The 57,671-nt window shown below is 69.8% G+C and carries 45 protein-coding genes (2 of these 45 cut by a window edge); 19 read left to right on the top strand and 26 right to left on the bottom strand.

The genetic code is table 11. The annotated features are described in order from the left end of the window. The 3 genes from Microterr_RS03650 to Microterr_RS03640 all read left to right on the top strand — a co-directional run. Positions 1-1,334 carry the 3' end of an FtsX-like permease family protein gene (locus Microterr_RS03650; RefSeq protein WP_263796082.1) on the top strand. It extends 1,510 nt beyond the left edge of the window, so the window shows 1,334 of its 2,844 coding nt (coding positions 1,511-2,844); its start codon lies beyond the left edge, outside the window; it ends in the stop codon at positions 1,332-1,334. Positions 1,335-1,557: 223 nt separating this feature from the next. Continuing rightward, entirely contained in the window at positions 1,558-3,333 is a 1,776-nt protein-coding gene (locus Microterr_RS03645) for a DEAD/DEAH box helicase (RefSeq protein WP_263796083.1), read from the top strand. Positions 3,334-3,390: 57 nt separating this feature from the next. Beyond that, positions 3,391-4,707 carry a coiled-coil domain-containing protein gene (locus Microterr_RS03640; RefSeq protein ID WP_263796084.1) on the top strand — a complete coding sequence of 439 codons (1,317 nt, stop codon included), beginning with the start codon at positions 3,391-3,393 and terminating at the stop codon, positions 4,705-4,707. A gap of 61 nt (positions 4,708-4,768) precedes the next feature. On the opposite strand, the gene hpf is transcribed toward Microterr_RS03640, so the two are convergent. The 5 genes from hpf to mtrA all read right to left on the bottom strand — a co-directional run bounded on the left by hpf (position 4,769) and on the right by mtrA (position 10,406). Next, positions 4,769-5,428, bottom strand: coding sequence for a ribosome hibernation-promoting factor, HPF/YfiA family (hpf, locus tag Microterr_RS03635; RefSeq protein WP_263796085.1), 660 nt, complete (start codon positions 5,426-5,428; stop codon positions 4,769-4,771). A gap of 67 nt (positions 5,429-5,495) precedes the next feature. Further along, positions 5,496-6,224 carry a ComF family protein gene (locus Microterr_RS03630; RefSeq protein ID WP_263796086.1) on the bottom strand — a complete coding sequence of 243 codons (729 nt, stop codon included), beginning with the start codon at positions 6,222-6,224 and terminating at the stop codon, positions 5,496-5,498. Positions 6,225-6,311: 87 nt separating this feature from the next. Next, on the bottom strand, positions 6,312-8,012 hold the full coding sequence (locus tag Microterr_RS03625; RefSeq protein ID WP_263796087.1) for an LpqB family beta-propeller domain-containing protein: 1,701 nt from the start codon (positions 8,010-8,012) through the stop codon (positions 6,312-6,314). Then, positions 8,009-9,718, bottom strand: coding sequence for an MtrAB system histidine kinase MtrB (gene mtrB / locus Microterr_RS03620; RefSeq protein ID WP_263796088.1), 1,710 nt, complete (start codon positions 9,716-9,718; stop codon positions 8,009-8,011). Before mtrB ends, Microterr_RS03625 begins: the two co-directional genes overlap by 4 nt. A gap of 7 nt (positions 9,719-9,725) precedes the next feature. Next, entirely contained in the window at positions 9,726-10,406 is a 681-nt protein-coding gene (mtrA, locus tag Microterr_RS03615) for an MtrAB system response regulator MtrA (protein WP_263796090.1), read from the bottom strand. A gap of 176 nt (positions 10,407-10,582) precedes the next feature. Here mtrA and aqpZ point away from each other — a divergent pair, with 176 nt between their 5' ends. Then, positions 10,583-11,365 carry an aquaporin Z gene (gene aqpZ / locus Microterr_RS03610; RefSeq protein WP_263796091.1) on the top strand — a complete coding sequence of 261 codons (783 nt, stop codon included), beginning with the start codon at positions 10,583-10,585 and terminating at the stop codon, positions 11,363-11,365. Between the two features lie 67 nt (positions 11,366-11,432). On the opposite strand, the gene katG is transcribed toward aqpZ, so the two are convergent. The 4 genes from katG to Microterr_RS03590 form a co-directional block, all read right to left on the bottom strand. Beyond that, entirely contained in the window at positions 11,433-13,742 is a 2,310-nt protein-coding gene (katG, locus tag Microterr_RS03605) for a catalase/peroxidase HPI (RefSeq protein ID WP_263796092.1), read from the bottom strand. Next, positions 13,739-14,212: a Fur family transcriptional regulator gene (locus tag Microterr_RS03600; protein ID WP_263796093.1), complete on the bottom strand. Its 474-nt coding sequence runs from the start codon at positions 14,210-14,212 to the stop codon at positions 13,739-13,741. The genes katG and Microterr_RS03600 overlap by 4 nt, the downstream gene beginning before the upstream one ends. Before the next feature lie 82 nt (positions 14,213-14,294). Next, a complete protein-coding gene (gene ahcY, locus Microterr_RS03595) occupies positions 14,295-15,779 on the bottom strand; it encodes an adenosylhomocysteinase (protein ID WP_263796094.1) in 1,485 nt (494 codons plus the stop codon). Positions 15,780-15,805: 26 nt separating this feature from the next. Beyond that, a complete protein-coding gene (locus Microterr_RS03590; RefSeq protein WP_263796095.1) occupies positions 15,806-16,012 on the bottom strand; it encodes a DUF3499 domain-containing protein in 207 nt (68 codons plus the stop codon). 163 nt (positions 16,013-16,175) lie between these two features. On the opposite strand from Microterr_RS03590, the gene Microterr_RS03585 reads away from it, so the two are divergent. Beyond that, on the top strand, positions 16,176-16,529 hold the full coding sequence (locus Microterr_RS03585) for a metallopeptidase family protein (protein ID WP_318528829.1): 354 nt from the start codon (positions 16,176-16,178) through the stop codon (positions 16,527-16,529). 1 nt (position 16,530) lies between these two features. Here the strand turns inward: Microterr_RS03585 and Microterr_RS03580 are convergent, their stop codons facing one another. The 4 genes from Microterr_RS03580 to manA form a co-directional block, all read right to left on the bottom strand. Next, positions 16,531-17,922 carry a DUF5719 family protein gene (locus tag Microterr_RS03580; protein ID WP_263796097.1) on the bottom strand — a complete coding sequence of 464 codons (1,392 nt, stop codon included), beginning with the start codon at positions 17,920-17,922 and terminating at the stop codon, positions 16,531-16,533. After that, a complete protein-coding gene (locus Microterr_RS03575; protein WP_263796098.1) occupies positions 17,919-20,777 on the bottom strand; it encodes a glycosyltransferase in 2,859 nt (952 codons plus the stop codon). The genes Microterr_RS03580 and Microterr_RS03575 overlap by 4 nt, the downstream gene beginning before the upstream one ends. Positions 20,778-20,943: 166 nt before the next feature. Further along, a complete protein-coding gene (locus tag Microterr_RS03570) occupies positions 20,944-21,267 on the bottom strand; it encodes a WhiB family transcriptional regulator (RefSeq protein WP_263796099.1) in 324 nt (107 codons plus the stop codon). Positions 21,268-21,419: 152 nt separating this feature from the next. After that, positions 21,420-22,592 (bottom strand): mannose-6-phosphate isomerase, class I, encoded by a 1,173-nt coding sequence (gene manA / locus Microterr_RS03565; RefSeq protein WP_263796100.1) that lies wholly within the window; start codon positions 22,590-22,592, stop codon positions 21,420-21,422. Between the two features lie 41 nt (positions 22,593-22,633). Between manA and Microterr_RS03560 the strand changes: the two genes are divergently transcribed. Together Microterr_RS03560 and Microterr_RS03555 are read left to right on the top strand one after the other, a co-directional pair. Beyond that, positions 22,634-24,034 carry an O-antigen ligase family protein gene (locus Microterr_RS03560; RefSeq protein WP_263796101.1) on the top strand — a complete coding sequence of 467 codons (1,401 nt, stop codon included), beginning with the start codon at positions 22,634-22,636 and terminating at the stop codon, positions 24,032-24,034. After that, positions 24,031-25,359, top strand: coding sequence for an O-antigen ligase family protein (locus Microterr_RS03555; RefSeq protein ID WP_263796102.1), 1,329 nt, complete (start codon positions 24,031-24,033; stop codon positions 25,357-25,359). The genes Microterr_RS03560 and Microterr_RS03555 overlap by 4 nt, the downstream gene beginning before the upstream one ends. On the opposite strand, the gene Microterr_RS03550 is transcribed toward Microterr_RS03555, so the two are convergent. From Microterr_RS03550 to Microterr_RS03540, 3 genes are all read right to left on the bottom strand, one after another. Beyond that, entirely contained in the window at positions 25,350-26,666 is a 1,317-nt protein-coding gene (locus tag Microterr_RS03550) for a DUF6716 putative glycosyltransferase (RefSeq protein ID WP_263796103.1), read from the bottom strand. The two genes, Microterr_RS03555 and Microterr_RS03550, sit on opposite strands and share 10 nt — an antisense overlap. Then, positions 26,663-27,535 carry an N-acetylneuraminate synthase family protein gene (locus Microterr_RS03545; RefSeq protein WP_263796104.1) on the bottom strand — a complete coding sequence of 291 codons (873 nt, stop codon included), beginning with the start codon at positions 27,533-27,535 and terminating at the stop codon, positions 26,663-26,665. The genes Microterr_RS03550 and Microterr_RS03545 overlap by 4 nt, the downstream gene beginning before the upstream one ends. Positions 27,536-27,648: 113 nt before the next feature. Continuing rightward, on the bottom strand, positions 27,649-28,812 hold the full coding sequence (locus Microterr_RS03540; RefSeq protein WP_263796105.1) for an acylneuraminate cytidylyltransferase: 1,164 nt from the start codon (positions 28,810-28,812) through the stop codon (positions 27,649-27,651). Positions 28,813-28,993: 181 nt separating this feature from the next. On the opposite strand from Microterr_RS03540, the gene Microterr_RS03535 reads away from it, so the two are divergent. Both Microterr_RS03535 and Microterr_RS03530 read left to right on the top strand, forming a co-directional pair. Next, entirely contained in the window at positions 28,994-31,426 is a 2,433-nt protein-coding gene (locus tag Microterr_RS03535) for a glycosyltransferase family 29 protein (RefSeq protein WP_263796106.1), read from the top strand. Then, positions 31,423-32,508 (top strand): polysaccharide pyruvyl transferase family protein, encoded by a 1,086-nt coding sequence (locus Microterr_RS03530; protein ID WP_263796107.1) that lies wholly within the window; start codon positions 31,423-31,425, stop codon positions 32,506-32,508. Before Microterr_RS03535 ends, Microterr_RS03530 begins: the two co-directional genes overlap by 4 nt. Before the next feature lie 70 nt (positions 32,509-32,578). Here the strand turns inward: Microterr_RS03530 and glf are convergent, their stop codons facing one another. After that, positions 32,579-33,733 (bottom strand): UDP-galactopyranose mutase, encoded by a 1,155-nt coding sequence (gene glf, locus Microterr_RS03525; RefSeq protein ID WP_263796108.1) that lies wholly within the window; start codon positions 33,731-33,733, stop codon positions 32,579-32,581. A 101-nt stretch (positions 33,734-33,834) separates the two neighbouring features. Here glf and Microterr_RS03520 point away from each other — a divergent pair, with 101 nt between their 5' ends. Genes Microterr_RS03520 through Microterr_RS03500 form a run of 5 tightly spaced genes read left to right on the top strand, consistent with a single transcriptional unit; the run spans position 33,835 to position 40,938 of the window. Further along, positions 33,835-36,225, top strand: coding sequence for a CDP-glycerol glycerophosphotransferase family protein (locus tag Microterr_RS03520; protein ID WP_263796109.1), 2,391 nt, complete (start codon positions 33,835-33,837; stop codon positions 36,223-36,225). A 9-nt stretch (positions 36,226-36,234) separates the two neighbouring features. Further along, entirely contained in the window at positions 36,235-37,449 is a 1,215-nt protein-coding gene (locus Microterr_RS03515; RefSeq protein WP_263796110.1) for a polysaccharide pyruvyl transferase family protein, read from the top strand. Beyond that, positions 37,446-38,564, top strand: coding sequence for a CDP-glycerol glycerophosphotransferase family protein (locus tag Microterr_RS03510; RefSeq protein WP_263796111.1), 1,119 nt, complete (start codon positions 37,446-37,448; stop codon positions 38,562-38,564). The genes Microterr_RS03515 and Microterr_RS03510 overlap by 4 nt, the downstream gene beginning before the upstream one ends. Continuing rightward, entirely contained in the window at positions 38,561-40,228 is a 1,668-nt protein-coding gene (locus tag Microterr_RS03505; RefSeq protein ID WP_263796112.1) for a CDP-glycerol glycerophosphotransferase family protein, read from the top strand. Before Microterr_RS03510 ends, Microterr_RS03505 begins: the two co-directional genes overlap by 4 nt. Beyond that, positions 40,225-40,938: an IspD/TarI family cytidylyltransferase gene (locus tag Microterr_RS03500; protein WP_263796113.1), complete on the top strand. Its 714-nt coding sequence runs from the start codon at positions 40,225-40,227 to the stop codon at positions 40,936-40,938. Before Microterr_RS03505 ends, Microterr_RS03500 begins: the two co-directional genes overlap by 4 nt. Here Microterr_RS03500 and Microterr_RS03495 read toward each other — a convergent pair whose 3' ends face one another. The 5 genes from Microterr_RS03495 to Microterr_RS03475 form a co-directional block, all read right to left on the bottom strand. Continuing rightward, positions 40,939-42,027, bottom strand: a complete 1,089-nt coding sequence (locus Microterr_RS03495; RefSeq protein ID WP_263796114.1) for an NAD-dependent epimerase/dehydratase family protein — start codon at positions 42,025-42,027, stop codon at positions 40,939-40,941. Further along, the gene (locus tag Microterr_RS03490) at positions 42,014-42,724 is read right to left on the bottom strand and encodes an IspD/TarI family cytidylyltransferase (protein ID WP_263796115.1); all 711 of its coding nucleotides are present in this window, start codon (positions 42,722-42,724) and stop codon (positions 42,014-42,016) included. The genes Microterr_RS03495 and Microterr_RS03490 overlap by 14 nt, the downstream gene beginning before the upstream one ends. A gap of 31 nt (positions 42,725-42,755) precedes the next feature. After that, entirely contained in the window at positions 42,756-44,051 is a 1,296-nt protein-coding gene (locus Microterr_RS03485; protein ID WP_263796116.1) for a polysaccharide pyruvyl transferase family protein, read from the bottom strand. Between the two features lie 3 nt (positions 44,052-44,054). Beyond that, a complete protein-coding gene (locus tag Microterr_RS03480) occupies positions 44,055-45,020 on the bottom strand; it encodes a LicD family protein (RefSeq protein WP_263796117.1) in 966 nt (321 codons plus the stop codon). 114 nt (positions 45,021-45,134) lie between these two features. After that, positions 45,135-47,348, bottom strand: a complete 2,214-nt coding sequence (locus Microterr_RS03475; protein ID WP_263796118.1) for an acyltransferase family protein — start codon at positions 47,346-47,348, stop codon at positions 45,135-45,137. 115 nt (positions 47,349-47,463) lie between these two features. Between Microterr_RS03475 and Microterr_RS03470 the strand changes: the two genes are divergently transcribed. The 5 genes from Microterr_RS03470 to Microterr_RS03450 all read left to right on the top strand — a co-directional run bounded on the left by Microterr_RS03470 (position 47,464) and on the right by Microterr_RS03450 (position 53,618). Then, complete coding sequence (locus Microterr_RS03470) at positions 47,464-48,849, top strand: bifunctional cytidylyltransferase/SDR family oxidoreductase (RefSeq protein WP_263796119.1); 1,386 nt, start codon at positions 47,464-47,466, stop codon at positions 48,847-48,849. A 67-nt stretch (positions 48,850-48,916) separates the two neighbouring features. Then, a complete protein-coding gene (rfbA, locus tag Microterr_RS03465) occupies positions 48,917-49,786 on the top strand; it encodes a glucose-1-phosphate thymidylyltransferase RfbA (protein WP_263796120.1) in 870 nt (289 codons plus the stop codon). Then, a complete protein-coding gene (rfbB, locus tag Microterr_RS03460; RefSeq protein ID WP_263796121.1) occupies positions 49,786-50,784 on the top strand; it encodes a dTDP-glucose 4,6-dehydratase in 999 nt (332 codons plus the stop codon). The genes rfbA and rfbB overlap by 1 nt, the downstream gene beginning before the upstream one ends. Next, entirely contained in the window at positions 50,785-52,200 is a 1,416-nt protein-coding gene (gene rfbD, locus Microterr_RS03455) for a dTDP-4-dehydrorhamnose reductase (RefSeq protein ID WP_263796122.1), read from the top strand. 2 nt (positions 52,201-52,202) lie between these two features. Further along, the gene (locus Microterr_RS03450; RefSeq protein ID WP_263796123.1) at positions 52,203-53,618 is read left to right on the top strand and encodes a glycosyltransferase family 2 protein; all 1,416 of its coding nucleotides are present in this window, start codon (positions 52,203-52,205) and stop codon (positions 53,616-53,618) included. A 1-nt stretch (position 53,619) separates the two neighbouring features. On the opposite strand, the gene Microterr_RS03445 is transcribed toward Microterr_RS03450, so the two are convergent. From Microterr_RS03445 to Microterr_RS03430, 4 genes are all read right to left on the bottom strand, one after another. After that, the gene (locus Microterr_RS03445; RefSeq protein ID WP_263796124.1) at positions 53,620-54,366 is read right to left on the bottom strand and encodes an ABC transporter ATP-binding protein; all 747 of its coding nucleotides are present in this window, start codon (positions 54,364-54,366) and stop codon (positions 53,620-53,622) included. Then, entirely contained in the window at positions 54,366-55,241 is an 876-nt protein-coding gene (locus tag Microterr_RS03440; RefSeq protein ID WP_263796125.1) for an ABC transporter permease, read from the bottom strand. The genes Microterr_RS03445 and Microterr_RS03440 overlap by 1 nt, the downstream gene beginning before the upstream one ends. Before the next feature lie 103 nt (positions 55,242-55,344). Beyond that, positions 55,345-57,477 (bottom strand): SH3 domain-containing protein, encoded by a 2,133-nt coding sequence (locus Microterr_RS03435; RefSeq protein ID WP_263796126.1) that lies wholly within the window; start codon positions 57,475-57,477, stop codon positions 55,345-55,347. 99 nt (positions 57,478-57,576) lie between these two features. After that, positions 57,577-57,671, bottom strand: partial view of a glycosyltransferase gene (locus Microterr_RS03430; protein ID WP_263796127.1) — the end only. It continues 1,042 nt past the right edge of the window; only the last 95 of its 1,137 coding nucleotides appear in the window; its start codon lies beyond the right edge, outside the window; the stop codon is at positions 57,577-57,579.

Below are 57,671 nucleotides of genomic sequence, written 5' to 3'. Positions count from 1 at the left end.
TGTTCCAGATCGGCATGCTCATCCCGTCGCACTGGATCCTGGTGCAGATCTCGCGGGTGCTGACCCCGCTCGGGCTCGCCCCGCGCATCGCCGGACGGGATGCTGCGGCGACGCCGTCGCGCGTCGTCCCCGCGTTCGCCGTGATCGGAGCCTGCGTGTTCGCCGCATCCTTCGCCGTATCGACCACCGCCCTCACCGCCGCGCAGAATGCCCGCCATCACTGGTACCAGGCTCCGGAGGACGCCCTCGTCGTCCAGATGTGGCAGAACGGGACGGACGATTCGGCCCGGCTGATCGCCGCGGCCGACGGCGTCGTCGCGCCGACCGCACCGCAGGCGACCGCGCTCGTGTCGTCGCCGGCATGGCCCGAGACGGATACGGCCGGACAAGCCGTCGCCGACAGTCCGCCGTACTTCGCCGTGGCCCATCAGCGCTATGACGACTGCGCGGACTGCGAGCTGCAGGCATGGGACCTCGCGGCGGGCGCCCTGTCGATCGTCGACGCCGACGATGTGGGCACCGTCCTCGGCGCCGACGTGAGCGCCGCAGCGATCCGCACCCTCCGTGCCGGCGGCGCGATCGTCACCGATGAGGAGTACCTCGCCGACGACGGCAGCATCATGGTCACCGAGTGGACGGCGGAGAACTACGAGACGCTCATGGCGACGAACGGGGGCGGAGGCGAGGCGGTGTCGATCACCGCGGACGTCGACCATCCCCTCGACGCCGCCGTCGTCGACGTCGGTCACCAGCAGCCGTTCATCATCATCGTCACGCCGGAGACCGCCGCATCGCTCGGCGTCGTCGCGGTGCCGTCTCAGCTGATCGCCGTATACGCGCAGCCGCTCGATCAGGGGACGATCGACGAGCTGGCGGCCAGCACGCAGGACATGCGGGTCGGCGCCAACGCCGGGCTGTTCGCCCAGGTCGAGTCGGGTCCGCAGCCGATCGATCCCTGGCTGTGGCTGATCGTCGGCGTCACGGTGGTGCTCGTGTTCGGTGCGAGCGCCGTGACCCTCGGGCTCGCGCGGTTCGAGCGGCGACCCGACGACGCCACTCTGACCGCGATCGGCGGCGGCAGCGTCCTGCGTCGGAACGTGAACGCGTGGCAGGCGGCCGTCATCGTGGGCATCGGCACCGTGATCGGGACCGTCGCGGGGACGCTGTCGACCTGGGGCCTGGCGACCGCCAACCCTGACTCGTTCGCGTTCGCGGATCTGCCCTGGCTCTGGCTCGCCGTGCTCGGAATCGGCCTGCCCGTCGTCGTCACGGCTGCCGCCTGGCTGGCACCGCCGCGGCAGCCTGACCTGACGCGTCGCACGGCGATCACCTGAGACGTTCCGCCCCCGTCCGACACATACACAGTGAGCCATCAGAGAGGACGAGCCATGACCCCGAACGCACCCGCGATCGATCCGGCCGCGATCAGCCTGCCGCCGACCGAGCCCATCGACATCACCGAGCTCGCGCTGCAGAGCACGCGCCCCCGCTGACGACGGCCTGGCGCCGTCTGGCGGCGTCCTGTCGTCTCACAGGCGCGACGCACTACCCTGAATTGTGACCGAAACCGACGCGCCCACCGAGGCAGAGGCTCCGAGCGAGCCCGCCGCCCTCACATTCTCCGACCTCGGATTGGGCGACGCGGTGCTGAAGGCGCTCCGCGACGTCGGGTACGAGACGCCGTCGGCCATCCAGGCCGCGACGATCCCCACCCTCCTCGCCGGCCGCGACGTCGTGGGCCTCGCGCAGACGGGCACGGGCAAGACCGCCGCGTTCGCACTGCCCGTCCTCGACCGGCTCGACCTGTCGCAGAAGACCCCGCAGGCGCTGGTGCTGGCGCCGACGCGCGAGCTGGCGCTCCAGGTCTGCGAGGCCTTCGAGAAGTACGCCGCCCACCTGCGCGGCGTGCACATCCTCCCCGTCTACGGCGGGCAGGGCTACGGCGTGCAGCTGTCGGCTCTCCGTCGCGGCGTGCACATCATCGTGGGCACGCCCGGCCGCATCATGGACCACCTCGACAAGGGCACGCTCGACCTGTCGGAGCTGAAGTACCTCGTGCTCGACGAGGCCGACGAGATGCTCAAGATGGGCTTCGCGGAAGACGTCGAGACGATCCTCGCCGACACCCCCGACACCAAGCAGGTCGCCCTCTTCTCGGCGACCATGCCCGCGACGATCCGCCGCATGTCGAAGCAGTACCTGAACGACCCGGAAGAGATCACGGTCAAGACCAAGACCACGACCTCCGCGTCGATCTCGCAGCGTTACCTCGTCGTGCAGTGGCAGCAGAAGATCGACGCGCTCACCCGCATCCTCGAGGTGGAGAACTTCGAGGGCATGATCGTGTTCGCCCGCACGAAGAGCGCCACCGAGGAAGTGGCCGAGAAGCTCCGCGCTCGCGGCTACTCGGCCGCCGCCATCAACGGCGACATCGCCCAGGTGCAGCGCGAGCGCACGGTCAACCAGCTCAAGTCGGGCAAGCTCGACATCCTGGTCGCGACCGACGTCGCCGCCCGCGGTCTCGACGTCGAGCGCATCTCGCACGTGGTCAACTTCGACATCCCGACCGACACCGAGTCGTATGTGCACCGTATCGGCCGCACCGGCCGGGCCGGCCGCACCGGCGACGCGATCAGCTTCGTGACCCCACGCGAGCGCAACCTCGTCTCGTCGATCGAGCGGGCGACCCGCCAGCCCCTCACCCAGATGCAGCTCCCGAGCGTCGACGAGGTCAACGTCACCCGTCTGGCCCGCTTCGACGACCGGATCACCGCGGCGCTCGGCGAATCCGCGCGCATCGACCGGTTCCGCGACATCGTCGCGCACTACGTCCGCAACCACGACGTGCCGGAGGTCGATGTGGCCGCAGCGCTCGCCGTGGTCGCCCAGGGCGAGTCGCCGCTGCTGCTCGACGCCGAGCCCGACCGTCCGAAGCGCGAGTTCGCCGACCGGCCCGACCGGGGCGACCGCCCCGGCCGCTTCGACCGTGACGACCGCGACGGGCAGCGCGAGCGACGCCAGCGCCCCAGCAACCCGAACATGGCGACGTACCGCATCGCCGTCGGCAAGCGCCACCGCGTCGAGCCGCGCCAGATCGTCGGCGCACTCGCGAACGAGGGTGGACTCAGCCGCGGCGACTTCGGCGCGATCCAGATCCGACCGGACTTCTCGCTCGTCGAGCTGCCGTCGAACCTGTCGAGCGACACCCTCGCCCGGCTGTCCGACACCCGCATCTCCGGTCAGCTCATCGAGATCCGACTGGACACCGGCGGCCCGTCCCGCCGCCCGCGCGACGACGACCGCCCGCCCCGCAAGCCCCGCCACCGCGACTGACGAGGTCGCCGGGGCAGCGCACAGCTCGCTCCGGTGAGGCCCACGTAGGATCGGACCATGGCGGGATTCTGGGGTAAGCGCAAGCGCGACGAGGAACAGCTGCAGGCGCAGGACGAGGACCTCGCGCGCCGCGCGAAGACCTCGCTCGTCGCGGCGGACGAGCGCATCCGCGTGACGACCGACGAGCTGGCCTTCGCGGATGCGGAGCTCGGCACCGGCGCGACGAAAGAGCTGCGCGTCGCGCTCACCGCCGTGCGCCATCACCTCGGCGAGGCCTTCCAGCTGCACCAGCTGAACCACGACGAGATCCCCGACACCCCGGAAGAGCTGCGCACCCGCAACGCCCGCATCGTGCAGCTCTGCGAGTGGGCGGAGAGCCTGCTCGACGACCGCACGGAGGCGCTCGCCGCGGACATCGCACGGGTGCGGCGCGCCCCTGAGGTGCTGGCGCAGGTGCGCGCGGACGCCGTCCGGCTGCGCGCGCGGATCCCCGAGGCCCGAGAGGCGGTGGCGCGCATCGCGTCGCGCTACGCCGAGTCGGCCGTGCAGAAGGTCTCCGCGGGCGCCGACGAGGTCGAGCAGCTGCTCGGCTTCGCGGAGCACTCCGCGGACGTCTCCGAGCGCCGCAGGGCCGGAGAGCGGCCCGAGGAGGCGAATCTCGCGCTCGAGACCGCCACCGAGGCGGTGCGGCGCGCCGAGACCGTGCTCGACGGCATCGAGGACTTCGAGATCGAGGCTCTGCGCGCCGAGTCCACGCTCGCCGCCGTGGTCGACGACTCCCGCGGCGACCTCGTCGCCGCGAAGGACGCACCGGCGTCCGAGGCGGTGGCCACGGCCATCGGAGCTCTCTCCGCCGCGCTGGCCGCACTGCCGGCCGCGGGTGCGCGGATCGACCCGTTCGCGGAGCTCTCGCGCCTGCGCGAGGCGAACTCGGGCCTGGACGCGGCGATCGCCAAGGCGCGCGACCGCGCCGCACGACCGCTGCCGACCGCCGAGCAGATCCGCCACGCGATCGACGACGCCGACCGCCAGATCGCCCTGGCCCGCAACGTCATCAACGGCCACCGCGGCTGGATCGGCGCCGACGCGCGCACCCGCCTGGCGGAGGCCGAGCGCACCCGCGCCGAGGTCGACCGCCTCCCCCGCGACGAGGACGCACTCGAGCCCGCCTTCCACGGCGCCCGACGTGCCGCGGAGCTGGCCAGCGAGGCGCTCCAGCTGGCTCAGCGCGACATCGACTCCTCGCGTCCGCAGGGGCCGGGCTGGGGCGGACAGGGCGGCGGCTGGGGCGGCGGCCGCGGTGGCGGCGACGCGCTCACCGGCATCCTCGGCGGCGTCGTGCTGGGCGGTCTGCTCGGCGACATGTTCGACTGACGCCGGCCAGGACAGACGAAGGGACGGATGCCGCAGCATCCGTCCCTCCGAAACGCATCGTCTACGAGGCCAGCTCCTCCGGCGGCGTCTGGGTCGTGAGCGAGATGACGCCGTAGTCCCAGCCCTTGCGCCGGTAGACGACGCTGGGGTGGTCGGTGCTCGCGTCGACGAAGAGGAAGAAGTCGTGGCCGACCAGCTCCATGCGGTCGACGGCCTCTTCGACCGTCATCCATTCGGCGTCGAACCGCTTCGTGCGGATGACGACCGGCGTGTAGTCGGCCTCCTCCTCGTTGCCTGTGACGATCGGGATCTCGCCGGTCGCGACGGCGCGGAGCACCTCGACGGACGCGGGCTGCAGATCGATCCCCTGGATCGCTCCGCTGCCCTTCTCGAACTTGGCCCCCCTCGGGTGGTTGCGGGCGTCGACGCGCTTGTCCTTCGCGCGCCGCAGCTGCTCGGCCATCTTGTCGAGAGCGAGGTCGAGTGCCGCGAACTTGTCGCCGTCCACCGCCTCGGCCCTGACCACAGGGCCCTTCCCCATGAGCGTGAGCTCGACCGTGTCGTCCTCCATGCGACCGTTGTGATACGCGCGGTGCGTCACCTTGACCTCGAGGGTCTGGGCGCGCGGTGCGAGGTGCTCGATGCGGGGACTCTTCTCATCCACCACAGAGCGGAAGCGATCCGTGATGCTCACTCCCACGCCGACGATGCTGGTATCCATCCCTGACCTCCTTGTTCCGGTCCACCCGGCCAAGGGCGGACCATCAGTCGCCTTGTGACCCCCCACGCTACCCCGGCAGGTTCGCCCCGTCACCCCTGAGTTCCAGATGTTTCGCCGCGGTCTCCCTGTGGCGTCGACGCAGCGGCGTCGCAGCCACGACAGCGGCCCCGCGCACCTCCGCGCCGGCGGCGCGCAGGGCGCGCACCGCCTCCAGGAGGGTGGCGCCGGTCGTGATGACGTCGTCGACGATGACGACCGTCGCGCCGGCCGCACCGCGGGCGCTCAGAGTGCCTGCGACGTTGCGGCGCCGCTGTTCGCGGCCGAGACCGCGCTGGTCCGCCGACGCGCGACCGACCCGCAGCACGCGGGAGACGGGCAGGCCCGCGCGACGGGCGATGAGGTCGACGACCCGGTATCCGCGCCGACGGTACGCGGCCCGCGACGTGGGCACGGGCACGATCAGCACGCCCGGCTCCCAGCCCGCCGCGAGCGCGGCGGACCGCAGCGCCGGCGCGACCTCGACCGCCACACCGGTGCGCCCGTCCGCCTTCAGCGCCCTGATCGCCCTGGCCGCGACCCCCTCGAACCGCAGGCCGCTGCTGACCCGCAGGCCGCCTGCGATCGTGCGGGTGTCGACCGCGGGGGCGAGCAGCGCACGACAGGGTTCGCACAGCGCGATGTCTGGTTCGTCGCAGCCGGCGCAGGAGATCGGCAGCAGCAGGGCCAGGGTCTCGGTCGCGATCGCGCGCAGCTGCCGGGCGAGCTCGACCCGGGCAGGGTGGCGGGCGACTTCCATCGCCCCACCCTGTCGTCCGCAGTGCCGGTGAGGGCAGCCCTGCGATGACCGGTGGACAGCCGACCCCGGACGGTCCGCGGTGGAGGACTACTCGGGCGAACCCTGCTGCGTGGCGAGCACCTCGACCTCGTCGACTGGTTCCTGCCAGGTCGCGCCCCGTTTGACCGACACGACGCCGTCCGCGCCGAGCAGGCGCAGGGTCGCCGCAGAGGTCGATCCGGAGATCGACACCGCCCCCGCGGGTGCCGCCGTGGTGGCCTGCGCCCCTCCGACGGTCTGCTCCACGACCTCACGGTCGTCGCCGGATGCGGTGAGCACCCCGACCGTCACGTCATCGAGCCAGGCGACGCCGCGGCCGACGCCGGCGAGCGTGCCGAGTGCGAGCGGCTCCCCCACCCGGACCGGTGCGCCTGAGTCGTCGCGGATGATGCCGGCGATCGAGAGCAGCTCGCGATCGCCCGACCTCGTCACCGCGACCAGGCGCGTGCCGTCGCGCGAGACAGCCATGGCGGTGATGTCGGTGGCCCCGGGCCAGGCGTCGGACACGGCGACCGCGACACTCCCCGGCGAGGAGGCCGTGAGCCCGGTCGGGTCGCGCTCCGGCACGCTCCAGATGTAGCCGAACGGGTCGATGCTCGGGTCGACGAGACCTGCGCGCTCGTCGAGGAGCGCGATCGTGCCGTCCGCCCCCACGCGGGCCACCGTGCCGTCGGCGAGCCGCGCCGCGGCCGCGTCGCGCTCCGCGGAGACCTGGATCGACACGGCCGCGGGGTTCAGCTGCGCCACGGCGTCGGTGAGGCCGGGGATCGGGGTCAGCTGCTCGCCGGTCGCGAAGCCCAGCTCGCCGTCGACGACGACGAGCGGCGGGCCGGTGATGCGGGTGGAGCGCGTCTCCACGACCGACGCCTCGAGCGGGGCCGTCCCGACCGTCATCTCCACGCTCTGGGCGCTCGCGGCCTCGAGGCTCGCCGACAGCTGGGTCTGCATGCGGTCGAGGGTGGTCTGCTCGAGTCCGATCGCGCCCGGGCCGAGATTCACCTGCGCCACACCGCCCGACACCGGAACCGTCGGGCTGCGCAGGCTGACCGCATCCGGGAAGGAGTTCTCCACCGACTCGGCGAGCCAGGGGCTCGGCTCGCCGTCGATGAGGGCGAGCGAGATGCGGGCGGCGGCGTTCGTGGTGGGGAACCAGCGCACGTCCGGCACCAGGTACTGCCACGTGGGGTCGAAGAACATCAACGGGTAGCGGTGGAAGACGGTCGGGAACAGGCTGCGGTCGAGCACGATGCCGTCGGCGGCATCCGAGATCCGCCACTCGCCGTCCTCCTGCTCGAGCGCGAACGACAGCGTCGTCGAGTCCGTGGCGAGCGGCTCGTAGGCGCCGCTCTCGTCGACGGTCGCCTCGCCGAGGATCGTGACCGACACGGCATCGTCGGCGCCGGACTGGAACACCCGGCTGCCCGGCGCATCGATCGTGACACCCGCCTCGGGGTCCCATTCGTCGCGGAACGCCGTGGTGAGGAAGAGCTTGGCCGTCTCCCAGCCGTCGAACGTGCCCGAGCCGGCGCGCAGGAATCCATCCACGATCTGCTCAGGGGTCGCGCCCGGCTGCGGGCGGTCGGGCAGGAACGCGAAGTCGGGATCGCCGGTCTCCTCGCCGACCTCGAGGCCCGGGTAGACCGGCCCGGCGGTCGGCAGGCCGGCGCACGCCGACATCAGCACGACGGCGACGCCGGAGACGAGGGCGGCGAGGATGCTGCGGCCCCGCCGCGTCCGCCGCGCGCTCACGAGGTCCCCCCGCGCGGGGCAGGTGCGCGATCGTGGTCGGGCAGCACGATCGGCTGGGTGAGTCCGAGCGCCTCGCTCCCCGACGCGCCGTCGTCGCCCGGATCGACCGGGATCGGCGACGGACCCGACAGCCGTCCGTCATGACGCGGCAGGGTGAGGACGAAGTTGGAGCCGCCGCCGAGCTGCGACCAGACGGCCAGCTCGCCGCCGTGCAGCCGCGCGTCGCCGAGCGCGATGGAGAGTCCGAGGCCGGTGCCGCCCAGGGTGCGCTTGCGGGAGGGGTCCGCGCGCCAGAACCGGTCGAACACCCGCTCGGCGTCGACGGGGTCCATGCCGAGGCCGTAGTCGCGCACGGCGAGTGCGACGGCGTGCTGGTTGCTGTCGACGGTGACCACGATGGGCCGCCCCTCGCCGTGCTCGATGGCGTTGCCGAGCAGGTTGCGCACGATCCGGCGGATGCGGCGCGGGTCCATCTCGACCGGCGAGTAGCCACCCGGCGCCACCAGCCGGACGTCGGTGTCGTGCTGCTCGGCCACCTGCTGCATCGAGCCGATGACGTCCTCCGCCAGGTGGGCGAGGCTGGTGGCCTCCAGCTCGAGCTGCACGGACCCCGCGTCGTAGCGGCTGATCTCGAGGAGGTCGGTCAGCAGGGTCTCGAAGCGCTGCACCTGGGCGTTCAGCAGCTCTGCGGCCCGGGCGGTGGAGGGATCGAAGTCGTCGCGCTGGTCGTTGATCATGTCGGCCGCGAGCCGGATCGTCGTGAGCGGCGTGCGCAGCTCGTGCGAGACGTCGGAGACGAAGCGCTGCTGCACGAGCGAGAGATCGGCGAGCTCCTTGATCTGCGACTCCAGGCTGTCGGCCATGGCGTTGAACGAGCGGCCCAGCGTCGCCAGCTCGTCCTCGCCGTGCACATCGAGGCGCACCCCGAGCTCACCGGACGCGAGCATCGCGCTGGTCTCCGCCGCCTCGCCGATCGGTGTGGTCACCGAGCGGAGGACGAACCAGGAGATCGCGCCGATGAGCAGCACGAGCGCGATCCCGACGACCCACAGGGTCCCCTGGATGAACCCGAGCGTCTGCGACGCGCTGCTCAGGTCGTAGGCGAAGTAGAGCTCGTACGCGCCGACGTCGGGCACGAGGATCTGCTGCCCGACGATGATGCCCGGCACCTCTCCCCCGCCGGTGGGAGCGGGCACGACGACCGACTGCCACCACTGCTTGCCCGCGTCGGACTGCACCATCTCGCGCAGGCCGTCAGACACGGTGTCCTCGGTCAGGCCGCCCGACGTGAAGTTCTGGGGTGCGATCGCCGAGGCGGCCGTGTCGATGCGGAACGCCGCGATCATGTCGCTGGTCGACTGCTGCGCGAGCTGGTCGGTGACGCTGCGCATGAGGTTCTGCAGCTGCACGGTGTCACCCTGCGGCTCGCTGGCGTCCAGCGTGGTCTGCGCGGCCAGGGTCGCCCGCTGCGCGTCCGAGAGCACCTGGGTCAGACGGGAGCGGAACAGGTCGTCCTGGATGGCCAGCGCCATCCACACGCACGCGATCATGATCGTCAGCGCCGTCAGCGCCAGCGTGATCATGACGGTGCGGAACCGCAGCGAGCGCCGCCACAGCCGGATCAGGTTGTCCGGCCACGCGCGCCAGTCCCGCCAGCCGCGCAGGGGCGGGCGGGCTGCCGTGACCGTCGCCGTGGTCCCGGTCACCGGCGCCTCACACCACGGCGCCGGCGCGGTAGCCGACGCCGCGCACCGTCGTGACGATCTTGGGGTTGTCCGGGTCGAGCTCGACCTTCGCGCGCAGGCGCTGCACGTGCACGTTCACGAGTCGGGTGTCGGCCTTGTAGTGGTAGCCCCACACCTGCTCGAGCAGCATCTCGCGGGAGAAGACCTGCTGCGGCTTGGATGCCAGCGCGACCAGCAGCTCGAACTCGAGCGGAGTCAGTGCGATCACCTCGTCCGCACGCCGCACCTCGTGCGCCGCGACGTCGACCGTGAGGTCGCCGATCCGGAGCGTCTCCTTCTCCGCCTGCGGTGCCGGGCGCAGACGCGTGCGGATGCGGGCGACGAGCTCCTTGGGATTGAACGGCTTGACGATGTAGTCGTCCGCGCCGGACTCGAGCCCCTTGACCAGGTCGGCGGTGTCGGTGCGGGCCGTGAGCATGATGATCGGGATGCCGGACTCGGCCCGGATGCGGGTGCAGATCTCGATGCCGTCCATGCCGGGCAGCATCAGGTCGAGCAGCACGAGATCGGGCCGCTCCGCGCGCCAGATGTCGACCGCCTTGGCTCCATCGGCGCAGAAGACGGTGTCGAACCCTTCCGTACGCAGCACGATGCCGATCATCTCGGCAAGGGCAGTGTCATCGTCGACAACCAGGATGCGTGATGTCATCTCGCGCGTTCGTCCTTCTCTCCGGCACGGCGCAGCCGCGGGCGGCGTCCCCATGCGCTTCCCACAGAGTAGTCGACAGCGGCGAAGATGACGGTTTGCGGCACCGCCGAGGGGCATTGCCTGGGAATCCGCTGAGCCGGGTCTAGGCTCCAGGCACCGGGTGAAAGGAGTCCGCCATGTCGGATAAGGCCATCGATCCGTCCAACGCCACCAAGCTCATCGCCGAGGCGCTCGGCACCTTCCTGCTCCTGTTCGGCGCCGTCGGCACCGCGCTGTTCGCGGCCGACTTCGGGACGGGAGCCAACGGCACATCTCTCGGCGTCGGCTTCGTCGGCGTCGCCCTCGCGTTCGGTCTCACGATCGTCGCGGGCGCCTACACGTGGGGGCCGATCTCTGGTGGCCACTTCAACCCCGCCGTCACCCTCGGCCTCGCCGCGGCCGGCCGCTTCGAGTGGAAGCACGTGCCCGGCTACATCATCGCCCAGATCGTCGGCGGTGCGATCGGCACCACCCTGCTCTTCCTCATCGGCGTCTTCGGCCCTGAGGGCTGGCTCGGCGACGCGCAGGCCGGCGGCTTCGCGAGCAACGGCTACGGCGAGCTCTCGCCGGGCGGCTTCGGCCTCGGCGCGGCGATCGTCGCCGAGATCCTCTTCACCGCGATCTTCGTCCTGGTGATCCTCGGCGTGACCCACGCGCGGCTCGGCACCGGCTTCGCGGGGCTGGTCATCGGCCTCACCCTGACCCTGATCCACCTGGCGTCGATCCCGATCGACAACACCTCCGTGAACCCGGCGCGCTCGATCGCGACGGCGATCTACGGCGGCGGGGGCTACCTCGGACAGGTGTGGGTGTTCATCGTGTTCCCGATCGTCGGCGCGCTGATCGCCGGCTTCGCCTACCGGGCCCTGTTCGAGCAGACGCCCGCCCAGCCCATCCAGGCCGAGGCGCGCACGGAGTAGCCGCACACGCAGCACGGAAGGGCAGGTCCTCGCTCGCGCGAGCACCTGCCCTTCCGTCGTTCCGGGCTCAGACCAGGTCGAACCGGTCGAGCTCGGTGACCTTGCCCCAGGCCGCGGCGAAGTCGCGCACGAACTTCTCGTTCGCGTCATCGCTCGCGTACACCTCGGCCAGGGCGCGCAGCTCGGAGTTCGAGCCGAACAGCAGGTCGACGCGGGTGCCGCGGCCGACGCGGTCGCCCGAGCCGTCCTTGGCGCCCTCGAACGCCTGCGAACCGGGGTCGAGCGGCGTCCACGTGGTGCCCAGGTCGAGCAGGTTCACGAAGAAGTCGTTCGTGAGCACACCGGGGCGCTCGGTGAGCACGCCGTACTCCGAGCCGTCCCAGTTCGCGCCGAGCGCGCGCAGGCCGCCGACGAGCACGGTCGTCTCCGGCGCGCTGAGCGTGAGCAGGTTCGCCTTGTCGATGAGGTGGTGCTCCTGCGGCAGGAACGCGCGCGGACCGTAGTAGTTGCGGAACCCATCGGCGGCCGGCTCCAGGAACCCGAACGACTCGACGTCGGTCTGCTCCTGCGTGGCGTCCGTGCGACCGGGGTGGAAGGCGATCTCCACCTCGACGCCCGCGTCCTTCGCCGCCTTCTCCACCGCCGCGTTGCCGGCGAGCACGAGCAGATCGGCCAACGACACCTTGCGTCCGTCCGCACGGCCGTCGTTGAACTCCGCCTGGATGCCCTCCAGCGCCGACAGCACCACGGCGAGCTCGGCCGGACGGTTCACCTGCCAGTCCTTCTGCGGGGCGAGGCGGATGCGTGCGCCGTTGACGCCGCCGCGCTTGTCGCTGCCGCGGAAGGTGGATGCGGCCGCCCACGTCGTGGACACCAGCTGCGACACGGTGAGGCCGGATGCCAGCACGCGCTCCTTCAGCGCGGCGGCGTCCGCTGCGTCGATCAGCTCGTGGTCGACCGCGGGGACGCGGTCCTGCCAGATGAGCTCCTCCGCCGGGACCTCGGGGCCGAGGTAGCGGTCGATCGGGCCCATGTCGCGGTGCGTGAGCTTGAACCATGCGCGGGCGAACGCGTCGCCGAAGGCGACAGGGTCGTCCTTGAAGCGGCGCGAGATCTCGTCGTAGGCCGCGTCCGTGCGCAGCGCCAGGTCGCTGGTGAGCATGCGGGGCTCGCGGCGCCCGTTCGAGTGCGCCAGCGGGACCATGTCGGCGCCGCCGCCGTTGATGGGGCGCCACTGGTGGCCGCCGCCGGGGCTGCGCATGAGCTCCCACTCGTACGCGTACAGGATGTGGAAGAACTCGTTGTCCCAGCGGGTCGGGTGGTACGTCCAGGTGACCTCGAGACCCGAGGTGATCGTGTCGTCGCCCTTGCCGGTGCCGTGGTTGTTCTTCCAGCCGAGGCCCTGCTGCTCGAGGCCGGCGGCCTCGGGGTTGGCCTCGATGTTCGTGTCGGGTGCCGCGCCGTGCGTCTTGCCGAAGGTGTGCCCGCCGGCGATGAGCGCGACGGTCTCCTCGTCGTTCATGCCCATGCGGCCGAACGTCTCGCGGATGTCGCGCGCCGATGCCAGGGGGTCGGGGTTGCCGTTCGGCCCCTCCGGGTTGACGTAGATGAGGCCCATCTGCACGGCCGCGAGCGGCTTCTCCAGGTCGCGGTCGCCCGAGTAGCGCTCGTCGGCCAGCCAGGTGGTCTCCGGGCCCCAGTACACGTCGTCGTCCGGCTCCCACACGTCGGGGCGACCGCCGCCGAAGCCGAAGGTCGCGAAGCCCATCGACTCGAGGGCGACGTTGCCGGCGAGGATCATGAGGTCCGCCCACGACAGGTTCTGGCCGTACTTCTTCTTGACCGGCCACAGCAGGCGCCGCGCCTTGTCGAGGCTGACGTTGTCGGGCCAGCTGTTCAGCGGGGCGAAGCGCTGCTGCCCCGCGCCGCCGCCGCCGCGGCCGTCCGTCACGCGGTAGGTGCCCGCGCTGTGCCACGCCATGCGGATCATCAGCGGGCCGTAGTTGCCGAAGTCGGCGGGCCACCAGTCCTGCGAGGTCGTCAGCGTCTCGGCGATGTCGGCCTTGACGGCGGCGAGGTCGAGCGCGGCGAACGCCGCCTTGTAGTCGAACTCCTCGCCGAGCGGGTTGCCGACGGCCGGGTTCTTCTTGAGGATGCGCAGGTTCAGCTGGTTCGGCCACCACACGTTGTTCGCCGAGCCGGTCGTCGGATGCGGCTGGCCGCCGTGGATGACGGGGCAGCCGTCCTCGTCGTTGGGGCGGGGGCGGTTCTCGCCGTCCTCCCGGTCCTCCACGGGGGTGTCGATGTCGGTGACGGCCTGATCGGCATCGGTCACGTCTGCGCCGATCGGCGCTGCGCCCTGTTCGGGGTTCGTCATGGTGTTCCTTCCTCTGGCTGGTGGTGGGGGGACGAGGTCGCGCAGGCGGGGCACAGGCCCCAGAACGTGACCTCGGCGGTCTCGACGGTGAAGCCGTGCGCGTCGGACGGCGTGAGGCAGGGGGCCGGCCCGACCGCGCACTCGACGTCATCGATGCGGCCGCATGCGCGGCAGATGACGTGGTGGTGGTTGTCGTCCACGCGCAGCTCGAACAGGCCGGGGCGGCCGGCCGGCTCGATCCGGCGCACGAGGCCCGCATCGACGAAATCGGCGAGGGCGTTGTAGACCGACTGCAGGCTGGTCTGCGGCACCGACTCGGCGACTCGGCGGAACAGCTCGTCCGCGCTCGCGTGCGGATGATCGCGCAGTGCGCTGAGCACGGCGCGACGCGAATCGGTCACGCGCAGACCGGCGGCCCGGAGCTCGCCTGCGGCGTCCGCCACGGAGGCGTGCGCGGGGTGGGACGACATGCCCCCAGCCTACCGTTGTTTTGAATCATGCAAAACAAGCGCGGGCACGCGTCGGGGCGGCCGCGGCTTCCCGACGCGCAGGTCAGTACCGGTAGTGATCGAGCTTGTACGGCCCCTCGACGGGCACGCCGATGTAGGCGGCCTGCACGGGGCTCAGCACGGTCAGCTCGACGCCGAGGGCACCCAGGTGCAGGCGGGCGACCTTCTCGTCGAGGTGCTTCGGCAGCGTGTAGACGCCGATCGGATACTCGGCGGTCTTCGTGAACAGCTCCAGCTGCGCGAGGACCTGGTTCGTGAACGACGCGCTCATCACGAACGACGGGTGGCCGGTCGCGTTGCCGAGGTTCATCAGGCGCCCCTGGCTGAGCACGAGCACGCTGCGGCCGTTCGGGAGGCGCCACTCGTGCACCTGCGGCTTGATCTCGACGGACTCCGCGCCGGCCAGGCTCTCGAGGCCCGCCATGTCGATCTCGTTGTCGAAGTGCCCGACGTTGCCGACGATGGCCAGGTGCTTGAGGGAGAGCAGGTGCTCGACGGTGACGACGTCCTTGTTGCCTGTGCCGGTGATGAGGATGTCGACGCTTCCCGCGACGTCCTCCAGGCGCGCGACCTGGAATCCGTCCATCGCGGCCTGCAGCGCGCAGATCGGGTCGACCTCGCTGACGATCACGCGGGCGCCCTGCCCGCGCAGCGCCTCTGCTGCGCCCTTGCCGACGTCGCCGTAGCCGCACACGAAGGCGACCTTGCCGCCCATCAGCACGTCGGTGGCGCGGTTGAGACCGTCCGGCAGCGAGTGGCGGATGCCGTAGGTGTTGTCGAACTTCGACTTGGTGACCGAGTCGTTGACGTTGATCGCCGGGAAGAGGAGCTCTCCGGCCGCGGCCAGCTCGTAGAGGCGGTGCACACCGGTGGTGGTCTCCTCGGTGACGCCGATGAGACCTGCGGCCAGGCGCGTGAACCGCTGCGGGTCGCGGGCGAGGCTGGCGCGCAGCGTCTCGAGGATGATCCGGTACTCGCCGCTGTCCGCGTGCGTCGCCGCCGGCACCTCACCTGAGCGCTCGAACTCGACGCCCTTGTGCACGAGCAGCGTCGCGTCGCCGCCGTCGTCCAGGATGAGGTTCGGACCGTCGAAGCCCTCCGCCGACCAGTCGAAGATGCGGTCGGTGCAGGCCCAGTACTCGTCGAGCGTCTCGCCCTTCCACGCGAACACGGGCACGCCGGCGGGCGCGTCGACGGTGCCGGTAGGACCGACGACGACGGCCGCCGCGGCCTCATCCTGCGTGGAGAAGATGTTGCAGCTCGCCCAGCGCACCTGCGCGCCGAGGGCGGTCAGGGTCTCGATGAGCACGGCGGTCTGCACGGTCATGTGCAGCGACCCGGCGATGCGTGCGCCGCGCAGCGGCTGCGAGGGGCCGAACTCCTCGCGCAGGGCCATCAGGCCAGGCATCTCGTTCTCGGCGAGCCGCAGCTGGTGACGGCCGGCCTCGGCGAGGGAGAGGTCGGCGACGGCGAAGTCGAACCGGCCGGCGGAGAGGGATGCTGCGGCGAGAGGAGTCTGGGTCGGCATCCGCCCATTCTCCCACGGCGCGGCGGTCAGACGCGGAGGGTCTCGTGCCGGACGACGACCCAGCCCTTGGGCACCGAGAGCCGCTCCGTGTGGATGGCGCAGAGGTCGTGCGCGTGCGGATCGGAGGCCGCGCCGAGAGGGCCGACCGCCGCCATCTGGTCGGTGTAGTCGTAGGTCAGGGTCGACACGGCCTCACGGGCACAGCCGACCTTGGAGCAGAGTCTCTCGCGCATCTGCTCCACGTTATCCGGCCGGGGTGCAGGTCTCCGGGAGCCACGCCCGACCTAGGATGGAGCCATGGCGTGGCGGCGGTCGAAGAGCACTCCGGGGGCGGGCGCGCAGCCCGCACGCCGGCCGACCAGGCACGGCCGCCACGGCCGTCTGGACCGCAGCCCGGTGGTGCGCCCGCCGCTGCCGCCGCTGGACACCCGCATCGAGCGCTTCGACCTCGCCGTCGGCACCGCCGCGGAGTTCCTGCGCTCGGCCTGGCCCGAGCTGCGCGAGGTGCGGTTCGAGATCGCCGACATGCCTGCGGCGAGCGACGACGACGGCATCCCCCGCTGGCGGGTGCTGTCGGCCGAGAAGCGCATCATCCTCTTCCGCATCCCGATCGAGCGCCTCAGTCACCTGCACCGCAACGACGACCTGCACCGGCGCATGACGATCGAGGGCTCGGTCTTCCGCGCCGCCGCCGAGTACCTCGACCGCGACCCGTGGGACCTCGGGCCTGAGCGCTTCCGCTACTTCTGAGCTAGGGGTACACCGTGATCGGCGGGGCGGCAGCATCCGACGACCACACCGGGTACCCGGCGAGTGCGCCGGCGCGGGTGAACGACAGTCCGGCGTGCACGGCCGCACCCCCGGAGTCGAGCACGTAGCCTGCGTCGGCGGCCAGCCGCGTGGAGGTGGTCGCGCCGGCTCCCACGGGCAGGGCGAGATCCGACGAGCCGTCGTCTGCCCGCACGTGCACCGTGATCGGCTCGTCGCCCGTGTTGGTCAGGGTCAGCCACGGCGCAGGCCCGGCGGGGGTGGCGAACATGCTCACTGCGGTCACCTCGGGGGCGGGCGTGAACCACGCGAAGTCCGAGCCCTCGCCCAGCCCGAGCGCCTGCCAGACCGAGGCGACGATCGGCTCGTCCGACTCGGCGATCACCGTGTAGCGGCCGTCGCTGAGCCCGCGCAGCTCGACCTCGGTCGGCACCCCGGCGTTCAGCGGCACGTTCAGCGGCTCGGCGGCCGGCGTCGTCGCGCCGCTCGCGAACACCGTCACCGTGGCGGTGGTCTCGCCGGCCGGCGCGAGCAGCCGCACGAGGGTCGACGCGTCCTCGCCGTCGCCGCCGGTGACGGCGACCCCGGCGATCACCTGCTGCGGCGACGCCGCGGCGACCGCTCCGACCTGGTCGACGCCGCCGGGCTCGAGCGTGCGCGTGATGCTGGCCTGCAGCGCCGCCTGCACCGGGGCGCCGGTGGAGGTCACCCGCACGACGGGGCTCTCCTCGCCGAGCACGAGACCGGCGAGCGGGATGACCCGCTGCGCGCCCGCCGGAAGGATGAGGCCTGATCCCGGTGGGGTCTGCGGACCGCTGCCGCCGTAGACGGTCATGTCGACGGTCGCCGCGACCTCGCCGGGGTTCGCCAGCAGCAGCAGGTCGGCCGCGCCGGTGGAGCCGGAGCCGGCGACCAGCCAGGACTCCATCAGTGCGGGTCGGCACGCCGAGGCGGCGAAGCCGCGCAGGTCGTCCTCATCGACCGTGGCCGATCCCGCCGCCGCCACATCGACCGCCGTCCGGTCCTGGGCGGGCGCGGTGAGCACGAGGGGCCCGTCGACCGGGCCGTCGAGACGATCCTCGGCCACCTCCGGTCCGTCCGGATCGGCCGCCACAGTGACGGCCTGCGGGGCCGCGGTGGTGAGTCGCGCGACGTCGGCGAGGTCGCGTCCGAGGGCGAGGAGGTCGCCGTCGCAGGCGAGGACGCTGTCCTCCGCCGCCGGGACGGCGGTGAGCGAGACGGGTTCACGGGTGATCGTCGGCCAGGGCACCGAGATCGAGGTGACGACCGCCACGGCGAACCCCGCCGAGACCAGCGTGCCCGCGATCAGCCGCGCTCCCGTCGTGGCCCAGCCGAATGTGCTGCGGTCGCTCATCGCTGCTCCTGCCATTGCGGTCCGATGACCCGCGGCGTCCGCCGCGCCGCGCGCCGCGACGCGGCCGTCGGCAGCGACAGCAGCAGCGCCGCCGCCAGGGCGATCAGCTGCACCAGCGCGATCATCCGCGTCGTGGCGGCGACGGCATCCCCCACTCCTGCGCGATTGCCGAGCTCGCCCGACACGCGCCAGAGCGTGCCGCGCGCGGTCTCGCCCACGGCGTCGAGCCCGGACCGCTGATTCAGCGACGTCTCCGCTTCGAGCCGCAGCGTGCTCGCGGCATCGGCGGTGCCCTCGTCGAGCGGAGCGAGCAGCACGAACCCGATGCCCGCGTCGGCGAGCGTGTCGACCACGTCGCCGGAGGTAGGGGAGACGAGGTCCGCCGCGAGCTCGGCGAGCTCGTGGTCGTGCTCGTCCGCGCTCGTGCGGGTGGACATCACGGTCGTCTGCCCGCCCAGGGTCTCGCTCCCACCCCAGACCAGCTGCACGGCGAGTTCGCCTCCCCGCAGCGGCGCCAGCACGACGGTGCCGATGTCCGGGTCGTCGCTGCCCTCGGCGGCGACGTACGCGGGCAGGGTGCTGGACGGCCCGTTGGTGAGGAGGGCGGTGCCGCGGGCCGACGCGGTCAGCGACGGCACCGCCAGGACGGCGAGCGCCAGGAGCGCCACCAGGGCGAGGATGCTGCGCACTCGCGTCATCCGCCGGGCGAGGCCGGTGTCGAGGGCGACCAGTGCGGCGCCCATCACGCCGATCGAGGCAAGACTCAGGCCCGTCCCCGGCCACAGCGGCACGGTCTGCGACTGCGCGGAGGCGACGGAGACGCCCACCTGCGCGAACGCCGTCCCGAGCCCGAGGGCAGCGATCACGAGCAGGACCATCCCGGCCGCCCACCGCGTCGTCAGCGGCGCGATGAGTGCGAAGACGGCGAGGGGCGCGGCCAGCAGCGGCACCCACCAGGTCGGGACGCCCTCGGGGACGAAGCCGACCCAGCCGGCCAGATCGGGCGTCGGCAGCCCCGCGGCGAGCAGGCCGCGGCCGGTCGCATCCGCCGCTACCTGGGGTCCCGCCCACACCACGCCGGGGTCGGCGAGCAGGCCGCCAAGCTCGCCGGCGCGGAGCTGATGCCAGACCAGCGGGGTGAAGAGCACGGTGGCGGGGACGACCAGCCAGATCACCTTGGCGAGCCCACGGCCGGCGCGCGCGGCCAGCACGAGCACCAGCATCCCCGCCCAGATGACGAGGAGCGCCGGTGCGAGCGAGGGCGCGCAGGCGACCACCGCGGCGAACAGCAGCGAGGCCGTGCCTGCGGTGACCCAGGAGCGGTGCGCGGCGGCGCCGGCGAAGAAGAGCCATGGCAGGAGCAGATGCACGAGCAGGGCGGCGGGCCGTCCCTGCGTGAGCGCGGCGAGAAGGGTGGGCGACAGCGCCCAGACGACGCCGCCGGCGATCCGCAGCAGCGGGCGCTCGGTCACGCGGGTGGCGGCGAACCATCCGCCGAGGGCGGCGAGCGGGAGGGCGAGGATCCAGACGATGACGAGGATCTTGGACGGGCTGCCTGGCCAGAGGCTGCCGAGGGCGGCGATGACGACGGCGAACGGGTCGGCCGGCGCGATCGTCTCCAGCCCGAGCGCCCTGCGGCCGTAGGCGGCGTCCAGCCACAGCTGCAGCACCGTGGAGCGCAGCGGCTGCAGACCGCCGCCGCCGAGCACCGGCCACACCAGCAGCGACGTGAAGGACACGGCGGACACCACCAGCGCGGCCAGCACGAGCCACGCGCCGCCGCCGGAGAAGAAGCGCAGGTCGGTGCGGTGCACCGCGCTCACCTCGGCGGCGTCGGGGTCATCCTCGAGACGCTCACGCAGGGTCGCCTGTGAGATCCGCAGCGGCGCGAGGAGGGACCACGGCGCCGAGCGCGTACGCCGGATCGATCCGCGCGCGTGCGCCACGGAGGCGAGGCGGACGATGGCCACGGCCGCCGCCCGCCACTCGGGCCAGACGAGTCCCGGCTGCTTGCCGATGAGGTGGCCGAGGCTGCGCCAGACGGCGAGCGGAAGGATGCTGAGCCAGTGCAGCGCGACGGCCCAGAGCGGCGCGTAGGCGAGGCGGCGGTGCAGCTGCGCCGCCCGCTCGGCATAGGCGGACCGCCGGCGGGCCGCCGCACTCGTGGGTGCGGGCGGGCCGGCGACGCCGTCGCCGGCGACCGCGATGTGGGCGGTGGGGACGAGGGTGACCCTGCCGCCGGCCAGGCGGGCCCGGACGCCGAGGTCGAGGCCTTCGTCCGCGCCGGAGAGTCCGGTGTCGATGCCGTCGAGCGCGCGCCACGCGCCGATGCGGACCAGCACCCCGCGGATGTCCGCGGCGAGCACGTCCTCGCTGCCGTCGTGCTGCCCCTGGTCGAGCTCCCCGTCGGCGAGGCCCATCGCCCGGCCGAACCGGGTCATGCTCACACCGAGGGAGGCGATCTCGTCCGCGTCGTTCCAGCGCACGAGCTTGGGCGCCGCGAACGCCGCGGAGGGCGCGAGCTCCAGCGCGCCGACGAGCTTGGCGAGGGCGTCCTGCTCGGGGGCGGTGTCCTGCGCGAGCAGCCACACGGCGTCGCTCTCGCCGACGCGGCGGGACGCGATCCCCGTGGCGGCGGCGAATCCGGTCCCCGCGGGTGCGGTGATCACCGACTCGGCGCCGGACGCGGCCGCGAACTCGTGGGCGTCGGCATCCTTGCCGCAGATGACGATGGTCAGGGCGTCGACGCGGCGGGTCTGCGCCTCGACCGCGGCGAGGGTGCGCCGAAGATGCAGGGTCGCGAACGTGCGTCCATCTGGGCGGACGACCAGGATCGCGTGGACTCGGGCGGGCATGACCTGGACAGCCTAAGCGCCCCGCGCCACGGCTCCCGCGCGCGTGTGCGGCGCGGCGCCGATCCGTCGTCCGTGCGGAGGATCGGCGTTATGAGGAGGATCTGCACGCGCATCATCCTCGATGCGCCGATCGTCCTCCGAAGCGAGGCCGGCCGAGCGGATGTCGTCAGCTGGCGCGGCGCTTGAGCTTGCGGCGCTCGCGCTCGCTGAGCCCGCCCCAGATGCCGAAGCGCTCGTCGTTCTGCAGCGCGTACTCGAGGCACTGGTCGCGCACGTCGCACGTGGTGCAGACGCGCTTCGCGTCGCGTGTCGAGCCGCCCTTCTCAGGGAAGAACGCCTCAGGGTCGGTCTGCGCGCAGAGCGCGTCCGTCTGCCACGCGAGAGGGTTGTCGTCCACCTCGATGGGCCGGCGAACGCCCGGAACACCGAGGTTCACCGGATCGACGAACCAGTTGTCGGGAACGCCCGCTCGATACTGTGAGCCCGTCATCTCGTTCACCCGCCTTAGTCAAGCCCCCCCACGCGGTGCCGCGTGTTGACCTAATTACAGCGGTGTAGTTCTGGTTTCGTCAAGTCGCAGATCGTAAACCCTCACCTGCTGGTTGAACGTTCCCGACGCGCCGTGGGCGTGTCGCAATCCGCTCACAATGCGCCCAGAGCCGGCTGGGCGATGAACGCCTCCCCGCGACCCTGGACGATCAGCATCCGCTCATCCGCCGTTGCGAACGCCGCGCGGCCAGGGGTGAGCACGATCCCAGCCGCCGTGGAGCCGCCGGAGACGCGCACCTCCCCCGCCGTCGCGAGCACGATCGCGGGGCCGTCGACCTCGACGCTGACGGGCTCCGCGCCGACCCGGGCGACCCGCAGCGCGAAGTCGTCGACGGGCGTCGGATAGACCCAGAGGCCCTCGGCGACGGGGGCGGGCTGGACGAGCGCCGGGGCGGCCGGCCGCGCGTCGAGGATCGCCGTGAGCTCATCGACGGCGATGTGCTTGGGCGTGAGTCCCCCACGGAGCACGTTGTCGCTCGAGGCCATGATCTCCACGCCGAGCCCCGCGAGGTAGGCGTGCAGGACGCCGGCCGGCACGAAGACGCCCTCCCCCCGCTGCAGCTCCACGACGTTCATCAGCAGCGCGACGGCCACGCCGGCATCGCCGGGGCAGCGCTCGGCGACCGCGGCGAGCGTCGCGAGGTCGCGGCCGACCTCGGCGTCGGCGGCATCAGGACCCGCGGCGTGGAGCGCGGCGATCACCGCGTCGACCTCGGGCTGGGCGGAGCCCGACAGCAGCCATCCGATCGTGTCGCGGAGCGCCGCCTCGGCGTCCGGCGCGTCGAGACGGGCGGCGATCGGCGCACCCGCGTCACCGAGAGCCGCCAGGATGCGGCGGGTGCCGGCGAGCGGGCGCAGTCCGGCGAGCGCCGTGAAGGTGTCGCTGATCGCGACGATCAGCTCGGGCTTGTGGTTCGCGTCGCGGTAGATGCGGTCGTCGGCGTCGCGGGCGACGCCCGCCGCCTCCTCCCGTGCGAAGCCGACCTCGGCCTGCTCCTTCGACGGATGCGCCTGGATCGAGAGGGGGGATGCTGCCGCCAGCAGCTTGAGCAGATACGGCAGGCGCGGTGCGGACTCGCCGGCGACTTCCGCACGCCATTCGTCGAGGGTGCGGCCGTCCGGGACCGTGGCCGGGCTGCCGGGGTGGTCGCCGAACCACACCTCGGCCTCGGGCGTGCCGCTCGGGGCACGGTTCTGCAGCGCGGCGATGAGGGTCATGGACCCCCATGCGTAGTCCCGGGGAGCATTTGCGATGGGGGTCAGCACCCTCTCAGCCTACGGGCGGGGCGCGATACCCTGAATGCACCATGGCCGTCCACTCGAAGCATCCTGCCTCGGCGCCCCCGGCCGCCCCGCTTCGCGAGAAGACCAGCCACCTGGCTCTGCGCGCCTGGTGCATCTTCGTCCTGTTCACCGCACTCGCCGGCACCGCGTGGGTGCACGCGTTCGGCGAGGGGGTGACCGCCGCGATCGCCATCGGCAGCGGGATCTTCTCGGTCGTCCTGTGGTTCATCGTGCGCCCGCCCGTCAACTGGCGGCGCCTGCCCTGGTTCCTCGCCGGCTACGTGGCGTGGGCGACGCTGTCGCTGACCTGGTCCGTGTGGATCGGCGCGACCGCGATCACGCTGCTGCTGCTGTGGATCACCACGACCCAGGCGCTGTTCATCGGCAGTGTCCTCACCTGGCGCGAGATCGTGCGGACACTGGCGTCGGCGCTGAAGTGGGTGATGGGCCTGTCGCTCATCTTCGAGCTGTGGGTGGCCGTGTTCGTGCAGGTGCCCGTCCTGCCCGGCTTCGTGCCGCGCGAAGAGCCGGTCGATCCGATCCTGTACTGGTCGCGGGCCAACCTGTTCGACGGCGGCCGGCTCCAGGGCATCATGGGCAACGCGAACCTGCTCGCCCCGGTCGCCCTGCTCGCCGTCATCGTCTTCGCGATCCGGCTCGTCGGCGGGGCACCGCGACGGGTGCTCCTGGGCGGGTGGATCGCGCTGTCCGGCTATCTCTTCATCCGTGCGGGGTCGGCGACCGGGTACATCGCCGCGATCGGCGTCGCGATCGTCCTCGGCACGGTGCTGCTCATGCGCCGCGCCAAGGCGCCCGGTGAGCGCACGAAGTACTACATCGGATACGCCGTCGTCGGCATCGGCGGGACGATCGCGCTGTGGCTCCTCCGCGACCGCCTGTTCACCGCCCTCGGCCGCGCGGCCGACCTGACCGGCCGGGAGGAGATCTGGGCGGCCGTGCGCGAGCGCATCGCCGAACGACCCGTGATCGGCTGGGGCTACTCGACGCCGTGGGTGACCTCCGAGCCCGCCTTCGACGGCTGGGTCAACGACCACGGGCAGTCGGTCATGCAGGCGCACAACATGTGGCTCGACGTGCTGATGCAGCTCGGCATCATCGGCCTGGTGCTGATCGTCCTGACGTATCTCGCCTTCGTCTGGCGCTCCTGGTTCTTCGCGGTGGATCGGCCGAGGTGGGACCTCCGTTCCGACCGGCCGTACTCCCCCATCTCGCTGCTGCCGTCCCTCTTCGGCGCGCTCGTGCTCGTGCAGGGCGTCTCCGAGTCGGCGCCGCTGCTGCTGTGGGGATGGCTGCTGCTGGCCCTCTTCGCGTTCAAGATCAAGCAGTCTCCGCACATCGGCGAAGGCCCGGCCGAGCAGCGCCTCGCGATCGAGCGCGGCGAGCTGACCAGGCAGTCGCCGTGAGCGGGCTCGCCGCCGACCGCCCGTGGCGGGCGCGGCGCCATGCGCTCGCCGAGCTGCTGCGGTCGGCGCCGTTCGCGTGGGCGTACACGGTCACGACGATCGGGGCGCTGTTCGGCAGCCACCTGATCGCGCGGGTGATGGGCGACACCCCCTACGCCACGATCATCATCGGGCTGTGCGTCATCGGCGCCGCCGTGCTCGTCGCGCGGCGCGATGAGCTGTCGCCGCTGCGGTTCATGCCGCTGACCCTGATGGCCTTCCTCGCCTGGCTGCTGCTGGCCGTCTTCTGGACGACGAACGTGCGGCTCACGCTGGTCGGCTGGGCGACGCTCGCGGCGGTGACCTTCCTCGCCATCGTGGTCACGCACATCCGCGACACCCTGCAGACGGTCCGGGCGACCGGCGACGTGCTGCGCGTCTTCCTCATCGGGTCACTCGCGATCGAGGTCTACAGCGGCATCCTGATCGACTCGCCGATCCCGTTCCTCTCCGTCGCGGGCAACCTCGCCGAAGGCGGGCCGATCCAGGGGCTGTTCGGCACGAGGACGCGGCTCGGGCTGGTCATCGTGATCGCGCTGATCACCTTCCTGGTCGAATTGCGCACGCGGTCGGTGCGCCAGGGCACTGCCGTGTTCTCGGTGTCGCTCGGCGTGCTCCTGGCCGTGTTCACCGCATCGCCCATCGTCCTCGTCCTCGCCGTGATCGCGGGCACGGCGACCGGACTGCTCTGGCTGGTGCGCCGCGCCCCTGCACAGGCGCGTCCGGCGCTGCAGCTCGGCATCGGCACGTCGGTGGTCATCATCGCCGTGCTCGTCTACGTGTTCCGCCGACCGCTGGTCTACTGGCTGAACGCCGAACCCGACTTCCTCACGCGCTCGCGGCTGTGGAACGCGCTCCTCGACGTGTCGGAGACCGCCCCCATCCAGGGCTGGGGGTGGTTCGGCACCTGGTCGCCGAGCCAGCTGCCGTTCTTCATCATCGACTTCCGGGTCGGCCACCCGCACACCTCCGCACTGAACGCGTACTTCGATGTGCTGCTGCAGGCCGGCTGGGTCGGCGTCGTGCTCTTCGTCGTGTTCTGCGGCCTGGCGCTCGCGCGCGCCTGGGTGAGTGCCGCCGAGCGGCGCTCGACCGTCTACACGTGGCCTGCGCTGATCCTCATCACCCTGCTGGCCAACGGCGTGGTCGAGAGCACGATCCTGACCGGCTTCGCGTGGTTCCTGCTCGTCGTGTGCGCGGCCAGGTCATCGCACGTCGGCGGATGGCGCGCCGCCCTCGAGCGCGACCACCCCGCCGTCGCGCCCGACCTCCCGCATCAGGACTGACGCAGCGGCTCCAGGTGCAGTGCCGGCGTCAGGGTGATGTCGGTCTCGGTCTCGGTCCAGGAGAACTTGCCGGTGTTTCCGCGCAGGGACCGAGCCCACAGCAGCGCGGAGCGCGCCGGCATCCCCAGGCGCAGCGCGAGCCAGCCCGAGACGGTGCGGTCGTGGACGCCGAGCACGGCCTTGCGATCCCACGCAGTGCGCAGCCGACCGCCGCGGAGCCGTGGCGCCGGCGGCGAGACGAGGGTGCCCGCCCGCCGCGCCTCGACGAGCTCTTCGACGTCGTGCCACCAGGTGGAACGGGCCGGATCGTGGAAGTAGTTGTCGCGGACCCATTCCACGGCGGGATGCCGGAACCGCCGCTCGACGACGTCCTCGACGTCGCCGAGCACGCCGCTGCCGGCGAACACCGTGTTCAGATTGGCCTTGGAGATGCCGAAGGTGTCGACCGCGATCACCGGGACGCCCCGCGCGATCGCCTCGATCGCGGCGGTCGAGCTGACCGTCACGAGGCCCTCCGCCCCGGCGAGCGCCTCGACCATCGGCTCGTGCGAGAACACGAGGTTGCGCGGCAGCTCACCCAGCTCGTGGAACAGCTCGGGATACGGCGCGGCGTCGTAGTGGGTCTCGTTCTCGCCGATCTCCGGGCGCGAGCGCAGCTTCACCACGACCCGCTTGTCGGGATGGGCGACCGCTGCGCGGCGGAGGATGTCCGCGAGTCGCAGCCGGTCCTCGCGCTCCCGCGGCACCACAGCCTGCGCCGCGAAGACGAGATCGTCGCCGCCGTGGCGCACGACCGAGCTCTGCGCGAAGGGCAGTGTGGCGAGCCCGATCCGCAGCGGCACCCCCATCCGCTCGGCGAGATCGCGGAACGCCCGCTTCTCGCGACGGGAGTGCACGACGAACAGGTCGGTCTCGCGGCGGTAGTGCACGGCGCCGCGCTGGGCGGGGATCGACATGCCGGGCAGCCCGGTGACGACGACGGGGCGAGGATGCAGCGTCCGCACCTGCTCCATCACGGTCCGCACGAACGGACCTCGCCCGGCGATCACGACGACCTCGGGCGCGACGTCTCCCAGCCAGCCCCCGAGATCGCGGTACTCGACGCGCTCCACCTGAGTGGAGGACACGCCACTGCCGGCCAGCGCGGCCCGCTCCTGCTCCGCGCTCACCGTGAGCGGGGTGCGCACCAGTGCCATGCGCGACTGCGCGCGGCCGACCGAACCGAGAAGCGCAGCCGCCCACTTGACGTAGGAGTCCGCGTCCGCGATCGCGACGACGCGCGGCGGTGCGGTCGGACGCGCGGTCATGCCGGTACGCGCCGCAGCTTCGCCATCGGGGCCAGCTCGCCGGGGAACACGCGCTTGACGCCGTCCCCCAGGGCCGTCTCGATCACGCGGATGTCGCGCACGAGGTGCTCCAGGCCGGCCGGCTCGAGCGAGGCGGCGTGGTCCGAACCCCACATCGTGCGATCCAGGGTGATGTGACGCTCGACCGCGACGGCACCGAGGGCGACGGCGGCGAGCGAGATCTGCAGGCCGCGCTCGTGGCCCGAGTAGCCGACCGGGATGCCGTGGTAGCGGTCGCGCAGGGTGGCGATGACCTTGAGGTTCGCCTCCTCCGGCTCCATCGGATAGGTCGAGGTGGCGTGCATCAGGACCACGCGGTCTGTGCCGAGGACGTCGAGTGCGGTGTCGATCTGCTCGATCGTCGACATGCCGGTCGACAGGATGATCGGCTTGCCGGTGTCGCGGAGGGCGCGCAGCAGGTCGGTGTCGGTCAGGCTCGCCGAGGCCACCTTGTGGGTGCGCACCTCGAGGTCCTCGAGGAACGCCACGCTGGGCACGTCCCACGGTGAGGCGAACCACTCGAGACCGCGGAGGGTCGCGTGGTCGCCGATCTCGAGGTACTGCTCGCGGTCGAACTCCACGCGGTAGCGGTACTCGAGGTAGCTCATCGTTCCCCACGGCGTCTCGCGCGGGACGTCACGCATGTGCTCGGGCGTCGAGATCTCGGGGGTGCGCTTCTGGAACTTGACGGCGTTCGCGCCGGCATCTGCTGCCACGTCGATGAGCCGCTTCGCGAGCTCCACGTCGCCGTTGTGGTTGAGTCCGATCTCGGCGATCACGTAGACCGGGTTGCCGCCGCCGATGACATTCGATCCGATGGATACGGTCATGTCAGTGTCCTTTCGTCGTTACGACTCCACGGTGAGCCGCGAAGGTAGACGAGAGGTGACGCTGACGTATCGCGGAGGCGGCGACGACGAGAAGGCTTTGCGGAGGCCCCGCCTCAGTCGAGCACGCGATCGATGAGTTCGCGGACGGCGCCGTCGCCGCCTCGACGGGTGAGGACGACGCGCGCGGCGGCCACGACATCCGGATGCGCGTCGGCGACCGCGATCGGCCACCCGACGAGGACCATGGCGGCCAGGTCGTTCACGTCGTTGCCGAGGTAGGCGGTCCGCGCCAGGTCGATCCCCTCCGCAGCGGCCCACGTCGTCAGCGCCGCGGCCTTGTCGTCGATCCCCTGGAGCACGGAGACCTGGAGCTTCTGCGCCCGAGCCCGCACGACGGGGTTGGTCTCGGTGGACAGGATGAGCATCGGGATGCCGGCGCGTCGCAGCATCCCCACTCCCATGCCGTCCGAGCGGCTGACCCGCACGGTCTCACGTCCCTCGGCGTCGACGGTGGCGGTGTCGTCGGTGTGCACGCCGTCGAAGTCGGTGACCACCGCGTCGACGTCGATGCGCTCGGCGGGTGCCAGGAGCGGCGCGAGGGCCGAAGCGATCGAGAACTGCGCGGCGTCGTCGATCTCGACGGCGGAGGCCTCAGGCACCTCGACGATGCCGACCCGTCCGAAGAAGCGATGCCTGGCGGCGCGGAACCCTGCCGCATCGAACGCGTAGAACGCGCCGGTCTCGAGGTAATGCGGCTCGCGGTCCTGCCGCCGAGGTCGCACGTCCGCGGAGTGATTGAGCGCCTCGGCCGCCCCGTCGGCGTCACGCCGCCACAGGAACCCGTACATCTCGTAGGCCGAGAACACCGCGTCGTAGCCGCCGTCCGTCACCATTTCGACGGCCGTGTCGACGGCGGCGGACGGGATGAAGGGCGAGGTCGCCTGCAGGAAGACGACCGTCGCGACGGCGGTGCCCGTTCGTTCCAGCTCGTCGATCGCATGCAGGATGGCGCTCTCCGAACCAGCGGTGTCGACGGCGAGTTCTGCCGGCCGGGCGATGACCTCCGCACCAGCCCGCCTGCTCAGCTCCGCGATCTCCGCATCGTCGGTGGAGACGATGACGCGGTCGACGCGCGTGGCCGACTGCGCCGCCCTGATGGCCCGGACGATCAGCGGGATCCCGCCGACCGGAAGCACATTCTTGCGCGGCACGCCTTTCGATCCGCCTCTGGCGGGGATGACGGCGACGACAGCGCCCGTGTCCGACGTCGATTCCATGCTGCGATTCCTCCCGTGACGGAGGTCACTCTAGCCCGACCGCCCACGGCCTCCGCCGGAGTGCTCCGGCACCCCGGCGGTGTTCACCTTCCGGACCTCGAGCGGACACCTGACGGACAACCCGGCCTGTGTACCATCGCTGAACCCGAGGAGGCGAGCTCAGCCTCGCGGGGCAGCGAATATGAAGAACACACTCAAGAAGATCCCGCTCGTACGCACCCTCGCGCGCCGTCTGCGATCGCTTCGGCGACGGCTGACCGCGCGGCGCACGGGACGCGCCACCCTTCCCCGCGGGACCGCGGATCGCTCCGTCGACCGCGCTTGGGGAGACGACTACGCGCTGACGCGTGTCGAGTGGCGCGACCAGGGGCCGACCCCCGCACTGCTCGCCCGCGCGCGCTCCCTGAGCCGCAACACCGTCGCGTGGGACATCCTCCCCGCCCGCATCTGGCTGGTCTTCTGCGCGGCGCTGCTCGAGGCGGGCGACCGGGAGACAGCCGAGCGCGTGCTGCGCACCTGGGTCGCGAAGAAGCCGAACGCCTTCGAGGCGCTGGCCACCTGCCTGCCGGTGGCCCGCTTCGCCCGTGACATCGGCGTCCGCTCGGGGCCCGTCGAACGCGCGGCCGCCGCGGCCGACGTGCTCGCCGCCAACCGCGACGCCGACATCTTCGGCGCATACGTCGCCGGGAAGACCATCGCCGTCGTCGGCAACGGACCGGGCAACCTCCACTCCGGGCTCGGCGCGACCATCGACGCGCACGACATCGTCATCCGCTTCAACAACTTCCCGAAGGGCTACGAAGCCGACTACGGGTCCCGGACCGACATCTGGGTGCGCGGCGCGCATCGGGAGGTCGCGGATCGCTACGTCATCGAGCATTTCGGGCTCGTCGTGTGGGAGATGGACCTGTTCCGCAACCTCCTCGAGGTGCCGTCCCACGGCGACATCCTGTCGCGCGACACCCGATTCTCACCCGACCGGGTCACGCACATCGACACGGCCACCAAGCTCAGCCTGTGGGAGAGCTCGGGCCTGCTGCTCCCGACCAGCGGGGCGCAGATCCTCTGGATGCTCAAGGAGCGGCTCGGCTCGCTGCAGAACGTCGATGTCTACGGATTCTCCACGCTCGACGACACGGACGACTACGGCCACTTCTTCGACGGGCTCGGCGACATGCAGCGCCGGCACGATGTGAGCGGCGAGGGCGCGTTCCTCCGAACGCTGTTCGCCGACCCGGTGACGGGGAGCGCGGGCGACCCCCTCCACCGGTGGGAGCGCAGCGCCCGCGAGCAGGTCGCCGCAGCGGACGTCGCGTCCGAGGGCGGCGCGCACTCCGACGTCGCGGCCCCCGCACCGGCGAGGGTCACGATCGTCGGGTCCGCCTACCGCGAATACGACCCTGCGGCCGGCAAGACCGGCGGGCCCGGCGGCGTGCTGGCCACCCAGCGCGTCGCGCTCGGCGACGAGTACCGCGGGCACCCGATCGAGTACCGCTTCCAGGGCACCGACAAGGCGGAGCTGCGCGAACGGCTCGGCGTGCAGATCGCCGGTCTCAGCGGCAAGATCGCCGACATCATCATCGGTGCGGAGCACATCCGCACGGACCCCGGCATCCTCCGCATGATCGACGACGGGCGCACCCCCCTGTTCGTCTGCCACGAACTCGGCAGCGCGTACGGCGCCTATCTGCTCGGAGCGCCCTACGTGCTCGTCTACCACCAGCAGGGCAGCACCCTCCAGGAGATGCGCTCCATCGGGCGCACGCCGACCCCGCACGAGACGAACGTCGTGACCCGCCTCGAGCGCCTCATCTGCGACAACGCGCAGAAGGTCTTCTTCCCGAGCCTGGGCGCCCGCGACACCTATCGCGCGACGTCCCGCGACGGGCTCGACGGGCATGCGAACTTCGCCGACTGGGCGCTGTACAACACGGTGTCCGCCGTCGACCACGACGACGACGCATCCGATCGCCGGCACCTGATCGCGTCGCTGCGTCGGGAGCTCAGGCTGCCGGCGAAGGACGAGCAGACCGACGTGTTCCTCAGCGTCGGCGACTTCAACCATGACAAGGGGCTCGATCGCGTGCCTGCGCTCCTGGAGCGTCACGCGGCGCTCTCCGGGCGCCGGGTGGTCTGGATCGCCGTCGGCGCGGCATCCGACAAGGAGCGGTTCGCCGAGCTCGAGGCGCAGTCGAAGCACTGGAACTTCACCGCCCGGCTGATCGGGGAGCGGATGACCCACGACCGGCTGCTGGCACTGCTCGACGACGCCGACTACTACGTCATGCTCCACCGGAACTCGATCTTCGACCTCGCGACGCTCGAGGCGATGCGGGCGGGCAAGGCGCTCATCCTCTCGCCCGTCGGCGGTAACACGGAGGTCGACCTCGACGGGAACGTGCTCTTCGTCACCGAGGAGACCATCGACGACGCCTGCCGGGTGCTCGAGACACGGGATCCGGTCGAGTGGGGGCAGCGCAATCGTCGTGTCTTCGAGGACGAGTTCTCGCTGGAGCGGTTTGCCGGTCGCTATCGCCGGATGCTGGACGAGCAGCTGGACGCGCTGGCGGCAGAGGATGCCGCACCCGCCGTGGCCGGCAGGAGCGTCGCGTGAAACGCGCACTCTGGGTCACCCTCGGCGTGCGCGGGAACGCGGGAGACGCCCTCCTCTACGAAGTCACCGAGCAGCTGTTCGACGGAGTCATCGACCTCGACTTCCGCAGCGTGAGCGAACCCGTCTACCTGCGCAAGGGCGATGCCGATCACGACAACGTGATCATCGGCCCTGGGGGCATGTTCGTCCAGACGAACTCCTCCCGTCATCTGCACGCGAAGCTCGCCAAGCAGTGGGACCGTTTCGAGAGCAAGCGGTTCCATCTCTGGTCGACGGGCGTGCTGCAGACGCCGACCGACGACGAGATCGCCGCCGTCCGCCGGGTCACCGCGCGCTCGCGCCAGATCATCGTGCGCGCGACCAAGGAGGCGGAGTTCATCCGCAGGATCGGCCCCGTGACGAGCCCCGAGTGGGCCCCGTGCACGTCGCTGTTCACCGACCGGCTCCTCGGCACACCGAACACCACCAAGGACGTCGTCGTCGTCAACGTCGACTCGTTCCTGTTCACGGCCGAGAACATCGCCGACCATCCGCTCCGGCGGTTCATCGCGTTCGCGAACGCGGAGGGGCTCGACGTGCGCTCGATGGTCAACGCCTCCGGCGACTCCAACCGGTTCTCGCTCGACCTGTTCCCGCTGATCGACATCGACCAGCCGCACTTCGACCGCCTGCTGCGCACGGAGCCGACCGGGAAGGAATTCAACGACGGCTTCAACAAGGCCCTCGAGAACCACCCGTCGTTCGGCGCACGCTACACCGACTGCCGGTTCGCCTTCGGGAAGCGACTGCACGGATGGCTGCCGTTCCTCGCATTCGACAAGCCCGCGGCGTTCATCGGGATGTCGGCGCGACGCGGCATGCCGAAGGACTACTTCGGATCGGACGAGCTCCTGTGCGACGTGCCGCGCAGCACGACGATGACGCGCCAGCAGCTCGACCGCATGGCCGATGGCATGATCGCGAAGCTCCAGCACTTCATCACCCATGAGGATGCACTCTCGGCCCGCATCTCCGAGCGCCGCGAGGAGCTGTGGCAGCAGCTGCAGCGCCAGGCCGGCGGGTTCGCTGACGCGCTCGGCTGAGCGGTGAGCGCCTCCCCGCGGTCGTCGGGGGCCTCGCGAGCCGGGTGGACGCGATCCTCGGACGGTGAGGCTACGCCGCGCCGTCGCCCGCGCAGAGCACGTTGCGCCACATCGACAGCGCGGACCCGATCGCCATGTGCATGTCGAGGTACTGGTAGGTGCCCAGACGCCCGCCGAAATGCACGCCCTGCTCGCCCGCGGCCAGGTCGCGGTACGCCAGCAGACCCGCCCGATCCGCCGGGGTGCCCACCGGGTAGTACGGCTCGTCGTCGCGCCCGGCGAAGCGGGAGAATTCGCGCATGACCACGGTGCGGTCGGACGGATACCGGTCGGCCCGCTCCGGGTGGAAGTGCCGGAACTCGTGGATCCGGGTGTAGGGCACGTCGGCGTCGGCGTAGTTCATGACGCTCGTGCCCTGGAAGTCGCCCACCGGCAGGACCTCCCGCTCGAAGTCGAGGGTGCGCCAGCCCAGTTCGCCGGCCGCATAGTCGAAGTAGCGGTCGATCGCCCCGGTGTAGACGATCGGCACCTGGCCGACCGTGGCGCGCCGGTTGGCGGGCTGACGGTCGTCGAAGAAGTCCGTGGACAGGCGCACCTCGATGCGGGGATGGTCGGCCATCCGCTCGAGCCACGCGGTGTAGCCGTCGGTGGGCAGCCCCTCCCACGTGTCGTTGAAGTAGCGGTTGTCGTAGGTGTAGCGCACGGGCAGCCGGCTGATCACCTCCGCGGGCAGCTCACGCGGGTCGGTCTGCCACTGCTTGGCGGTGTAGTCGCGGATGAACGCCTCGTACAGCGGCCGGCCGATCAGCCCGATCGCGCGCTCCTCGAGATTGCGGGCGGCCTTCTGGTCGAACTCCCCCGCGAGCTCCTGAACGAGCGACCTGGCCTGGTCGGGAGTGTGGGCGGCGGAGAAGAACTGGTTGATGGTGCCGAGGTTGATCGGCAGGGGGTACACGACGCCGCGGTGGTTCGTGTAGACCCTGTGCACGTAGGCGGTGAAGGTCGTGAACCGGTTGACGTACTCCCACACGGTCGGGTTCGACGTGTGGAACAGGTGCGCGCCGTACCGGTGGACCTCGATGCCGGTGTCCGGGTCGGCCTCGCTGTAGGCGTTGCCGCCGAGGTGGTCGCGTCGGTCGATGATCACGACTCTGCGGCCCGCATCAGCTGCCCGCTCGGCGACGGTGAGCCCGAACAGGCCGGAGCCCACCACGAGAAGATCCATGGCGAGGAGTCTGCCCAGGGCGGGTGAACAGAAGGTGTCCAGAAAGGCGCCGGGTAGAATCGACCGTTCGGGAACGGCCCGGGGTTTTCTGAGAGGGAGTCGTGGCAGAGACCAGCCTCCGCAGCATCCTGCGGCGCAGCGCGCTGCTGCAGCGATGGCGGTTCTTCCCCTACACCGCGACGTATGCTCTCGCCCGCATGGTGCGCCCCGTGCGCGCCGACCGTGTGCTGTTCCTCTCCGACTCCCGCGCGGGGTTCAGCGGCAACTTCGCCTTCCTCCGCGACGAGATCCTCCGTCAGGAACCGGATGCCGACGTCATCGGCGTGTTCAAGCCGCGCCTGCGGGCCCGTCGACCCCTGTCGGACCTCGTGCGGCTGCCGTGGCTGATGGCCTCGGCGCACACGATCGTGCTCGACGATCTGTATCCGCTGATCTATCCCTCCCGCATCCGTCGCGGCACGCGGCTGCTGCAGGTGTGGCACGCCGCCGGCGCGTTCAAGCGGGTCGGGTACAGCCGCGCGGGCCTGCCGGGCGGCCCTGCCGCCGGAACGCTCGCGCACCGCAACTACACGGACGCGACGGTGAGCGCCGAGTCGATCCGCGGCGACTACGCGGAGGCGTTCGACATCCCCGTCGAGCGCGTGCACGCGCTGGGGGTGCCCCGCACCGACGCGTTCTTCGATGCGGCGACGATCGCCGCGTCGGCCGCCGCCGTGCGCGAGCGTTACGGCATCCCGGACGCGTCGAAGATCGCCCTGTTCGCCCCGACCTTCCGCGGGAACGGACAGCTGACGGCGCACTTCGACTACGACAGCGTCGACTGGGACGACCTGGGCACTCGCCTCGGGCCGGGCTGGACACTGCTCGTGAAGATGCACCCGTTCGTGCCGTCGCTGCGATCGGCCCGGCCTGACGTGACCAAGGTCGTCGACGTCACGGACGACCGTGAGATCACCGAGCTGATGATGGCCGCGGATGTGCTGGTGACGGACTACTCGTCGGCCATCTTCGAGTTCGCCCTGCTGGGGCGCCCGATCGTGTTCTTCTGCCCCGATCTCGAGCAGTACACCGCGGACCGGGACTTCTACTATCCGTTCCCGCAGTACGTCACCGGCCCTGTCGTGCGCCGCTCCGGCGAGCTGGCCGATGCGATCACCACAGCGGCGGTGGACCAGGCGGCCGCCGCGTTCGTCGAACGGTTCATGGGCGCGTGCGACGGGCGCTCGAGCGAGCGCATCGTGCGCGAGATCATCCTGCGCAGACCCGCGCCGCACGCAGAGGTCGCACCGGTCGCGCCCGGCGGCAGCACCCCCGCACCCACTCGGGCGAACTCCCGGATGTGGGTGTGGCTCACCGCCGCCGCCCTCGCACGCCTCGGGGTGCGCGCCGTCTACGCCCCGCTGAAGCTCCTCCCCCTCCAGCGCAAGGTGGTGATGATCAGCCGCGAGCACCCCACCGTGCCCGCGGATTTCGCCGACATCGCCGACGCGCTGCAGCGTCTGGACCCGTCCGTCCGTGTGGTCATGCTGGTGAAGATGATGCCGCCGGGGATCATCGCCAAGGTCGGCTACGCCTTCCACATGCTGCGTCAGCTCTACCACGTGGCCACCGCTCGCGTGCTGGTCGTCGACACCTACGCGATCGTCGCCAGCGTGCCGCGGCACCGCCGCGAGCTCACGGTCGTGCAGATCTGGCATGCTCTGGGGGCGTTCAAGAAGTTCGGCCTCAGCATCCTGGGTCAGGACGAGGGCCGCGACGAGCGCCTCGCCCGCGCCATGCGGATGCACGAGGGGTACGACGTCGTGCTCACCAGCGCAGAGGAGTGCCGTCCCGCCTACGCGGAGGCCTTCGGAACGCCGATCGAGAAGGTCGTGGTGGCGCCCCTCCCCCGGGTCGACCATCTGCGGGACGACGTCGAGGCCGCGGCCCTGCGGGAGCGCATCTACGCGGCGCACCCGCAGCTGCGCGACGCCCGCGTCGCCGTGTTCGCCCCCACCTTCCGTCTCGACGGCACGGTCACGGCCGACCCGGCGGAGCTGACCAGGGCACTGGCCGCCATCGGCCTGCACACCGTGGTCAAGCTGCATCCGCTGATGTCGGCGGACTTCGGTCCCGACGTCGACCTGGCAGCGGGATTCTCGACGCAGGATCTGCTGCACGTCGCCGATGTGCTCATCACCGACTACTCGTCCGTGCTCTACGAGGCGGCCGTCGTGGGGGTGCCCAGCTACTTCCTCACCCCCGACCTCGACGACTACCTCGACTCGCGCGATTTCTACCTCGACTACCGTCTCGACCTGCCTGGGCCCATCGTCCGCGACGTTCCCGCGCTCGCCCGTGCCGTCTCCGCCGCTGAGGCGACGACGGCGGATGCTGCCGCCTTCGCCGCGAGATGGGTGCAGGTGCCCGCCGACGCCACCGAGCCCGACGCGTGCGCCCGGAGCATCGCGCGGCGCCTCCTGGCAGCGGTCGACGACCGCGTCGGCGCATAGGATCGGACGGTGAGGAGAACAATAGGCGTCGTCGGTCTGCTGACCAACGAGAACGTCGGCGACTACCTCCTGGTCGAGGCATCGAAGTTCCTGCTGCGCACCCACGATCCCGACACGATGCTCGTCGACATCGACGTCGATCCGAGCGATGAGGGCGTCCGCTCGGGGATGCGCCGCGTGAACTTCCGTGCCGCGGCGGTGATGAAGGTCTTCCAGCGGCCGATCCTGTCGGTCTTCCGTGGTCAGCGCATCGCCTATCGCTACAACTACCTCTACTGGAAGACCAAGCTCGGCTGGTACTTCGAGGAGCGGATCAAGGACCTCGATGCGGTCGTCTTCACCGGGGGCGGGTTCATCAAGTTCAAGACGCAGGGCCTGAACTACATCGACGAGCTCATCCTCAAGACCGCCCGCAAGCGCGGTATCCCGGTGATGATGAACGCGGTCGGCGTCGAAGGCTACAGCGAGACGGACATCAGGTGCCAGCGGCTGAAGAAGGCGCTGAACTTCGACAATGTGAAGGTCATCACCACGCGTGACGACATCGACACACTGAACGACCACTACGTCACCAAGACGAGCACCGTCACGGAGCGCGTCGGCGATCCGGTGTTCTGGCTGAAGGACATGGGGATCGTCGATGAGAGCGCCGGCATGGCGGCCGGCCGGACCGGCACCCGGATCGGCATCAACCTCATCAACCCCAAGAACTTCTCCGTGTACGGCGGAGACATCTCGCCGGACGCCGTCGTCAACTTCTACCGGAGCCTCATCGCGGAGCTCCAGCGCCTCGACGCCGACTTCTTCCTGTTCTCGAACGGGATGACGGTCGACCAGACGTTCGGCAGGTCACTGGTCTCGAGCATGAATCTGCGCAGCGAGCAGCTGGTGGAGAGGCCGACGACCTCAGCGCAGTTCGTCAATCTCGTGGCCGGCTTCGACATCATCCTGAGCGCGCGCATGCACGCCGGGATCACGGCGTACGCGATCGACGTGCCCGTCGTGGGACTCATCTGGGGTGAGAAGCTCCAGTTCCTGACGGAGATCACCGGCCTGCGCGACAGATACTTCGATGAGCACGAACTCGACGTCGCGAAGATCGCGCGCCTGCTCGTGAGCAACGACCTCCCCGAGCCCGACCGGGAACGGCGCGAGGAGCTGCGGGAACGAACGCGTCGTCAGCTCGCCGGTTTCGTCGAGAGCGTGCCACAGAGGAAGCCATGATCAACACACTGATCGAGGGGAAGCTCGTCACCCTGATCGTCGGCAGCGTCTTCCGCATCGTCGAGATCCTCGTGCGGGCCGTCCATCTCGCCGTGCGCGCACTGAGGATCCTCATCCAGGAGGGCGTCACCTCGCGGATCGACAGGTGGCTGTCGAGGTTCGGGAAGCGCATGGTGGCGACCAGGACCCGCGTCGACCCGACGTCGATCGTCCTCATCGAGCGGCACGGCGAGTACACCGGCGACCCGAAGTACATCGCAGAGGAGCTCCTCCGCCGGGGCGCGCCCTACAAGATCACATGGGTGCTCCGCGATCACTCGGTCGGACCGTTCCCGCGCGAGTTCCGATTCGTCCGGCACGCCACGGCGGGCTTCTTCCGGGCGGTCGCGGGCGCCACGGTCGTGATCCAGGACGGACGTTCGCTGCAGGAGAGCGGCGCGGTGAAGGGGCCCGCTCAGCGCTGGCTGGAGATCGGGCACGGCACCATCGGGACGACGCTCGGCCACGCGCGCAACGACATCCTCCTCGACACGTCTCAGGAGACGGCGGATCGGCTGCGGAAGAAGGTGCTCGCCCGGCTCGGCATCGCCGACCGTGGTCAGAAGTTCCTGCTGTACGACCCGGCGAGCGGCGACGACACCAGGGCGGCGCCGCTCAGCGGGATCGACATCGTCGCGGTGCGTGCGGCGCTCTCCACGACGTTCGGCGGCACCTGGGACGTCGTGATCCGCACGCACGCCACCAGCAGGACGCAGTCGGACCTCTGGCTGGCCGGGCTGCCGTCGTTCTGCCACGACGCCTCCTTCTATCCGGATCTGCAGGAGCTGCTCGTCGTCGCCGACGCGGGCATGACCGATCACTCCCGCTGGATTCCCGACTACCTCCTCACGCGCAAGCCGGCATTCCTGTTCTCCCCGCACGCCGCGGGGCCCGCTCCTGCGGGCGTCCCGCTCCCCACCGCGACCTCGAACCAGGAGCTGCTCAGCAGCATCGCGCAGTTCGACCAGGCTGCCCACACCCGCGCCGTCGAGCAGTTCCTGCAGACGAGCAGCAGCATCGACGACGGCAGCGCGGCGTCCCGCATCGTCGACCGCATCGAAGAGCTGATGCCGTGAACACCGAGCAGCAGGGCCGCGGCGGCGTGCTCGAAGTGACCGGCATCGCCTGGGAGCGCATCCACATGACGATCCGGCTGCGGCTCGCCCCTCCTGCCGGCGCAGCGGGCGCGGGAGCACCTGCCGTCTCGTTCGCCTTCGCCGACGGCGAGCGCGTGTACGACGCGCCCGCCACCGACGAAGGCAGCGGCTCGTTCGCCATCCGCGTCAACGTCACGACCTTCGAGGGCCGCGAAGCCATCCCCAACGGCACCTGGCGCATCCAGTCGCGCCTCGGTGGGGCGCCCGGCCCCGTCGCGTCCTACGACGGCGGCGAACTCGAGTATCTCGATCAGGCATCGCGGGTCTTCCTCTACGACGGGAACCGCTCGGCCCTGACGGTCTCCTACAGTGTCGACGAGAACCCCGACGACGCCTCCCGCCTCGACTTCCTGATCCACACGAATCACCTGCACCGTTCCCCGGCGAAGACGCGCTCGGTCCTCAGACGCACGGCGGCGAAGGTCCTCGGCACTCATGCCCGGCGGAGGTACACGCGTACGGTCTACGACGTCATCGCCCGCGTCATCGGGCCGAAGCCGGGGAGGATCCTCTTCGCCTCCGACCAGCAGCCGTCGATGGAGGGCAACCTCCTCCGCGTCCACGAGCGCATGATCGAACGCGGACTCGACACGCAGTTCGACATCCGCTCCTCCTTCCGGCTTCCCGGCACGACGGGATGGCGGACGACCGCGCGCATCCTGTACCTCCTGGCCACGAGCGAGATCATCCTGCTCGACGACTACTTCGGACTGCTCAACAGCGTCACCATCGACCGGCGCAGCCGTGTCATCCAGCTGTGGCATGCCGGGAGCGGCTTCAAATCGGTCGGCTACAGCCGCTTCGGCAGCACCGATTCACCGAAGCTCAGGCAGCCGCACCGCCAGTACACCTACGCGATCAGCGGCTCCGAGCACCTGCGGGACGTGTACGCGGAGGCCTTCGGCATCGAAGCGGATGCCGTGATCCCGACCGGGCTGCCACGGATCGACTGGTTCCTCGACGAGGAGCGCACGGCGTCGTCCACGGAGGCGTTCTACGCACAGTACCCGCAGCTGCGCGGCAAGCGCATCATCCTCTTCGCGCCGACATTCCGAGGAAGCTCCTACCACACGGCGTTCTACGACTACGACCTCATCGACCTCGACGCCCTGTACGCGGCATGCCCGCCCGACACCGTCGTGCTGTTCCGGATGCACCACTTCGTCAAGGACCTGATCGCGATCCCCGAGCAGTACCGCGACCGCTTCTTCGACGTCACACGGTACCCCGACGGGCTCGGTCTGCTGCACGTCACAGACCTCCTGATCACCGACTACTCGTCGATCATCTACGAGTTCGCGCTGCTCGACCGCCCCATGCTGTTCTTCGCGCCGGACAAGGCGCTCTACGCGGCGACCCGCGGCTTCCACCGCCCGTACGAGGAGACCGCTCCCGGCCGTGTGTGCGAGACCTTCGACGAGGTCATCCGCGCGATCCGGGACGGCGACTTCGAGCAGGAGAAGCTCGCTCGCTTCCGGGCGGAGAACTTCGACAGAATCGATACGGACGCTGCGGATCGCGTGATCGACTGGCTCATCCTCGATGAGCGTCACGGGGCAGCGACGGAAACGGGAGAACGATGAACGTTGCGGTGATCTTCGCGGGTGGCATCGGCTCCCGGATGTCTTCGGCCACGCTGCCGAAGCAGTTCCTCGAGATCCACGGGACCCCGCTGATCGTGCACACGATCCAGCACTTCCAGGACCACCCCGACATCGACGGCGTCGCCGTTGCGATCCTTCCGGAGTGGCGGGAGCGCTTCGCGCAGCTCGTCGCACGATACGAGCTCACCAAGGTGAAGTGGATCGTCGATGGCGGCGCGACCGGCCAGGAATCCCGGCACCGGGCCATCCGGGCCGTCGCGGACGAATGCCCCGGAGACAGCGTCGTGCTCGTCCACGACGGCGTGCGCCCGCTGATCGACGCCCAGCTGATCTCCGACAACATCCAGACCGTGCGGGAACGCGGCTCGGCGATCACGTGCACCAAGGGCAACGAGACCATCGTCTCCGCGTCGGGTGAGGAGATCGACGAGGTGCTCCCCCGCGACTTCCTCTACATCGCTCAGGCTCCTCAGAGCCTGCGCCTGAGCACGGCACTCGAGATCTACGACCGTGCGGTGGCAGAGGGTGACGACGACTCGATCGACACCGCCACCCTGCTGCGACGGTTCGGGCACCCGCTGTTCCGCGTGCCCGGACCGCGGTCGAACATCAAGATCACCACCGCCGAGGACTACTACATCTGCCGCGCGTTCTTCGATGTGATCGAGCGCAGGCAGATCGGCGGCTAGCTAGACCGAGAACGGGCCGTCCGGGTCCTTCAGCACCGCCATCATCCGTTCGGCACCGCGCTCGAGGTCGAAGGCGGGCATCCACCCGAGAGCCTCCAGCTTGTCCGAGGACAGCGAGGAGTTCTCCATGAGGTTGTGGACGACCGCACCCGCGCTCTCCGGGATGTCGTAGCGGACGTTCACTCCGCCCGCCTTCGCGATGGCCTCGGCCATGTCGCGGATCGACGAGATCGAGTGCGGATTCGAGATGTTGTAGGCGTTCGCCGGCTCTCCGCGCAGGAGAACGGTGAGGATGGCGGATGCGCAATCGAGCGAGTAGCAGTGCGAGCGGAGCTGGCTTCCCTTGCTCTTCAGGACCACGTCCTCGCCGGCGACGGCCCGCCGGGTCACCTCGGCCGTCACGCGATTGTCCGACGGCCTGATGGAGGGCCCGTAGATGTGGCCCGGCCGGACGATCACCGAATCGATGCCGTATTCCATGCCGTAGGCCACGCACAGCGACTCTCCCGCGCGCTTGGACGACGGGTAGCCGGCACGCTGGTTCAGGATGTCGAGGTATCCGAAGTCGTTCTCCGCGAAGGGATGCGTCCCCTCCTTCTGCCCGTACACCTCGCTCGAGGAGATGTAGAGGAGCCGACGGACCGACGTCGCACGGCCCAGGTTGAACATCGCCGAGAGGCCGACGATGTTCGCGAGCATCGTCTCCACGGGGAGCTGCATGTACATCGCGGGGTTCGCGTTGCTGGCGCCGTGGATGATGTAGTCGAGATCCGTGTCCAGGGCGACCGCCTCGCCCGACGTCGCGTCGTACGGCACGAAGACGAGCTCGTCGTCGTCCGTCGACAGGCTGCGGAAGCGGTCAGCAGCGTCCTGCGCGCTGCGCCCGGCGACGTACACGGTGATGTTCGCGCCCAGCTCGCGGTTCATGAAGAGCAGCACATCGACGATCGATGAGCAGATCATCCCGGTCGCGCCGGTCACGAGGATGCGGGTGTTGAAGAGGTCGCGCGCGTCGGGAATGCTCTCGAACGCCGTGCGGAGGTCATCCGCGTAGGACCCGCCGCTCATCGTCAGGTCACCGAGCTGCATGCCGCGCGTCGAGAATCGACTCGAAGATGTAGAGGTCGTCCATCGTGGTGATCTTCAGGTTCTGCTCCGAACCCGCCGAGAAGTAGACCGTCTCACCGAGCTCGTGCATGAGCACGCACGATGCCGCCGTGTCTCCGATGCCACGGACCTTCGCCTCGTCGTGGGCCCACATGAGCTTGCCCAGCGTGTAGGAGTGCGGAGTCTGGGTGCGGAACAGCTGCTCGCGCGGGATGGACACGGTCGACGACACTCCTTCGTCGTCGCTGCGGAAGACCGCCTCGACGCAGGGGATCGCCGCGACCGCGCTGCCGTTCGCCTTGAACTCGGCGACGCTGTCCGAGATGATCTCCGACGACACGAGGCACCTGTTGCCGTCGTGGATCATCACCACGTCGTCATCGCCTGCGCCCTCTTCCCGGATCTTCACCAGGCCGTTGTGGATGGACTCCTGGCCCGTCGAGCCGCCTGGGACGATCGCCTGCAGCTTGGTGATGCCGTACTGCTTCGCGTAGGCGGTGACGACATCGATCCAGGACGGAAGCGTCACGACGACGATCGCGTCGATCGAGGGGTGGTCCTGGAACGCCTCCAGCGTGTAGACGATCAGCGGCTTGTTCTTCACATGCATGAACTGCTTGGGGATGTCTTGCTTCATCCGCGAACCGGTGCCCGCCGCCGTCAACAGTGCTGTGATCATCTTTGAAGCTCCAGAGTGAATCGAACGGTGTTCAGTGCCGTGCGGCGAGGATCAGCCCGAGGTAGTCGCTGACGCTTTCCTTGGCCTTGTCCTTCATGGCGGACAGCAGCGCGTCGTCGATCCCCTCGGCCTTGGCCTTCTCCATGCTGTCCACGATGTACTCCGGCCGGAAATCCTTCTGCCGGATCGCGCGCTCGGGGTAGCCGATGATCTCCATCAGCTTCTCGACCTTGTCGTTCCAGGACAGGATGACCGACGGGACGCCCATGGTGAACGCCGCGATGGATGAGTGCATCCGGCACGTGATGATGGCCTCGTAGCCGTTGATCGTGTCGACCAGCACGGTGTCATCGACCGGCCGTTCGACCAGGTAGGAGTCGGGCAGCCGGAGCTTCTTCAGCACCCTCTTGCCGAGGGTGACATCGCCCGGCAGCCCGTTCGTGAAGAACTCGAAGTCGTAGCCGCGCTCGCCGAGGACCGTCGCGATCCCGGCGAAGAGCGCAGTCCACTCCTTGGACCCGAACTCGACGCCGTAGCCCTGGAGCGAGTTGCCGCGGATGAGGCCGATGCCGATCTTCTTCCGCTCGATGCTCGTGTCGATGCCGTAGGCCTCCTTCATCCAGAAGGCCGAATCCGCGAGCAGCTTGACCGTGTGTCCGGGGCCGGCGCAGGCCTGCACCTCGGTCACGTTGTCCCGTGCCGACACGTACTTGACGGCGGACGAGCGGATCGCGCGCTTGAGGATCGTGCTGCCGAAGTCCCGCTCGTCGAAGGCCCCGGCCCGGCCGATCGCGTTGTAGACGACTTCGAGTCCGTGGCGTTCGGCGTACTCGCTGATGAGCAGGAGCGACCAGTGGTACTCGTTGTAGCTGTACTCGAGGAGACCGGCCCCGTCGATCACGATGTAGTCGACGCCCTCGAGCTTCAGATCGAAGTAGCTCGCGAGGCGGTTGCGGTAGTTGCGACCGAACTTCCAGATCAGATGCCGCGCCCGGCTGATCAGGTTCTGCGTCGCCTTGCTCTTGGCCTTGCGTCCGCGCCGCTGGAGGTCGAGGAACACCTTCTCGGTGAACCTGCCCTTGTCGCTGTAGCCGTAATAGTTGCGCAGTCGCCTCTCGCGGGCGTCCGCGATCTCGAAGATCTCGTCGTTGCGGCCGAGGAGGTCGACCTCCACGTACTCGATCTCGATGCCCGGCTCCGCCTGCTCGAGCCCGTCAGAGATCAGATGCTCGAGGCTCCGGGCGATGAACATCTCCCCGAGGTTCTCGCTCTTGACCAGCCCGCAGATGGCGATCTTCACGTTCTTCGTCTTTTCGGTCGTCGTCACCCGTCAGGCCATCTCGTCTAGCATCTCGTCATCATCCGCGACCGGGGAATCGCCCTCGGCCGCTTCCCGCTGCTCTTCGCGGGCCAGCTGCGCTTCGAGGCCTCGCGGCTTCTCGCCCTGCCCGTGGGAGAAGAACGTCACGAAGTCGTGGCGCGGGACCCGCTTGTGCACGGGCAGCCACTCCATGTAGTTGGCCCCGTAGAGCTGGCGGAGGTAGGTGTCGTATCCGGCCGGCGCCGACAGCATGTGGCCCTCGAACTCCATCTTGATGACCGGGGCGTACTCGGACTTGACGACACGTTCTTCCGTCGTGTGCACGTTGGTCATCATCACGCCGACGTGGTCGGCGCTCTCGAAGGGAATCGAGGTCGCGAGCTCGATGACCTTGTCGAACAGCGGCCCCACGCCCATGCGGCGGTAGATGCGCGTTGCGAGCCGGTTGCGGACGAGCCGGTAGGGGTTCAGACCGCGGTATCGGCGCACGTTGCGCGCGTGGCGGACGCGGTCCTTCCTGCGCTTGATCTCGGCGTAGTGCTCGACGTTCTTCTCTTCCGTGTCGGGCAGGCCGTCGATCGGGAAGATGTCCAGGAAGATCGGGTAGACCTTGCTGCCGATCCCGCCCTTGGTGCGCTTGGCGACGAGGATCGCCTCGGAGTAGAGCTTCCAGTGGTAGGCGAAGTACTTCGGCGACGAGTTCGGCGGAACCAGCTCGAAGTCGCCGATCCGGCCTCCGGACAGCTCCATGAGCTTCTCGCAGTCGGCCCTCGGCATGTTGACGTCGACGTCGTCATCCCACGGGATGAACCCCTTGTGCCTCGCCGCACCCAGCAGCGTCCCGCCGGAGAGGTAGTAGGTGAGGTTGTTCTCCTCGCAGAACTTGTCGAACTCGAGCAGCACGGCGAGCATGGCTGCTTTGTGGTCCGGGTCGGCGGCGAGATCCTTGAGGTCGCTGTAGTCGTAGTCCCGCATGCCTCTGATTGTCTCCTTGGTTACTTTTCGCTTCATCCACAACGCTGCGGCGGTCAACCGCAACATCTTACCGCAGGGGCTTCTGCCCGTTATCTGGACGGCCAGGCGTCAGAGTCACCACAGCACGCTGCGCGCCAGGTCCGACTGCCGCAGCTTGGCCTCGAGCGGCTCGGCCAGCGTTCGCGCATACGTCTCGGTGAAGTGCGCAGAGTCCCGCCAGACCACGACGTGCCCGACGACGGCAGCGCACGCGTCGGCGTCCGGGCAGACCCAGTTGCTCATGTCGATGACGTCCGCGTCCGAGAGCCCCTTGACCGTGCGCTTCACGTACCCGCTGCCCGGCCCGAATGCGTCCTCTCGCGGCGTCGCGCACGCGGTCAGGTGGCCCGGGTTCGCCGACATGCACTCGGGGACATCCGTGGTCATCCGCGGTGTCGCGTTCATCACCAACGTCGCGATGCCCGCGTCGTTCATCCGCTGGAGATTGTCGTGGAGATCGTCGGCGTATGCGAGCCGCGCCTTCTCACGCGTGGGTTCCACCGGCCATGCCGCCCGAGTGAACCTGTTCGCCGTGATGAGCAGGTCGGGGCTCTCCTCGAGGATCTGATCGAAGCTCGTCGCGCTCCACTCGTTGCACGTGGTGTACTCACCGCCGTTGGCATCGGCCTGACTCGAGCCGGAGAAGCCGCACGAGGCCTTGGTCGTGATCCGCAGCCTCCAGCCGTACTTCTCTGCGAGCGCGATGTACGGCGGCGCCCAGTTGGCCGCGTGCGAGTCTCCGATCAGCACCACGCTCACATCGCCCTCAGGATCACCGAAGATGCAGCCGTCGATCTTCGGGGTGGCTTCGGGGCTGCCCAGATGGCAGTCGAGCGCGTACACGACCGTGTTGTCCTTGCGCGCGTTGATGGCAGAGGGGGTGAATCCGCCCTCGACCTTGTCGACCGGCTTCCCCGCATCCGTGAAGGTCGCGAGATCGTCGTTCGCGAAGTCGTCGGTCAGCGCCTCCGCGCCGAGCTTCTGCGTGGTGCCTGCGGTGTCGTATTCCGGATTCAGCTTTCCCGGCGTGACGTAGACCAGCGAGGCGCAGACGACGGTCACCGCCATCAGGCTCACTCCGCCCAGCAGCGAACGACGCACCGATCGCTTCAGCCAGGGCCAGTTCTGGAAGGGCTTCTCGATGAACCGGTAGCTCAGCCATGCCGGCAGCACGGCGAATGCCACGATCAGCAGCCCGTATCGGGCGCGCAGCTCGCCGCCGAGCAGGAACGTGCCGACGACGAGGAGCGGCCAATGCCACAGGTAGAGCGAGTAGGAGATGTCGCCGATCCAGCGCATCGGCTTCAGAGTGAGGAGCCGGCCGACCCCGACCTCGGCCCTTCCATTCATGCCCGCGGCGATGATCGCGGCGGCCCCGAGGGTCGGCACGAGAGCGGCATAGCCGGGGAACGGCGTGGAGTGGGAGAACAGCAGGGTCGCGGCCACGATCGCGGCAAGGCCGGCCCAGCCGAGGGTGTGACCCAGCCAGTGCGGAATGCGGGCCACCTGGGCTGCGAAGACGGCGAGCGCTGCGCCGATCGCGAGTTCCCACAGTCTCGTCGTCGTGACGAAGTAGGCGGGCGCAGGGTCGATGGCGGTGTAGGAGATGGAGTACAGCAGCGACGGCACGAGGATCATCAGCACGCCGACGCGGGCCGCGCGGACCGCGCCCGCGCCACGGTCTGAGAGCGTCCCCGACCTCGCCTTGCGCCGAAGCAGCGCGAGCAGCACCACGAGGACCAGCGGCCAGACGATGTAGAACTGCTCCTCGACCGCCAGCGTCCAGAAGTGCTGCAGCGGGCTCGCAGCGACCTCGGCGTTCAGGTAGTCGGTGCCGGCTGCGAACACCCAGTTCACGACATACAAGGCAGACGCGATCGCCTCGATGCCGATCGACTCCCACCGGATCTGCGGGAGGATCAGCACCGTGAGCGCGAGGGTGACGAGCAGGACGACCGTCGCCGCGGGCAGGATGCGGCGCGCACGCTTCGCGTAGAAGTCGCCGAGGCGGATGCGCCCCGTGCTCTGGGCTTCGCGCAGAAGGATTCCCGTGATGAGGAAGCCGGAGATCACGAAGAAGATGTCGACGCCCACGAACCCGCCGCGGAACAGCGAGAGGTTCGCGTGGAAGAGCAGGACCGTGCCGACGGCGACCGCCCGGAGCCCCTGGATGTCGGGCCGGAAGCTCGAGGTCTTCCGCGGCCTGTCCACCCCGGAATGCACCTCATGCCCCCGCCGCAGCTCTGCTCGAGTGCGCTCCAGGGGCGGAGTGGCCGTGTCGGTTGTCACCACACGATTGTGCCATCGATAGGATCGCGAACCCTGAGAGCCCCGGGCGGTGCGCAGAACTCGCGCGCAATAGGATGTATCGAAGCCCTCACGCTCACACCGCTAGGAAACCTCGATGCCCCCGAGCCGCACCGTCGCCGTCATTCTCGCCGGCGGCATCGGCGTCCGCGTCGGCCTCGGCATCCCCAAGCAGCTCATCAAGATCGCGGGCAAGGCGATCGTCGAGCACACGCTCGACGTCGTCAACGCGAGCCCGGTGATCGACGAGATCGTCATCGTGATGAACGCGGGTTCGCTCAGCGAGCTCGACTCCCTCAAGGACCCTGAGCGCTTCCCCAAGCTCACCCGGATCATTCCGGGCGGAGTCAGCCGCAACGACTCCACGCAGGCCGCTCTCGCCGTGCTGGGCGACGACCCTGCCACCAAGGTCATCCTCCACGACGCCGTGCGACCGTTCGTGGGCGAGCGCATCCTGGAGGACTGCGTCGAGGCGCTGGACGACTACGACGCCGTGGACGTGGCGATCCCCTCGGCGGACACGATCATCGAGATCGACGCCGCCTCGCACATCACGAACATCCCGGACCGCTCCACCCTGCGCCGCGGCCAGACGCCGCAGGCGTTCCGGCTCGGCACGATCCGCGAGGCGTATCGGCTCGCCGAGCAGGACAAGACGTTCCACGCGACCGACGACTGCGGCGTGGTGTTCACCTACCTGCCGCACGTCCCGATCTACGTGGTCGAGGGTTCCGCCGAGAACATGAAGATCACCGAGCCGATCGACGTGCACATCGCCGACAAGCTCTTCCAGCTGCAGTCGGAGAGCCTGTCCGCCATCGACGAGCTCCCGGACCTTCGCGGGAAGGTGGTCGTCGTCTTCGGCGGCAGCTACGGCATCGGCAAGAGCATCGTCGATCTCGCGACGCAGGCCGGCGCCGAGGTCCACGAGTTCAGCCGTTCGAGCACGGGCACCGACGTGCGCGCCCACGAGCAGGTGGACGAAGCGCTGCAGGCGGCCCATCAGCGGTCGGGGCGGATCGACCTCGTCGTGATGTCGGCCGGCGTGCTGCAGATGGGCCCGCTGACCGAGACCGACGTGGAGCACATCGAGGCGAGCATCGAGACGAACTTCCTCGCACCGGTGATCGTCTCTCGCGCCGCACACAAATACCTGGCGCAGACCGGTGGGCAGATGCTGCTGTTCACGTCCAGCTCCCACACCCGTGGACGCGCGAACTACGGCGTCTACTCCGCGAGCAAGGCCGCCATCGTCAACCTGACGCAGGCGCTCTCGGAGGAGTGGGCGCCCGACGGCGTGCGCATCAACTGCATCAATCCGCAGCGCACGCGCACCCCGATGCGGGCCAAGGCATTCGGCGAAGAACCCGAGGACTCGCTCCTCGATCCGGACGACGTGGCCTCGGTCAGTCTTCAGGTCCTCGCCAGCGACCTCACCGGTCAGATCGTCACAGTGCAGGTCGAGCAGATGCGCAAGCACTGAACAGACGTAACAAGCGCGAGATCTGCGTTTCCTTGGGAGAACCCCCGGCTATGCCACGATGGGTCTCGTGAAGGGCATCATCCTGGCCGGCGGTTCCGGTACGCGTCTGCATCCGATCACGCTCGGCGTGTCGAAGCAGCTGATCCCGGTCTACGACAAGCCGATGATCTACTACCCGCTGTCCACGCTGATGCTCGCGGGCATCCGCGACGTCCTGGTGATCACGACGCCGCATGATGCGCCGTTCTTCGAGAACCTGCTGGGCGACGGCTCGCAGTTCGGGGTCTCGCTGTCGTTCGCGCGGCAGCCCTCTCCGGACGGCCTGGCGCAGGCGTTCACGATCGGCGCGGAGTTCATCGGCGACGACAAGGTCGCGCTGGTGCTCGGCGACAACCTGCTCTACGGGCCGAGCCTCGGACGACAGCTCAAGCGCTACGCGGAGGTGGACGGCGGCGCGGTGTTCGCGTACTGGGTGGCCGAGCCGCAGGCGTACGGCGTCGTCGAGTTCGATGCGGACGGTCGAGCGGTCTCCCTCGAGGAGAAGCCCACGCATCCGAAGTCGAACTATGCCGTTCCCGGACTGTACTTCTACGACAACGACGTGGTCGAGATCGCCCGCGGTCTGGCGCCCTCCCCGCGCGGGGAGTACGAGATCACCGACGTGAACGCCGAGTACCTGCGCCGGGGCAAGCTCGCCGTCGAGGTCCTGCCGCGCGGCACGGCCTGGCTGGACACCGGGACGTTCGACCAGATGACCGACGCCGCCGACTACGTCCGCACGATGCAGCGCCGCACCGGCATGTCGATCGGCGTACCCGAGGAGGTCGCCTGGCGGCAGGGGTTCCTCACCGACGACCAGCTGCGGGTCCGGGCCGAGAAGCTGACCAAGAGCGGGTACGGGACCTACCTGTTGGAGACCCTGGAGAGAGGACGCTGATGAGCCGACTGCTCGTCACCGGCGGTGCCGGTTTCATCGGATCCAACTTCGTGCACCACGTGATCGAGCACACGGCTCATCACGTGACCGTGCTCGACAAGCTCACCTACGCCGGCAACCTGGCGTCGCTGGACGGGCTGCCCGAAGACCGATTCCGGTTCGTCCAGGGCGACATCTGCGACGCCGAGCTCGTCGACGGGCTGTTCGCCGATGCGGATGCGGTCGTCCACTACGCCGCGGAGTCGCACAACGACAACTCGCTGCACGACCCTCGGCCGTTCCTCGACACCAACATCGTCGGCACCTACACGCTGCTGGAGGCCGCCCGCCGGCACGGCACCCGCTACCACCACATCTCCACCGACGAGGTGTACGGCGACCTCGAGCTGGACGACCCTGCGCGGTTCACCGAATCGACCCCGTACAACCCGTCCTCCCCGTACTCGTCCACCAAGGCGGGCTCGGACCTCCTGGTGCGGGCCTGGGTGCGCTCGTTCGGCGTGCAGGCCACCATCTCGAACTGCTCCAACAACTACGGCCCGTACCAGCACGTCGAGAAGTTCATCCCCCGGCAGATCACCAACGTGATCCGGGGCATCCGCCCCAAGCTCTACGGCGCGGGCGAGAACGTGCGCGACTGGATCCACGCCGACGACCACTCGTCCGCCGTGCTCACCATCCTCGACAAGGGGGTCATCGGTGAGACCTACCTCATCGGCGCCGACGGCGAGAAGGACAACAAGGCTGTCGTCGAGCTCATCCTGACGCTGATGGGCCGGCCCGCAGACGCCTACGACCATGTCACCGACCGCGCCGGCCACGACCTGCGCTACGCCATCGACTCCACCCGCCTGCGCACCGAGCTCGGCTGGACCCCCACCTACCGCGACTTCGAAGCGGGCCTCGCCGCGACGATCGACTGGTACCGCGCGAACGAAGCCTGGTGGGCGCCCGCCAAGGACGGCGTCGAAGCCTTCTACGCCACGAAGGGCCAGTAGGTGACGGAATACGGGAAGCCGCTGCAGCCGAGCCAGACCCCCATCCCCGGGCTGGTCGTGTGGGACCTCCCGGTGCACGGCGACGCCCGCGGCTGGTTCAAGGAGAACTGGCAGCGCGAGAAGATGACCGCGCTGGGTCTTCCCGACTTCGGCCCCGTGCAGAACAACGTCTCGTTCAACGACGCCGTCGGCACGACCCGCGGCATCCACGCCGAGCCGTGGGACAAGTGGGTGTCGGTCGCCACCGGCCGCATCTTCGGGGCGTGGGTCGACCTGCGCGAGGGCCCCAGCTTCGGTGCCGTGTTCACGACGCAGCTCGACCCCTCGCGGGCGATCTTCGTGCCCCGCGGCGTCGGCAACTCGTACCAGACGCTGGAGCCCGACACCGCGTACACCTACCTCGTCAACGACCACTGGTCGCCCGAGGCGGCGTACAGCTTCCTCAACCTCGCCGACGAGACCGCCGCCATCGCGTGGCCCATCCCGCTGTCCGAGGCCGAGGTCTCCGACAAGGACAAGGGCCACCCGGTGCTCGCCGAGGTGACGCCCGTCCCGCCGAGGAAGACCCTGGTGACCGGCGCGACCGGACAGCTCGGCAGAGCGCTGCGCGCCGAGTTCGGCGACGCGCCGCACCTCGAGTACGCCGACCGCTCGACGCTCGACCTCCGCGCCCCCGACCTCGCCGACGCGCGACGCTGGCGCGACTACGGCACGATCATCAACGCCGCCGCCTACACGGCCGTGGATGCCGCCGAGACCCCCGAGGGGCGCGCGGCGGCATGGGCGACGAACGCCACCGCCGTCGCGGCGCTCGCGCGCGTCGCCAGCCAGAACGGCATCACCCTCGTGCACGTGTCGAGCGACTACGTCTTCGACGGCACGAAGCCGCAGCCGTACGCCGAGGACGACCTGCCCGCCCCGCTGGGCGTGTACGGCCAGACGAAGGCGGCCGGCGACCTCGCGGCCGCCACGACGCCGCGGCACTACCTCATCCGCACGAGCTGGGTGATCGGCGAGGGCGGCAACTTCGTCCGGACGATGGCGAGCCTGGCCGAGCGCGGGATCGACCCGAAGGTCGTCGACGACCAGTTCGGACGCCTGACCTTCACCGATGAGATCGCGCGCAGCATCCGTCATCTGCTCGAGAGCGGTTCGCCCTTCGGCGTGTACGACGTCACGAACAGCGGTGACGTCGCCTCGTGGGCCGAGATCGCCGCGGCGGTCTTCACGGCCGGCGGCCACGACCCGGCACGCGTGACGCCCGTATCGACCGAGGAGTACTTCTCCGGCGCGGTCTCCCCCGTCGCCCCGCGCCCGCGCAACAGCGCGCTGGATCTGGCGAAGATCGAGGCTGCGGGATACGCACCGGCCGACTGGCGCACGTCGCTCGCCGAGTACCTGTCCGCTCGAGGGTGAGCATGCCGGTCGCGGTCAGCGTGGTCGTCCCGGTGTACAACCCGGGCGAGTACCTCCGGCCCCTGCTCGACTCGCTCGACCGGCAGATCCTCGACGGCATCCGCGTCGAGGCGATCTTCGTCGACGACGGATCCACCGACGGCACCGCGGAACTCCTGGACGAGTGGTGCAGCGGTCGTCCCGACGCGGCCGTCATCCATCAGGAGAACCACGGCTGGCCTGGGCAGCCGCGCAACGTCGGCATCGAGCAGGCCCGCGGCGAGTACATCCAGTTCGTCGACCAGGATGACTGGCTCGGCGACGAGGCGCTGCAGCGCCTGTACGACTACGCGCGGGCGAACCACTCCGACGTGGTGATCGGGAAGATGGTCGGGATCAGGCGCAGCGTGCCGACCGTGCTGTTCCGGCGCTCCGTGCCGCGGGCTCGGATCGGCACGGACTCGGTGCAGAACAGCCAGACGCCGCACAAGATGTTCCGCCGCGCCTTCCTCGACGAGATCGGGCTCCGCTTCCCCGAGGGCAGGCACCGGTTGGAGGATCACGTCTTCGTCACCACCGCGTACCTGCGGGCCGAAGTCATCTCGATCTACGCCGACTACGACTGCTACTTCCACATCAGCCGGGACGACGGCCGCAATGCCGGCTTCAGCCCGTACGACCCCGTCGACTACTACGGGGTGGTCGATCACGTGCTCGACATCGTGGAGAGCCTGCTGCCCGCCGGTCCGGAGCGCGACGCCTTCATGGCCCGATGGCTCCGCGTCGAGCTGATCGGCAGGCTGTACACGCCCCTCTTCCGGGATCAGCCTCGGCCGCGACGTCAGGCCTTCTACGACGAGATCCAGCGCATCGTGCGCACGCACTACGCGGCGCCGGGCCCGCCGGCGACCCGCTCGCGGACGCGGATCGGCGCGGCCATGGTCCGCCACCTGTCGATTGACGAGTTCGCCGCCGCCGATCGGGCACTGGAGAAGGTGACCGTGCGAGCGTGGCTGGACGGTGACGGCGTGGGCGTGCGCCTGCTCAGCGGCGGGCGCGAGCTCGCCCCGTCGTCCACGGTGTCGGAGATCCTGGCCGAGCTCCTGCCCGCGCACCTCCGGGCGGAGGTGCTGGCGGACCTGGGTGACGATGCCGACCGGGCGATCCTGCCGGGAGTCCTCACCCTCGTCGCCGCCGGCGCCGAGACGCACCTGGAGCGCGACGGAGAGATCTACCGCCACCGGGGAACGGCACCGCGAGCGGGCGACCATGTGCGGATCGGACTGCGCATCGGCGTCAGGGACGTGGAGATCGGCACCTCCGCCCGTCCGTCGGTCCGCAGCGTCGCCACCGCGGCCGCGTCCGCCACCGCGCGGGCGCACCGGGTCCTCCGCGTCCGCACGGGCGCGTGGCTGCGACGCCGCAACCGCGGTCGCTGACCTACTTGCCCTCGAGCACGTCCACCGCTTCGGCGACCGGACCGTCGAAGACGACCTGGCCCTTGCGGATGACGATGCCGCGGCTGCACAGCTGCTTGACCTGACTCTTGCTGTGGCTGACGACCATCATCGTCACTCCCCGCTGCGCCAGCTCCTTGAGCTTCGCGTTGCACTTCGCGCGGAACGGGGCGTCTCCCACCGCGAGCACCTCATCGACGAGCAGCACATCGAGCTCGACATGGATGGCGACGCTGAATGCGAGGCGCATGAACATGCCGGAGGAGTAGTGCTTGACCTCCTGGTCGATGAAGTCGCCGATCTCGCTGAAGGCCACGATCTCGTCGAAGCGCGCCTTCGTCTCCTTCTCGGTCATCCCGAGGATGGCGGCATTGAGGAAGACGTTCTCGCGACCGGTCAGGTCCGGGTGGAAGCCGGCGCCGACCTCGATGAGACCGGCGACGCGACCGCGCGTGAGGATGCGTCCCTCATCCGGTTCGAGGACACCTGAGACGAGCTTGAGCGTCGTCGACTTCCCCGACCCGTTGAGGCCCATGACGGCGACCGACTCACCCTCGCCGATCGAGAACGACACGTCGTTGAGGGCCTGGAACTGCTGCGAGCGCACCGGCCGGCGGCGGATCCAGTTGATGAACGCGTCTTTGAAGGAGCGGCTGCTGCGCTTGTTGAACCACTTGGAGACGTGGTCGACGACGATGCGCGGCTGCGGTTCGGTGCTGGTCTTGGGCATCACAGGTCCTGTGCGAACGTGCGCTCGGAGCGACGGAAGACGTACTGGCCGACGATGAGCGCGAACACCGCGATCCCCACCGCCGAGGCGACGTGCCAGACCATGTCGGGCGGCCAGCCATGGCGATCGGTCGCAGACACCGCCGGCTCCCAGAACGCGTGGTGGAACATCTCCACCGCGACGGTGATCGGGTTGGCCATGTAGAGGTTGAAGAGCCACCGCACGTTCTCGGTGATGTCGTAGACCATGATCCACGTGTAGAGGATCGGCGACGACCAGGTCGCGATCGTGCGGATGATCTCGACGACGTTCGAGGCGTCCCGGTACCGCACGTTGATGGCGGAGAAGAACAGCCCGATCCCCATGATGAAGCCGAGGACGAGCGCCAGCGCGCCGATCACGAGTCCGATCGACGCGATCGACGGGATGTAGCCGAAGACCAGCGTCGAGACGACCAGCAGGATGGCCAGCTGCGGCAGGAAGTGGATGAACGCCCCGACGATCGCGGCGATCGGGAACAGCTCGCGCGGCAGATAGATCTTGCGCACGAGCGCCTTGTTGCTCACGATCGAACCCGTGGCCGCCCCGAACGCCTCATTGAAGAGGTTCACGACCACGATGCCGCTGAACAGGTAGAGCGGGAACGACTCGACGTTCCTGTGCATCCCCATCACCTGGCCGACGATGAGGTAGTAGACGAGGAACTGCACGGTCGGGCGCACGTACGACCAGAACCAGCCCAGCGCGGAGTTGCGGTACCGCAGCGACGTGGTCTTTCCGATCAGCAGGCGCAGCAGGTAGCGATACCTGAAGACGTCCAGCAGCCCGCGTCCGCGCCCCGGGGTTTCGAACGCGCTCGTGTCGAGAGTAGTCACAGAGAAGTCCTTGCGGCCGCCGGATTCCCTACCCGTGACAGGCCACGAGCCATCCTAATGGACGGGATGCTGAGAGCCCGCTCACCACGGTGAGCGCCGCCCGTCACTTCAGGTAGGCGGAGTGCACCCACCCGGTGCGTGTGCCGGTCGTGACCTTGCGCCACACCCCGCTCGTACCGGTGACAGTCACCTTCGCGCCCTTGTTCAAGAGCACGACGACCTTCGTCGAGGTCGAGGCGCCGGCGCGCATGTTGACCGTGGCGGTCGTGGTCATCGTCTTCGCTGCGGTGCTCGAGGTCGACGGCTTGGTCCTGGACAGGTAAGCGGAATGCACCCAGCCGACCTGCGAGCCGATGATGACCTTGCGCCACACGCCGCTCGTGCCGATCTGCACCGTCCTGGTGCCCTTCGCGAGCATCTTGTAGGAGGTCGACGATGTCGTCGCCTTCGCCCGGAAGTTCACCTTTGCCGTCGTGTAGCGCACGGTCGCCGCCGTGATCTCGGTCGTCTTGACCCAGCGCGTCGACGAACCGATCTTCAGCCGCGTGAAGTCCTTGTAGATGCCGGTGCGCGTCATCACGGTGGTGGTGGTCGCCTTCAGGGTCCCCGTCGAGCAGGAGGCCGACGGAGCCTTGCGAGCGGTGACCGTGCCGGACCTCACCACGAACGTTCCGCTTGCGCTCTTGATCCCCGACGCGGGGACGGCGCACGGGTTCGCGGTCGCGGTGGGCGTAGGCGTGGGGGACGCGGTCGGCTTCGGCGTCGCCGTCGGCGTCGCGGTCGGCTTCGGCGTCGCCGTCGGCTTCGGCGTCGCCGTGGGCTTCGGCGTCGCCGACGTGGTCGGCTTCGGCGTCGAGGTGGCTGTCGGCGTCGGCGTCGGCGTGGGCGTCGGCGTCTTCACCACGGCGAGGTAGTCGCTGTGACCCCAGTAGGTCTTGTCGGAGACGCTGATCTGCCACCAGACGCCGTACGTGCCCGTGCGGGTCGCCGTCTCCCCCTGCTTGAGCTGGATCTTGCCGGTCTCGCACGACGTCGAGGGCGCTGTGCGCACATTGAGGGTCGAGGTGGTGACCTGCACGGTGCCCGTCGCGGCGGTGATGCTGGCCTTCGCCGGCGCGGTGCAGGGACTCGAGGAGCCTGCCGGCGTGCCGGTCGTCCCCGACGTCTTCAGGTAGCTCGTGGTCAGCCACACGGTGGCACCGGCGGCCGTCTTCGCCTTCGTCCAGGCCCCGTACTTCCCGGTGACCGTGACCTGCGCGCCCTTCTTGAGGCTCGTCATGCCACTCGAGCACACCATCGTCGGCGCCTTGCGCGCGTTGAGCGTGGCCGACGTGACCGTGGCTGTGCCGCTGGAGGACGCGATGTCGGCAGCGGGCGGCTGCTGGCACGCGGGCACCTGGGCGGGGGCGCCGGTGGATGCCGAGGCGGACGGCGCGAACCAGGCCTCGTAGTAGTTGTAGAAGTTGCGGTTGCCGTATGCCGAGCAGCTGTCGCCCGTGGCGTAGCCGGCGGCCAGCGCCGCGACGTTCGGCCGGTACGGCGTGTAGATGTACAGGTTGGCGGTCGCCTGGTTCTGGATGTACACCTTCGAGGTGCCGCACGACGCGGTCGGGCTCCAGCGGATGGTGTTGACCTGACCCGCCCGGTAGTTGAACGACGTCGGGTTCTTCGTGTACACCTGCATCTGCCGCGCGCCGAGATACACCTGGTTGATGAAGCCGGCTGCGGCCGCCGAGCACGGCGCGGTGTCAGGGCAGGACTGCCCCATCGCCGCCCGGTACGCCCACGATGACGGGGCGGTGGAGGTGACGAGGCCCTGCTCCTTCTGGAGCATCACCAGGATGACCTTCGGGTTGATGCTGCAGGCGACGCCGACGGCGGCGATGATCTGGGCAGCGGTGGCGCTGCTCTTCGCGGCCACGGCCTTGCAGTACGAGTCCGCGGCCTTCTTGCCCATCGTCCCCTTGAAGCTCTTCAGGCAGGTGTAGCCGCTCTTGCACGACCCGACCTTGGAGTTGAGGAAGCTCTGGATCTGCGCCGCCGTCATCGCATCGCCGTCGAAGAACTCGGCGTCACTGATGATGTAGCCGCCCTCGAGGATCGATGACGGCAGCGCCGCGGCCTCGGCCCGATCACCCGGCGCGATCAGCGCGATCCCGGCGACCGCGAGGACGGCGACCAGGACGACGGACAGCCAGGAGCGCGCGCGGACGGGAGCTGCTGCCGGGGGACGCATGTGAACAGTGTGGCGGAAGTGACGCATGATTACCACCGGGAATCTTGATTCCGGTCAGACACGCCGAGCTCTGGGTGAACTTCGGTCGTTCTCAGAGTGTCAGAGATCCGCGTGCAGCTGCCAGACCCGCTCGGCCGCCTCGCGCCACGAGAACACCCTGCCCCGGTCGGCCGCGAGGACCCCCAGTCGCTCGA

This window comes from Microbacterium terricola (assembly GCF_027943945.1).
Taxonomy (GTDB): domain Bacteria; phylum Actinomycetota; class Actinomycetes; order Actinomycetales; family Microbacteriaceae; genus Microbacterium; species Microbacterium terricola.
Note: the sequence above shows the minus strand (reverse complement) of the source record. Positions and strands in the feature narration are given on the sequence as shown.

What these genes read in the sequence shown, in the direction of transcription:
- Microterr_RS03640 (WP_263796084.1), top strand. Translation starts at nt 3,391, where the DNA reads ATGGCGGGATTCTGGGGTAAGCGCAAGCGCGACGAGGAACAGCTGCAG.
- hpf (WP_263796085.1), bottom strand. Translation starts at nt 5,428, where the DNA reads ATGGATACCAGCATCGTCGGCGTGGGAGTGAGCATCACGGATCGCTTC.
- Microterr_RS03630 (WP_263796086.1), bottom strand. Translation starts at nt 6,224, where the DNA reads ATGGAAGTCGCCCGCCACCCTGCCCGGGTCGAGCTCGCCCGGCAGCTG.
- mtrA (WP_263796090.1), bottom strand. Translation starts at nt 10,406, where the DNA reads ATGACATCACGCATCCTGGTTGTCGACGATGACACTGCCCTTGCCGAG.
- aqpZ (WP_263796091.1), top strand. Translation starts at nt 10,583, where the DNA reads ATGTCGGATAAGGCCATCGATCCGTCCAACGCCACCAAGCTCATCGCC.
- katG (WP_263796092.1), bottom strand. Translation starts at nt 13,742, where the DNA reads ATGACGAACCCCGAACAGGGCGCAGCGCCGATCGGCGCAGACGTGACC.
- Microterr_RS03600 (WP_263796093.1), bottom strand. Translation starts at nt 14,212, where the DNA reads ATGTCGTCCCACCCCGCGCACGCCTCCGTGGCGGACGCCGCAGGCGAG.
- ahcY (WP_263796094.1), bottom strand. Translation starts at nt 15,779, where the DNA reads ATGCCGACCCAGACTCCTCTCGCCGCAGCATCCCTCTCCGCCGGCCGG.
- Microterr_RS03590 (WP_263796095.1), bottom strand. Translation starts at nt 16,012, where the DNA reads ATGCGCGAGAGACTCTGCTCCAAGGTCGGCTGTGCCCGTGAGGCCGTG.
- Microterr_RS03580 (WP_263796097.1), bottom strand. Translation starts at nt 17,922, where the DNA reads ATGAGCGACCGCAGCACATTCGGCTGGGCCACGACGGGAGCGCGGCTG.
- Microterr_RS03575 (WP_263796098.1), bottom strand. Translation starts at nt 20,777, where the DNA reads ATGCCCGCCCGAGTCCACGCGATCCTGGTCGTCCGCCCAGATGGACGC.
- Microterr_RS03570 (WP_263796099.1), bottom strand. Translation starts at nt 21,267, where the DNA reads ATGACGGGCTCACAGTATCGAGCGGGCGTTCCCGACAACTGGTTCGTC.
- Microterr_RS03560 (WP_263796101.1), top strand. Translation starts at nt 22,634, where the DNA reads ATGGCCGTCCACTCGAAGCATCCTGCCTCGGCGCCCCCGGCCGCCCCG.
- Microterr_RS03550 (WP_263796103.1), bottom strand. Translation starts at nt 26,666, where the DNA reads ATGACCGCGCGTCCGACCGCACCGCCGCGCGTCGTCGCGATCGCGGAC.
- Microterr_RS03545 (WP_263796104.1), bottom strand. Translation starts at nt 27,535, where the DNA reads ATGACCGTATCCATCGGATCGAATGTCATCGGCGGCGGCAACCCGGTC.
- Microterr_RS03540 (WP_263796105.1), bottom strand. Translation starts at nt 28,812, where the DNA reads ATGGAATCGACGTCGGACACGGGCGCTGTCGTCGCCGTCATCCCCGCC.
- Microterr_RS03535 (WP_263796106.1), top strand. Translation starts at nt 28,994, where the DNA reads ATGAAGAACACACTCAAGAAGATCCCGCTCGTACGCACCCTCGCGCGC.
- glf (WP_263796108.1), bottom strand. Translation starts at nt 33,733, where the DNA reads ATGGATCTTCTCGTGGTGGGCTCCGGCCTGTTCGGGCTCACCGTCGCC.
- Microterr_RS03510 (WP_263796111.1), top strand. Translation starts at nt 37,446, where the DNA reads ATGATCAACACACTGATCGAGGGGAAGCTCGTCACCCTGATCGTCGGC.
- Microterr_RS03500 (WP_263796113.1), top strand. Translation starts at nt 40,225, where the DNA reads ATGAACGTTGCGGTGATCTTCGCGGGTGGCATCGGCTCCCGGATGTCT.
- Microterr_RS03495 (WP_263796114.1), bottom strand. Translation starts at nt 42,027, where the DNA reads ATGCAGCTCGGTGACCTGACGATGAGCGGCGGGTCCTACGCGGATGAC.
- Microterr_RS03490 (WP_263796115.1), bottom strand. Translation starts at nt 42,724, where the DNA reads ATGATCACAGCACTGTTGACGGCGGCGGGCACCGGTTCGCGGATGAAG.
- Microterr_RS03480 (WP_263796117.1), bottom strand. Translation starts at nt 45,020, where the DNA reads ATGCGGGACTACGACTACAGCGACCTCAAGGATCTCGCCGCCGACCCG.
- Microterr_RS03470 (WP_263796119.1), top strand. Translation starts at nt 47,464, where the DNA reads ATGCCCCCGAGCCGCACCGTCGCCGTCATTCTCGCCGGCGGCATCGGC.
- rfbB (WP_263796121.1), top strand. Translation starts at nt 49,786, where the DNA reads ATGAGCCGACTGCTCGTCACCGGCGGTGCCGGTTTCATCGGATCCAAC.
- Microterr_RS03450 (WP_263796123.1), top strand. Translation starts at nt 52,203, where the DNA reads ATGCCGGTCGCGGTCAGCGTGGTCGTCCCGGTGTACAACCCGGGCGAG.
- Microterr_RS03445 (WP_263796124.1), bottom strand. Translation starts at nt 54,366, where the DNA reads ATGCCCAAGACCAGCACCGAACCGCAGCCGCGCATCGTCGTCGACCAC.
- Microterr_RS03435 (WP_263796126.1), bottom strand. Translation starts at nt 57,477, where the DNA reads ATGCGTCCCCCGGCAGCAGCTCCCGTCCGCGCGCGCTCCTGGCTGTCC.